At 57.3% G+C, this 57,671-nt stretch carries 47 protein-coding genes, 2 tRNA genes, 3 rRNA genes and 3 pseudogenes (1 of these 55 running past the window's edge); 36 read left to right on the top strand and 19 right to left on the bottom strand.

The window, feature by feature from the left end; all coding sequences use genetic code 11:
* Position 1: 1 nt before the first annotated feature.
* The 3 genes and pseudogenes from PI91_RS19755 to PI91_RS19765 all read left to right on the top strand — a co-directional run bounded on the left by PI91_RS19755 (position 2) and on the right by PI91_RS19765 (position 2,486).
* Positions 2–1,654 (top strand): annotated as a pseudogene (locus PI91_RS19755) (protein-disulfide reductase DsbD).
* Positions 1,655–1,703: 49 nt separating this feature from the next.
* Positions 1,704–2,282 (top strand): annotated as a pseudogene (locus PI91_RS19760) (transcriptional regulator).
* A gap of 127 nt (positions 2,283–2,409) precedes the next feature.
* Positions 2,410–2,486, top strand: a tRNA-Phe gene (locus PI91_RS19765).
* Positions 2,487–2,726: 240 nt separating this feature from the next.
* On the opposite strand, the gene rrf is transcribed toward PI91_RS19765, so the two are convergent.
* From rrf to PI91_RS19785, 4 genes are all read right to left on the bottom strand, one after another.
* Positions 2,727–2,842, bottom strand: a 5S ribosomal RNA gene (gene rrf, locus PI91_RS19770).
* 72 nt (positions 2,843–2,914) lie between these two features.
* Positions 2,915–5,816: ribosomal RNA gene (locus PI91_RS19775) — 23S ribosomal RNA — on the bottom strand.
* A 182-nt stretch (positions 5,817–5,998) separates the two neighbouring features.
* Positions 5,999–6,071, bottom strand: a tRNA-Glu gene (locus tag PI91_RS19780).
* An 85-nt stretch (positions 6,072–6,156) separates the two neighbouring features.
* Positions 6,157–7,698 (bottom strand): 16S ribosomal RNA (locus PI91_RS19785).
* Together the 16S, 23S and 5S rRNA genes with 1 tRNA gene alongside form the textbook arrangement of a ribosomal RNA operon.
* 494 nt (positions 7,699–8,192) lie before the next feature.
* On the opposite strand from PI91_RS19785, the gene PI91_RS19790 reads away from it, so the two are divergent.
* A complete protein-coding gene (locus PI91_RS19790; RefSeq protein ID WP_039266958.1) occupies positions 8,193–9,146 on the top strand; it encodes a nickel/cobalt transporter in 954 nt (317 codons plus the stop codon).
* Positions 9,147–9,178: 32 nt separating this feature from the next.
* On the opposite strand, the gene proP is transcribed toward PI91_RS19790, so the two are convergent.
* Positions 9,179–10,681 carry a glycine betaine/L-proline transporter ProP gene (gene proP, locus PI91_RS19795; RefSeq protein WP_008500072.1) on the bottom strand — a complete coding sequence of 501 codons (1,503 nt, stop codon included), beginning with the start codon at positions 10,679–10,681 and terminating at the stop codon, positions 9,179–9,181.
* 650 nt (positions 10,682–11,331) lie between these two features.
* Between proP and kdgT the strand changes: the two genes are divergently transcribed.
* Positions 11,332–12,324 carry a 2-keto-3-deoxygluconate transporter gene (kdgT, locus tag PI91_RS19800; RefSeq protein WP_008500071.1) on the top strand — a complete coding sequence of 331 codons (993 nt, stop codon included), beginning with the start codon at positions 11,332–11,334 and terminating at the stop codon, positions 12,322–12,324.
* 57 nt (positions 12,325–12,381) lie between these two features.
* On the opposite strand, the gene PI91_RS19805 is transcribed toward kdgT, so the two are convergent.
* Entirely contained in the window at positions 12,382–13,257 is an 876-nt protein-coding gene (locus PI91_RS19805; RefSeq protein WP_008500070.1) for a diguanylate cyclase regulator RdcB family protein, read from the bottom strand.
* Complete coding sequence (gene crfC, locus PI91_RS19810) at positions 13,254–15,599, bottom strand: clamp-binding protein CrfC (RefSeq protein WP_021242912.1); 2,346 nt, start codon at positions 15,597–15,599, stop codon at positions 13,254–13,256. Before crfC ends, PI91_RS19805 begins: the two co-directional genes overlap by 4 nt.
* Before the next feature lie 594 nt (positions 15,600–16,193).
* Here crfC and PI91_RS19815 point away from each other — a divergent pair.
* The 16 genes and pseudogenes from PI91_RS19815 (at position 16,194) to phnP (ending at position 28,226) form a co-directional block, all read left to right on the top strand.
* Positions 16,194–16,529 carry a zinc ribbon domain-containing protein YjdM gene (locus PI91_RS19815; RefSeq protein ID WP_039266959.1) on the top strand — a complete coding sequence of 112 codons (336 nt, stop codon included), beginning with the start codon at positions 16,194–16,196 and terminating at the stop codon, positions 16,527–16,529.
* A 123-nt stretch (positions 16,530–16,652) separates the two neighbouring features.
* Positions 16,653–17,093 carry a VOC family metalloprotein YjdN gene (yjdN, locus tag PI91_RS19820; RefSeq protein ID WP_032655320.1) on the top strand — a complete coding sequence of 147 codons (441 nt, stop codon included), beginning with the start codon at positions 16,653–16,655 and terminating at the stop codon, positions 17,091–17,093.
* A 173-nt stretch (positions 17,094–17,266) separates the two neighbouring features.
* Positions 17,267–18,055, top strand: a complete 789-nt coding sequence (gene phnC / locus PI91_RS19825; RefSeq protein WP_023618659.1) for a phosphonate ABC transporter ATP-binding protein — start codon at positions 17,267–17,269, stop codon at positions 18,053–18,055.
* Positions 18,056–18,079: 24 nt separating this feature from the next.
* Positions 18,080–19,095 (top strand): annotated as a pseudogene (gene phnD, locus PI91_RS19830) (phosphonate ABC transporter substrate-binding protein).
* Positions 19,096–19,197: 102 nt separating this feature from the next.
* Positions 19,198–19,977: a phosphonate ABC transporter, permease protein PhnE gene (phnE, locus tag PI91_RS19835; RefSeq protein ID WP_039266960.1), complete on the top strand. Its 780-nt coding sequence runs from the start codon at positions 19,198–19,200 to the stop codon at positions 19,975–19,977.
* A gap of 20 nt (positions 19,978–19,997) precedes the next feature.
* Positions 19,998–20,723, top strand: a complete 726-nt coding sequence (gene phnF, locus PI91_RS19840; protein WP_039266961.1) for a phosphonate metabolism transcriptional regulator PhnF — start codon at positions 19,998–20,000, stop codon at positions 20,721–20,723.
* Positions 20,724–21,176, top strand: a complete 453-nt coding sequence (phnG, locus tag PI91_RS19845; RefSeq protein WP_039266962.1) for a phosphonate C-P lyase system protein PhnG — start codon at positions 20,724–20,726, stop codon at positions 21,174–21,176.
* Positions 21,173–21,757, top strand: a complete 585-nt coding sequence (gene phnH / locus PI91_RS19850; RefSeq protein ID WP_039266963.1) for a phosphonate C-P lyase system protein PhnH — start codon at positions 21,173–21,175, stop codon at positions 21,755–21,757. Before phnG ends, phnH begins: the two co-directional genes overlap by 4 nt.
* Complete coding sequence (locus PI91_RS19855) at positions 21,757–22,821, top strand: carbon-phosphorus lyase complex subunit PhnI (protein WP_021242918.1); 1,065 nt, start codon at positions 21,757–21,759, stop codon at positions 22,819–22,821. Before phnH ends, PI91_RS19855 begins: the two co-directional genes overlap by 1 nt.
* Complete coding sequence (locus PI91_RS19860; RefSeq protein ID WP_032675794.1) at positions 22,814–23,659, top strand: alpha-D-ribose 1-methylphosphonate 5-phosphate C-P-lyase PhnJ; 846 nt, start codon at positions 22,814–22,816, stop codon at positions 23,657–23,659. Before PI91_RS19855 ends, PI91_RS19860 begins: the two co-directional genes overlap by 8 nt.
* Positions 23,656–24,411 (top strand): phosphonate C-P lyase system protein PhnK, encoded by a 756-nt coding sequence (phnK, locus tag PI91_RS19865; protein ID WP_006177354.1) that lies wholly within the window; start codon positions 23,656–23,658, stop codon positions 24,409–24,411. The genes PI91_RS19860 and phnK overlap by 4 nt, the downstream gene beginning before the upstream one ends.
* A 258-nt stretch (positions 24,412–24,669) precedes the next feature.
* Complete coding sequence (phnL, locus tag PI91_RS19875; RefSeq protein WP_021242921.1) at positions 24,670–25,350, top strand: phosphonate C-P lyase system protein PhnL; 681 nt, start codon at positions 24,670–24,672, stop codon at positions 25,348–25,350.
* Complete coding sequence (phnM, locus tag PI91_RS19880) at positions 25,347–26,483, top strand: alpha-D-ribose 1-methylphosphonate 5-triphosphate diphosphatase (RefSeq protein WP_039266965.1); 1,137 nt, start codon at positions 25,347–25,349, stop codon at positions 26,481–26,483. Before phnL ends, phnM begins: the two co-directional genes overlap by 4 nt.
* Positions 26,480–27,031: a ribose 1,5-bisphosphokinase gene (phnN, locus tag PI91_RS19885; RefSeq protein ID WP_085930286.1), complete on the top strand. Its 552-nt coding sequence runs from the start codon at positions 26,480–26,482 to the stop codon at positions 27,029–27,031. Before phnM ends, phnN begins: the two co-directional genes overlap by 4 nt.
* On the top strand, positions 27,024–27,458 hold the full coding sequence (gene phnO / locus PI91_RS19890) for an aminoalkylphosphonate N-acetyltransferase (protein ID WP_021242924.1): 435 nt from the start codon (positions 27,024–27,026) through the stop codon (positions 27,456–27,458). The genes phnN and phnO overlap by 8 nt, the downstream gene beginning before the upstream one ends.
* A 9-nt stretch (positions 27,459–27,467) precedes the next feature.
* Entirely contained in the window at positions 27,468–28,226 is a 759-nt protein-coding gene (gene phnP / locus PI91_RS19895) for a phosphonate metabolism protein PhnP (protein WP_039266966.1), read from the top strand.
* An 82-nt stretch (positions 28,227–28,308) separates the two neighbouring features.
* Here the strand turns inward: phnP and yjdP are convergent, their stop codons facing one another.
* From yjdP to PI91_RS19910, 3 genes are all read right to left on the bottom strand, one after another.
* On the bottom strand, positions 28,309–28,632 hold the full coding sequence (gene yjdP, locus PI91_RS19900) for a DDRRRQL repeat protein YjdP (RefSeq protein ID WP_039266967.1): 324 nt from the start codon (positions 28,630–28,632) through the stop codon (positions 28,309–28,311).
* A 75-nt stretch (positions 28,633–28,707) separates the two neighbouring features.
* Positions 28,708–29,334 (bottom strand): GNAT family N-acetyltransferase, encoded by a 627-nt coding sequence (locus tag PI91_RS19905; RefSeq protein WP_008500049.1) that lies wholly within the window; start codon positions 29,332–29,334, stop codon positions 28,708–28,710.
* A 121-nt stretch (positions 29,335–29,455) separates the two neighbouring features.
* Complete coding sequence (locus PI91_RS19910; RefSeq protein WP_039266968.1) at positions 29,456–31,735, bottom strand: hybrid sensor histidine kinase/response regulator; 2,280 nt, start codon at positions 31,733–31,735, stop codon at positions 29,456–29,458.
* A 233-nt stretch (positions 31,736–31,968) separates the two neighbouring features.
* On the opposite strand from PI91_RS19910, the gene PI91_RS19915 reads away from it, so the two are divergent.
* From PI91_RS19915 to lpxO, 7 genes are all read left to right on the top strand, one after another.
* The gene (locus PI91_RS19915; protein ID WP_039266969.1) at positions 31,969–33,489 is read left to right on the top strand and encodes a sugar ABC transporter ATP-binding protein; all 1,521 of its coding nucleotides are present in this window, start codon (positions 31,969–31,971) and stop codon (positions 33,487–33,489) included.
* Complete coding sequence (locus tag PI91_RS19920) at positions 33,486–34,481, top strand: ribose ABC transporter permease (protein ID WP_008500046.1); 996 nt, start codon at positions 33,486–33,488, stop codon at positions 34,479–34,481. Before PI91_RS19915 ends, PI91_RS19920 begins: the two co-directional genes overlap by 4 nt.
* Before the next feature lie 30 nt (positions 34,482–34,511).
* Positions 34,512–35,453 carry an ABC transporter substrate-binding protein gene (locus tag PI91_RS19925; RefSeq protein WP_021242935.1) on the top strand — a complete coding sequence of 314 codons (942 nt, stop codon included), beginning with the start codon at positions 34,512–34,514 and terminating at the stop codon, positions 35,451–35,453.
* A gap of 49 nt (positions 35,454–35,502) precedes the next feature.
* A complete protein-coding gene (locus PI91_RS19930) occupies positions 35,503–36,189 on the top strand; it encodes a D-lyxose/D-mannose family sugar isomerase (protein WP_023293504.1) in 687 nt (228 codons plus the stop codon).
* 10 nt (positions 36,190–36,199) lie between these two features.
* Positions 36,200–37,060 carry a ketose 1,6-bisphosphate aldolase gene (locus PI91_RS19935; RefSeq protein ID WP_025912336.1) on the top strand — a complete coding sequence of 287 codons (861 nt, stop codon included), beginning with the start codon at positions 36,200–36,202 and terminating at the stop codon, positions 37,058–37,060.
* A complete protein-coding gene (locus PI91_RS19940) occupies positions 37,057–38,064 on the top strand; it encodes a carbohydrate kinase family protein (RefSeq protein WP_023293506.1) in 1,008 nt (335 codons plus the stop codon). The genes PI91_RS19935 and PI91_RS19940 overlap by 4 nt, the downstream gene beginning before the upstream one ends.
* A 143-nt stretch (positions 38,065–38,207) precedes the next feature.
* The gene (gene lpxO / locus PI91_RS19945) at positions 38,208–39,116 is read left to right on the top strand and encodes a lipid A hydroxylase LpxO (protein ID WP_023293507.1); all 909 of its coding nucleotides are present in this window, start codon (positions 38,208–38,210) and stop codon (positions 39,114–39,116) included.
* Positions 39,117–39,119: 3 nt separating this feature from the next.
* Here the strand turns inward: lpxO and PI91_RS19950 are convergent, their stop codons facing one another.
* A complete protein-coding gene (locus tag PI91_RS19950; RefSeq protein ID WP_023293508.1) occupies positions 39,120–39,851 on the bottom strand; it encodes a response regulator in 732 nt (243 codons plus the stop codon).
* A 256-nt stretch (positions 39,852–40,107) separates the two neighbouring features.
* On the opposite strand from PI91_RS19950, the gene fdhF reads away from it, so the two are divergent.
* The 3 genes from fdhF (at position 40,108) to PI91_RS19970 (ending at position 43,525) form a co-directional block, all read left to right on the top strand.
* Positions 40,108–42,255 (top strand): formate dehydrogenase subunit alpha, encoded by a 2,148-nt coding sequence (gene fdhF / locus PI91_RS19960; RefSeq protein WP_082087749.1) that lies wholly within the window; start codon positions 40,108–40,110, stop codon positions 42,253–42,255.
* A gap of 321 nt (positions 42,256–42,576) precedes the next feature.
* Entirely contained in the window at positions 42,577–42,729 is a 153-nt protein-coding gene (locus PI91_RS19965) for a Hok/Gef family protein (protein WP_008500037.1), read from the top strand.
* Positions 42,730–42,850: 121 nt separating this feature from the next.
* Complete coding sequence (locus PI91_RS19970) at positions 42,851–43,525, top strand: tetratricopeptide repeat protein (protein WP_039266970.1); 675 nt, start codon at positions 42,851–42,853, stop codon at positions 43,523–43,525.
* A gap of 83 nt (positions 43,526–43,608) precedes the next feature.
* On the opposite strand, the gene gltP is transcribed toward PI91_RS19970, so the two are convergent.
* Positions 43,609–44,922: a glutamate/aspartate:proton symporter GltP gene (gltP, locus tag PI91_RS19975; RefSeq protein ID WP_039266971.1), complete on the bottom strand. Its 1,314-nt coding sequence runs from the start codon at positions 44,920–44,922 to the stop codon at positions 43,609–43,611.
* Positions 44,923–45,345: 423 nt separating this feature from the next.
* Here gltP and acs point away from each other — a divergent pair, with 423 nt between their 5' ends.
* The 3 genes from acs to actP all read left to right on the top strand — a co-directional run bounded on the left by acs (position 45,346) and on the right by actP (position 49,347).
* A complete protein-coding gene (gene acs, locus PI91_RS19980) occupies positions 45,346–47,304 on the top strand; it encodes an acetate--CoA ligase (RefSeq protein WP_039266972.1) in 1,959 nt (652 codons plus the stop codon).
* Positions 47,305–47,386: 82 nt separating this feature from the next.
* Positions 47,387–47,701, top strand: a complete 315-nt coding sequence (locus PI91_RS19985) for a DUF485 domain-containing protein (RefSeq protein ID WP_008503396.1) — start codon at positions 47,387–47,389, stop codon at positions 47,699–47,701.
* Positions 47,698–49,347, top strand: a complete 1,650-nt coding sequence (gene actP / locus PI91_RS19990; RefSeq protein WP_039266973.1) for a cation/acetate symporter ActP — start codon at positions 47,698–47,700, stop codon at positions 49,345–49,347. The genes PI91_RS19985 and actP overlap by 4 nt, the downstream gene beginning before the upstream one ends.
* 32 nt (positions 49,348–49,379) lie before the next feature.
* Here actP and PI91_RS19995 read toward each other — a convergent pair whose 3' ends face one another.
* Both PI91_RS19995 and PI91_RS20000 read right to left on the bottom strand, forming a co-directional pair.
* Positions 49,380–50,069: an LrgB family protein gene (locus PI91_RS19995; protein ID WP_023326509.1), complete on the bottom strand. Its 690-nt coding sequence runs from the start codon at positions 50,067–50,069 to the stop codon at positions 49,380–49,382.
* Positions 50,062–50,472 (bottom strand): CidA/LrgA family protein, encoded by a 411-nt coding sequence (locus tag PI91_RS20000; RefSeq protein ID WP_021242769.1) that lies wholly within the window; start codon positions 50,470–50,472, stop codon positions 50,062–50,064. The genes PI91_RS19995 and PI91_RS20000 overlap by 8 nt, the downstream gene beginning before the upstream one ends.
* A 102-nt stretch (positions 50,473–50,574) precedes the next feature.
* Between PI91_RS20000 and PI91_RS20005 the strand changes: the two genes are divergently transcribed.
* On the top strand, positions 50,575–51,462 hold the full coding sequence (locus PI91_RS20005; RefSeq protein ID WP_023345272.1) for a LysR family transcriptional regulator: 888 nt from the start codon (positions 50,575–50,577) through the stop codon (positions 51,460–51,462).
* Positions 51,463–51,543: 81 nt separating this feature from the next.
* On the opposite strand, the gene PI91_RS20010 is transcribed toward PI91_RS20005, so the two are convergent.
* The 4 genes from PI91_RS20010 to soxR all read right to left on the bottom strand — a co-directional run bounded on the left by PI91_RS20010 (position 51,544) and on the right by soxR (position 56,489).
* Positions 51,544–53,190, bottom strand: a complete 1,647-nt coding sequence (locus tag PI91_RS20010; RefSeq protein WP_008503391.1) for a Na+/H+ antiporter — start codon at positions 53,188–53,190, stop codon at positions 51,544–51,546.
* A gap of 150 nt (positions 53,191–53,340) precedes the next feature.
* Positions 53,341–54,690 (bottom strand): guanine/hypoxanthine transporter GhxP, encoded by a 1,350-nt coding sequence (ghxP, locus tag PI91_RS20015; RefSeq protein WP_008503390.1) that lies wholly within the window; start codon positions 54,688–54,690, stop codon positions 53,341–53,343.
* A gap of 294 nt (positions 54,691–54,984) precedes the next feature.
* Positions 54,985–55,656 carry a glutathione S-transferase family protein gene (locus PI91_RS20020; RefSeq protein WP_008503389.1) on the bottom strand — a complete coding sequence of 224 codons (672 nt, stop codon included), beginning with the start codon at positions 55,654–55,656 and terminating at the stop codon, positions 54,985–54,987.
* A 374-nt stretch (positions 55,657–56,030) separates the two neighbouring features.
* Positions 56,031–56,489 (bottom strand): redox-sensitive transcriptional activator SoxR, encoded by a 459-nt coding sequence (gene soxR / locus PI91_RS20025; protein ID WP_008503388.1) that lies wholly within the window; start codon positions 56,487–56,489, stop codon positions 56,031–56,033.
* Between the two features lie 98 nt (positions 56,490–56,587).
* Between soxR and soxS the strand changes: the two genes are divergently transcribed.
* The gene (soxS, locus tag PI91_RS20030) at positions 56,588–56,914 is read left to right on the top strand and encodes a superoxide response transcriptional regulator SoxS (RefSeq protein ID WP_008503387.1); all 327 of its coding nucleotides are present in this window, start codon (positions 56,588–56,590) and stop codon (positions 56,912–56,914) included.
* Positions 56,915–56,920: 6 nt separating this feature from the next.
* On the opposite strand, the gene PI91_RS20035 is transcribed toward soxS, so the two are convergent.
* On the bottom strand, positions 56,921–57,671 hold the 3' end of the coding sequence (locus PI91_RS20035; RefSeq protein ID WP_023293514.1) for an EAL domain-containing protein. Its footprint extends 815 nt past the window's final position; the window shows 751 of its 1,566 coding nt (coding positions 816–1,566); its start codon lies beyond the right edge, outside the window; its stop codon occupies positions 56,921–56,923.

Here is a 57,671-nt window from a genome sequence, read left to right on the forward strand (position 1 = left end):
CCTGCTGCTTTGCAGCACATCGGTTTTTGCCGGGCTGTTTGACGCGCCCGGCCGTTCGAACTTCATTCCTGCCGATCGGGCGTTTGTTTTCGATTTCCAGCAAAACCAGCACGACCTTACGCTCAACTGGCAGGTGAAAGAGGGCTATTACCTCTATCGCAAGCAGGTGAGCATTACGCCTGCTCAGGCCAGCGTGGGCGCATTACAAATGCCCTGGCGAGTGGCATGAAGATGAGTTTTACGGCAAAAGCGAAATCTATCGCCAGCGCCTGAGCGTGCCCGTTACGGTGAACCAGGCGGATAAAGGCGCGACCCTGACGGTGACCTACCAGGGATGCGCGGATGCCGGATTCTGCTATCCGCCGGAAACAAAGGTGGTTCCGCTTAGTGAGGTGAAAGCGTCGCCCACGATTTCCCCTCTTCCTTCAGGCGAGAAGCATGAGGATACCGCTGACCTTCCGTTCTCCGCGCTGTGGGCCTTACTGATTGGCATTGGCATTGCCTTTACCCTGCGTGCTGCCGATGTATCCGCTCATCTCTGGCATCGTACTGGGCGGCAAACAGCGCCTTTCCACCGCACGCGCGCTGCTGCTGGCCTTTATTTACGTGCAGGGTATGGCGCTGACCTACACGGCGCTCGGCCTTGTGGTCGCCGCTGCCGGGTTGCAGTTCCAGGCCGCACTTCAGCACCCGTACGTGCTGATTGGCCTGTCGGCGATATTTATCCTGCTGGCACTGTCGATGTTTGGCCTGTTCACGCTGCAGTTACCGTCAACTCTGCAAACCCGCTTAACGCTGATGAGCAATCGTCAGCAGGGTGGTTCGGCAGGCGGCGTGTTTATGATGGGGGCCATCGCCGGACTGATTTGCTCCCCTTGCACCACTGCCCGCTGAGCGCCATCCTGCTCTATATTGCCCAGAGCGGCAATCTGTGGCTCGGCGGCGGTACGCTGTACCTTTATGCGCTGGGCATGGGCCTGCCGCTCATTCTGGTCACGGTTTTTGGCAACCGCCTGCTGCCGAAGAGCGGCCGTGGATGGAGACGGTGAAAACCGCATTTGGTTTTGTGATTCTGGCGCTGCCGGTGTTTCTGCTGGAACGCATTACGGGTGACGTCTGGGGCACTCGCCTGTGGGGCGATGCTCGGCGTAGCGTTCTTCTCCTGGGCATTTATCGTCAGTCTGGGGGCCAAAAAAGCGTGGATGCGCCTGGTGCAAATTCTCCTGCTCGCGCCGCGCTGGTGAGCGTGCGTCTCTGCAGGATTGGGCGTTCGCTCGCCGTCGGCCAGACGCAGGCGCATTTGAACTTTATGCAGATTAAGAACGTCGATGAGCTCAACAGCGCGCTTGCGCAGGCGAAGGGCAAACCGGTGATGCTCGATCTCTATGCCGACTGGTGCGTCGCCTGCAAAGAGTTTGAAAAATACACCTTTAGCGATCCTCAGGTACAAAACGCCCTGAAAGAGACGGTTCTGCTCCAGGCGAACGTAACCGCCAATAATGCGCAGGATAAGGCTCTGCTGAAGCAGCTTAACGTGCTCGGGCTGCCAACCATCCTGTTCTTCAATCAGCAGGCTCAGGAGCAGCCAGAACAGCGTGTAACCGGGTTATGGATGCAGCAGCATTTAGCGCATTTGCGCAATCGCCAACCGTAAACAACACTTTAAACGGAACATACCGTTGGGAATAGCGGAGGAGATAACCGTGCAACGCGAAGACGTACTGGGACAAGCCCTGCAATTACTTGAGATTTATGGGATCGCCAGCACCACGCTTGAGATGGTAGCCGACCGTATCGATTACCCCCTGGATGATCTTAAGCGCTTCTGGCCGGATAAAGAGGCGCTCGTTTATGATGCTCTGCGCTATCTCAGCCAGCAGGTTGATATCTGGCGCAGGCAGCTGATGCTGAATGAAGAACTGACTGCGGAACAAAAGCTTCTGGCGCGCTATACCCGCCCTGACGGAATGTGTCAGCAACAACCGCTATCCGGGCTGCCTGTTTATTGCGGCCTGTACGTTCTATCCCGATCCCGACCATCCTGTCCATCAGTTGGCGGATCAGCAAAAACGGGCTGCGCATGACTTCACTCACGATGCTGCTTACCCGTCTTGAAGTGGATGACCCGGCAATGGTGGCGAAACAGATGGAGCTGGTGCTGGAGGGCTGCCTGAGCCGCATGCTGGTGAACCGGTAGTCAGGCCGATGTGGATACGGCGCACCGACTGGCGGAAGATATTCTGCGCTTTGCTCAGTGCCGTATGGGCGGGGCGTTAACGTAAGCGAACCTGTTAAATTTGACGTATTCGACGCGTAAACCATCAGATTGCCGCAAAGTTAAGCAATTGAACAGCTTTTCCCGAAATAATGTTGACGATAAGGCGCGATTGCGGTTTAATGCGCTCCGTTGCCCGGATAGCTCAGTCGGTAGAGCAGGGGATTGAAAATCCCCGTGTCCTTGGTTCGAATTCCGAGTCCGGGCACCACTATTATAAGAACCCAGCCTATGGCTGGGTTTTTGCTTTTCTGCGTTTATAAATCCCCTCCTTTAGTATTCTTGCTTCTTTTTACCGTGGGATCGTGCAGTCTGCCATGCCCGGTGGCGCTGCGCTTACCGGGCCTACAGGTTTTGTAGCCGGATAAGGCGAAGCCGTCATCCGGCATGATTTCTGGCGCACAAAGCAAAAAACCCCGCACCTTTCGGTACGGGGTTCTTCTTATTTGATGCCTGGCAGTTCCCTACTCTCACATGGGGAGACCCCACACTACCATCGGCGCTACGGCGTTTCACTTCTGAGTTCGGCATGGGGTCAGGTGGGACCACCGCGCTAAAGCCGCCAGGCAAATTCTGTTTAATCTGTATCAAGGCTGAATTTGATTGTTCGTCTCTTCGCCAAAACATCTTCGGCGTTGTAAGGTTAAGCCTCACGGTTCATTAGTATCGGTTAGCTCAACGCATCGCTGCGCTTACACACCCGACCTATCAACGTCGTCGTCTTCAACGTTCCTTCAGGAGACTTAAAGTCTCAGGGAGAACTCATCTCGGGGCAAGTTTCGTGCTTAGATGCTTTCAGCACTTATCTTTTCCGCATTTAGCTACCGGGCAGTGCCATTGGCATGACAACCCGAACACCAGTGATGCGTCCACTCCGGTCCTCTCGTACTAGGAGCAGCCCCCCTCAATTCTCCAGCGCCCACGGCAGATAGGGACCGAACTGTCTCACGACGTTCTAAACCCAGCTCGCGTACCACTTTAAATGGCGAACAGCCATACCCTTGGGACCTACTTCAGCCCCAGGATGTGATGAGCCGACATCGAGGTGCCAAACACCGCCGTCGATATGAACTCTTGGGCGGTATCAGCCTGTTATCCCCGGAGTACCTTTTATCCGTTGAGCGATGGCCCTTCCATTCAGAACCACCGGATCACTATGACCTGCTTTCGCACCTGCTCGAGCCGTCACTCTCGCAGTCAAGCTAGCTTATGCCATTGCACTAACCTCCTGATGTCCGACCAGGATTAGCTAACCTTCGTGCTCCTCCGTTACTCTTTGGGAGGAGACCGCCCCAGTCAAACTACCCACCAGACACTGTCCGCAACCCGGATCACGGGTCTACGTTAGAACACCAGCCATTAAAGGGTGGTATTTCAAGGACGGCTCCATGCAGACTGGCGTCCACACTTCAAAGCCTCCACCTATCCTACACATCAAGGACCAGTGTTCAGTGTCAAGCTATAGTAAAGGTTCACGGGGTCTTTCCGTCTTGCCGCGGGTACACTGCATCTTCACAGCGAGTTCAATTTCACTGAGTCTCGGGTGGAGACAGCCTGGCCATCATTACGCCATTCGTGCAGGTCGGAACTTACCCGACAAGGAATTTCGCTACCTTAGGACCGTTATAGTTACGGCCGCCGTTTACCGGGGCTTCGATCAAGAGCTTCGCGTTGCCGCTAACCCCATCAATTAACCTTCCGGCACCGGGCAGGCGTCACACCGTATACGTCCACTTTCGTGTTTGCACAGTGCTGTGTTTTTAATAAACAGTTGCAGCCAGCTGGTATCTTCGACTGATTTCAGCTCCACCCGCAGGGGCTTCACCTACATATCAGCGTGCCTTCTCCCGAAGTTACGGCACCATTTTGCCTAGTTCCTTCACCCGAGTTCTCTCAAGCGCCTTGGTATTCTCTACCTGACCACCTGTGTCGGTTTGGGGTACGATTTGATGTTACCTGATGCTTAGAGGCTTTTCCTGGAAGCAGGGCATTTGTTACTTCAGCACCGTAGTGCCTCGTCATCACACCTCAGCGTTAAAAGGTACCGGATTTACCTGGAACCTCCGCCTACATGCTTAAACCGGGACAACCGTCGCCCGGCTAACATAGCCTTCTCCGTCCCCCCTTCGCAGTAACACCAAGTACAGGAATATTAACCTGTTTCCCATCGACTACGCCTTTCGGCCTCGCCTTAGGGGTCGACTCACCCTGCCCCGATTAACGTTGGACAGGAACCCTTGGTCTTCCGGCGAGCGGGCTTTTCACCCGCTTTATCGTTACTTATGTCAGCATTCGCACTTCTGATACCTCCAGCAACCCTCACAGGCCACCTTCAACGGCTTACAGAACGCTCCCCTACCCAACAACACATAGTGTCGCTGCCGCAGCTTCGGTGCATGGTTTAGCCCCGTTACATCTTCCGCGCAGGCCGACTCGACCAGTGAGCTATTACGCTTTCTTTAAATGATGGCTGCTTCTAAGCCAACATCCTGGCTGTCTGTGCCTTCCCACATCGTTTCCCACTTAACCATGACTTTGGGACCTTAGCTGGCGGTCTGGGTTGTTTCCCTCTTCACGACGGACGTTAGCACCCGCCGTGTGTCTCCCGTGATAACATTCTTCGGTATTCGTAGTTTGCATCGGGTTGGTAAGCCGGGATGGCCCCCTAGCCGAAACAGTGCTCTACCCCCGAAGATGAGTTCACGAGGCGCTACCTAAATAGCTTTCGGGGAGAACCAGCTATCTCCCGGTTTGATTGGCCTTTCACCCCCAGCCACAAGTCATCCGCTAATTTTTCAACATTAGTCGGTTCGGTCCTCCAGTTAGTGTTACCCAACCTTCAACCTGCCCATGGCTAGATCACCGGGTTTCGGGTCTATACCCTGCAACTTAACGCCCAGTTAAGACTCGGTTTCCCTTCGGCTCCCCTATACGGTTAACCTTGCTACAGAATATAAGTCGCTGACCCATTATACAAAAGGTACGCAGTCACACCACGAAGGTGCTCCCACTGCTTGTACGTACACGGTTTCAGGTTCTTTTTCACTCCCCTCGCCGGGGTTCTTTTCGCCTTTCCCTCACGGTACTGGTTCACTATCGGTCAGTCAGGAGTATTTAGCCTTGGAGGATGGTCCCCCCATATTCAGACAGGATACCACGTGTCCCGCCCTACTCTTCGAGTTCACAACCTGTGCATTTTCGTGTACGGGACTGTCACCCTGTACCGTGCGACTTTCCAGACGCTTCCACTAACACACAAGCTGATTCAGACTCTGGGCTGCTCCCCGTTCGCTCGCCGCTACTGGGGGAATCTCGGTTGATTTCTTTTCCTCGGGTACTTAGATGTTTCAGTTCCCCCGGTTCGCCTCGTTAACCTATGTATTCAGTTAACGATAGTGCAACGAATTGCACTGGGTTTCCCCATTCGGACATCGCCGGGTCAAAGGTTCATATCACCTCGCCGGCGCTTTTCGCAGATTAGCACGTCCTTCATCGCCTCTGACTGCCAGGGCATCCACCGTGTACGCTTAGTCGCTTAACCTCACAACCCGAAGATGTTTCACTTCTGATTGCGAAAATTTGAGAGACTCGAACACACCATTAAGATGTGTCGTTTCAATTTTCAGCTTGATCCAGATTTTTAAAGAGCAAATATCTCAAACGTGACTCGTAAGTCAGTTTTGAGATATGACGGCAGGTGACTTTCACTCACGAACCAGCAAGTGGCGTCCCTAGGGATTCGAACCCCTGTTACCGCCGTGAAAGGGCGGTGTCCTGGGCCTCTAGACGAAGGGACACTGAAGTCTCAATCGCAAGACGCCTTGCTATTTACTTTTCATCAGACAATCTGTGTGAGCACTACAAAGGCAGGTTCTTTAAGGTAAGGAGGTGATCCAACCGCAGGTTCCCCTACGGTTACCTTGTTACGACTTCACCCCAGTCATGAATCACAAAGTGGTAAGCGCCCTCCCGAAGGTTAAGCTACCTACTTCTTTTGCAACCCACTCCCATGGTGTGACGGGCGGTGTGTACAAGGCCCGGGAACGTATTCACCGTAGCATTCTGATCTACGATTACTAGCGATTCCGACTTCATGGAGTCGAGTTGCAGACTCCAATCCGGACTACGACGCACTTTATGAGGTCCGCTTGCTCTCGCGAGGTCGCTTCTCTTTGTATGCGCCATTGTAGCACGTGTGTAGCCCTACTCGTAAGGGCCATGATGACTTGACGTCATCCCCACCTTCCTCCAGTTTATCACTGGCAGTCTCCTTTGAGTTCCCGGCCGGACCGCTGGCAACAAAGGATAAGGGTTGCGCTCGTTGCGGGACTTAACCCAACATTTCACAACACGAGCTGACGACAGCCATGCAGCACCTGTCTCAGAGTTCCCGAAGGCACCAATCCATCTCTGGAAAGTTCTCTGGATGTCAAGAGTAGGTAAGGTTCTTCGCGTTGCATCGAATTAAACCACATGCTCCACCGCTTGTGCGGGCCCCCGTCAATTCATTTGAGTTTTAACCTTGCGGCCGTACTCCCCAGGCGGTCGACTTAACGCGTTAGCTCCGGAAGCCACGCCTCAAGGGCACAACCTCCAAGTCGACATCGTTTACGGCGTGGACTACCAGGGTATCTAATCCTGTTTGCTCCCCACGCTTTCGCACCTGAGCGTCAGTCTTTGTCCAGGGGGCCGCCTTCGCCACCGGTATTCCTCCAGATCTCTACGCATTTCACCGCTACACCTGGAATTCTACCCCCCTCTACAAGACTCTAGCCTGCCAGTTTCGAATGCAGTTCCCAGGTTGAGCCCGGGGATTTCACATCCGACTTGACAGACCGCCTGCGTGCGCTTTACGCCCAGTAATTCCGATTAACGCTTGCACCCTCCGTATTACCGCGGCTGCTGGCACGGAGTTAGCCGGTGCTTCTTCTGCGGGTAACGTCAATTGCTGAGGTTATTAACCTCAACACCTTCCTCCCCGCTGAAAGTACTTTACAACCCGAAGGCCTTCTTCATACACGCGGCATGGCTGCATCAGGCTTGCGCCCATTGTGCAATATTCCCCACTGCTGCCTCCCGTAGGAGTCTGGACCGTGTCTCAGTTCCAGTGTGGCTGGTCATCCTCTCAGACCAGCTAGGGATCGTCGCCTAGGTGAGCCGTTACCCCACCTACTAGCTAATCCCATCTGGGCACATCTGATGGCAAGAGGCCCGAAGGTCCCCCTCTTTGGTCTTGCGACGTTATGCGGTATTAGCTACCGTTTCCAGTAGTTATCCCCCTCCATCAGGCAGTTTCCCAGACATTACTCACCCGTCCGCCGCTCGCCGGCAAAGTAGCAAGCTACTTTCCGCTGCCGCTCGACTTGCATGTGTTAGGCCTGCCGCCAGCGTTCAATCTGAGCCATGATCAAACTCTTCAATTTAAGTTTGATGCTCGTGAATTAAACTTCGTAATGAATTACGTATGTTCACTCAGAGACTTGGTATTCATTTTTCGTCCGAGGACGTTAAGAATCCATGTCACTTTGAGTGCCCACACAGATTGTCTGATAAATTGTTAAAGAGCAGTGCAACGCGGCTTTCGCTCACCGTTGCGAGGTGGCGTATATTACGCTTTCCTCTCTCAGAGTCAACCCGTTATTTCAGGATTTTTTCTCTTCAACCGACCGGGCTGTTTGTGAAGTGATTCACATCCGCCGTGTCGATGGAGGCGCATTATAGGTAGTTCGCGAACGACCGCAACCGAAAAGTTGCAAAAAAATGACTGACTGCTGCATTCCCCAGCAAAACCCCGCCTTATACCCATTTATGCACAAAGTTATCCACAATCCTGCACGGATCCCAATGCGATCCCACGAATTGAGCGGGAAGATCAACTATACTGGCGGCAAATACTCTTCTCTGTGCAGGCCGCTTCATGACCACACAACGCCTCATCCGTGACTGGCGTCTCCCTACCGCTGGGTTGATGCTGCTGGCAATTCTCTTTGCCGGTTTTACCCTGCATACGCACTGGAACGCCTTTATCCAGTGGTGTCTTGCCACGCAAATTACCCTGCACCGCTATCTGGTGATGTACCTGCTGCAGTTGAATAACCACCAGTACAGCGGCGGATTATGGTTGTTAACGGGGGCTTTCCTTTATGGCGTACTCCACGCCATTGGCCCCGGGCACGGAAAATTCATCGTGACGACCTATCTGACCACCAATAAGGAAAGCGAGCTGGCCGCCCGAGTTGTCCCCTTCCTGGGTAGCCTGATGCAGGGCGTCAGCGCCATTCTGTTTGTCTTTATCCTGGCGGTAGGATTTAACCTCGCCTCAGGGGATATCAGTACCAGCCGCTGGTACGTGGAGAAGATCAGCGCAGTGCTTATTGGCGCATTCGGCGCATTCGTCATTTACCGGGCGCTGAAGAGCCTGCGCCCGCGCAGGATGTCTGTCTCTGCCATTAAGCCCCTTCATCAGCACGACGAACACTGTGGCTGCGGCCATCACGGCGTAGGTGCAGACCTGACGCAGGGCGACTGGAAAACCCGTCTGGGCGTGATACTGGCGATCGGTGCACGCCCGTGCAGCGGGGCAATCATGATCCTGATGTTCTCCAACGCGCTGGGCATTGTTACCTGGGGGATGGCCGCGGTCATGACTATGTCTCTGGGAACCGCGCTCTCTATTATGGGGCTTTCACTGGCTGTACGTCACGCCCGCGAACGCACGGTGACCTGGTTCGGAGAAAGCGCCTCATTAAGATGGCTGGTGCCGGCCGTCAAAATAGCCGGAGGGATAGTCCTGATCCTGTTCGCGACGGTGCTGTTCCTGACGGTGATCCCCATCAGCGCCAATGGCGACTACATCGCCGCAGGATGCTAATAAAAGAAAACCCGCCAGCGGCGGGTTTTTTGTTACTCATTGATGCGTGGATGCTGATCCACCAGTCGGGAACGTTTTTTCTGCAGCTCTTCAATCTCGGCGTCAATATCCTCAATCTTCTGCTCTACATTATCGTAGTGCTCACGGAGGATCTCTTTCGCTTCCTGGATATCCGATGCCGCAGGCGTTGCGCCTTTCAGAGGGCGATTCGCCGTCTCCTTCATAGTAATACCGGTAATCAAACCAATCACCGCGATCACCATCAGGTAATAAGCAGGCATCATCAGGTTCTGCGTGCTCTCCACCAGCGAGGCGGCAAGCGTCGGGGTCAGACCGGCAATCAGCACCGAGATGTTGAAGGCCGCGGCCAGCGCGCTGTAGCGAATATGGGTCGGGAACATCGCGGGCAGCGTTGAGGCCATCACCCCGATAAAGCAGTTAAGGATCACCGCCAGCATCAGCAGACCGGCAAAAATCAGCCCCAGTACATTACTGTTGATCAGAATAAATGCCGGGATGGCGAGGGCAAACAGCGCAACGCTTCCCAGAATAATGAACGGTCGACGACCAAAGCGGTCACTCAACAGGCCCATAATCGGCTGCACAAACAGCATACCCACCATGATGGCGATAATGATCAGCACACCGTGATCTTCCGAGTAGTGCAGATTATGCGACAGATAGCTCGGCATGTAGGTCAGCAGCATGTAATAGGTCACGTTGGTGGAGATCACCAGACCGATACAGACCAGCAGGCTTCGCCAGTGCTTAGTGGCAATCTCTTTGAACGATACCTTCGGACCGTCCTGCAGCCCTTCGCGGTCACCCTGCTCCAGCTTATCAACGTGCTGCTGGAACGCAGGCGTCTCTTCAAGCGCATGACGCAGGTAGAGACCAATGATCCCCAGCGGCAGTGCCAGGAAGAATGGGATACGCCAGCCCCAGTCGAGGAAGTTCTCTTCCCCCACCACGGTTGAAATCAGGACCACCACACCCGCGCCCAGGACAAAACCGGCAATGGAGCCGAAGTCCAGCCAGCTTCCCATAAACCCGCGCTTACGATCAGGAGAATACTCGGCAACGAAGATCGAGGCGCCAGTATATTCACCGCCCACGGAGAAGCCCTGTGCCATCTTACAGATCAGCAGCAGAATCGGCGCCCAAATGCCGATAGTGGCGTAAGACGGTATAAGGCCGATACAGAATGTACTGATCGACATAATGACGATGGTGATAGCCAGGATCTTCTGACGACCATATTTATCACCGAGCATACCGAAGAACAGACCACCCAGCGGGCGAATCAGGAAGGGAACGGAGAACGTACCCAGTGCCGCAATCATCTGCAGGCTGGGATCGGCCCCGGGGAAAAACACTTTACCTAACGCATAGGCCACAAAGCCGTAGACACCAAAATCGAACCATTCCATCGCATTACCGAGCGAGGCTGCGGTAATCGCTTTACGCAGTTTGGCGTCATCAATAATGGTGACGTCGCGAAGCGTGATGGGTTTAATCTTTTTCCTTCTCAGCATAGCTATCCTCGTTGACTCGGCCCTGTCTGTTTCACAGTCCAGCGTGCGTTCTGTGAACCATGGGATCCGCTCCATGCGAATCGCCTTATTCAAGCGTAGCAGGTTTACTTACATTGACGTTTTACGTCGATACAACCGAACCTGTTGACGCCTGCCTGGGCAGTTAATGACCTTTTTACCCTACCAGCGTTTATATTTGTGATCAACTTCACACATATTTCAGCAACAGGTCAACTCAGTCCAGTATTTGTCAATCAGTGCAAATAAGCCCTTTCTCATCCCCGCCTCATGAGCTCTCTCACGCACGTCATGAGTTCTTTCGCAACAAAAAAACAAACCACGTTTACTCACATTCAATTTACATAAATTTTCTTCATCAGGAAGCCGCCGATAGTTTTACATTGAATATGTGACAAAGATAACTAAAACGATGTTTTATTTTGATTGAATCAATATTCCAATGATCGCATGATAAATCCGAATACAGCATTTCATGTGTTTTCTAAGAAAGTTAATCGAGAGAAAACATTTATTTTCCTGGCAGGGTTATCGAGAAACACCTCTCAAAAACAAATGCCAATCAATTGAATTTATTGACTAATTTTTAACACCGAACGCCCGTCCTGCGGGGTCAGATGTGAGGATTGTCCATGAAGATTAAAGCCACGATAGAACGCATACCCGGCGGTATGATGCTGGTTCCGCTGGTGCTGGGCGCCATCCTGAATACCCTTGCCCCTGATACCGGGGCATATTTTGGTGGTTTCACAAAAGGCATGATAACGGGCACGGTTCCAATTCTTGCCGTCTGGTTTTTTTGTATCGGTGCATCCATTAATTTGCGGGCGACCGGTACCGTATTACGGAAATCCGGCACGCTGGTAATAACCAAAATAGCGGTAGCCTGGGCGGTGGCGATGATATGCGCGATGTTCATCCCGGAGAATGGAATTCAGACCGGGTTCTTCGCGGGGTTATCGGTGCTGGCGATTGTCTCCGCGATGGATATGACTAACGGCGGATTGTACGCCAGCCTGATGAACCAGTACGGGACGAAAGAAGAGTCCGGCGCATTTGTCTTGATGTCTCTCGAATCAGGCCCGCTGATGACGATGCTGATCCTGGGGTCAGCTGGCCTGGCCTCTTTTGAACCCCACCACTTTGTCGGCGCAATCCTGCCCTTCCTGATCGGCTTTGCCCTTGGCAACCTCGATCACGATCTGCGTGATTTCTTCAGCAAAGCCACGCCGGTGCTGATCCCGTTCTTCGGCTTTGCGCTAGGGAACACCATCAACCTGAAGGTTATCCTTGATACCGGCCTGCTGGGTATTGTGCTGGGTGTCGCCGTAATCGTCATTACCGGTATTCCGCTGATCGTTGCCGACCGCGTGATCGGGGGAGGAAACGGCACGGCGGGCGTCGCCGCCTCTTCAGCCGCAGGCGCTGCCGTCGCCAACCCGGTGATTATTGCCCAGATTAACCCGGCCTTCGAACCGGTAGCCGCTTCAGCGACGGCGCTGGTTGCCGCCAGCGTGATTGTCACTGCGCTACTGGTGCCGATCATCACGGCGCTATATGCGAAACGCTACGCCAATGCCCCCGAGCAGAATATCGAACGAAAAGCGGTCGAACTCCGCCATTAACACACTGCACCAAACCATCCCCTCTTCCCTGCGGGGAGAGGGTGAGGGGTAAGGGATTTACCCAAAAATCTCTTCTACCATCCCGTCCACCAGCCGTTTTGCCGAACAGAGCCTCGGCATCCCCAGTGCGACGGTCTGCCAGTTTTGCGTCACTGACCAACTCACCGGATGCTTATCCGCCTGACACCAGTCCCCCAGCCAGCCCAGCATGTCTTTATGATCGATCGATCCGGGAGAAGCAGGCGCTGTCAGCCACTGGTGATAAAAATGGCGGGTCGTGGGTGAGGCATTAATGCCCTGCGCCAGATAGTTAGCCGCCATGCTGCGCAGGTTATCCTTAAGCATGGCCGCCACATCTTCTTTCGCGAGGCGGCATGCGTCGCCAAATGCTCCCCAGCGCAGCTCTTCCAGAACGATAAAACAGCGCCCGGCCAGCGACCAGCCATCATAATGTCCGGCCCGCCAGCGGGTAAAAATTTGCTCGCTGTGCTCACCCGCCTGCACCGTTAGCCCGCGCTGGGTCAGCGCCTTTTCTTTCCAGGCTGCGCGTTGGGTAAAATGAGACACGAGATCGGCGTACTGCTGCGTCAGTCCGGGAGACTGCAGGGTGCGTGGGTGAGTCTGCTGACGCAGCGCAATCAGCTTCTCTGCCATCAGCGTCAGCGCGAGATGGCCCGGATCAAGCATCCCGGCCAGCTTTTCCGCCAGCCCCAGGCGCAGCGCCGCATTTTCATTGAGCATCCCCGCCATCGCCCAGGGGCGTAGCCGGGTATGCGTCATGATTTCCTGCGTCAAACGCTCGCGAAACTGCAGCTGCTGTGGTCCCAGGCGAGGATGACGCGCCGCGTCTCCCCCCTGCACCAGATCGACCATAAATTTTGGATTAATACACTCCAGCGTTCGCCCGGGGCCGTCCAGTAGTGGTGTTGTCATGGTTGCTCTGCCGCGAATAGAGTTTGAATATCATCGCGTAACAGTCGGGTATCTTCCTGTATCCACGTCGCAGTAGTGATGCTTTGCTTCAACAACTGGCAGAGCGCTCGGGTTGAGTGCTCATTTTGCTGACGCACTGCGAGGCTATCACGCAAGCTTTCCTGTAACCCGGTCAGGCACAACGAAAATTCTGCAAAGAACGTCGCCATTCCTGCCGTAACAGAGACATCGACCTGCGCGGACAAAGCTTTACGTATTTGTTCACAAAACTGATCAATATGTTGCTTAAATTTGTCATGTAGCTGCGCAATGTCGATAACATAGCGCGTGCGCGTTTCCACATACTCGTCCCAGCCCCAGCCAGGATTATTAAGCCAGCGAGAGACCGTTTCGCGCATGCTGCTCCCGCCGGAAGGCGGGGCGGCCTGGCTGTCGTCCTGCGCAATCGCATCGTTAAACAGCGCTCGCGTATTGAAGTTAAGCTGGCTTGCCTGAAACGCCGGGAAGCTGATCCGCGCCCGAAAACCCGCATGGCTCAGATGCTCTTTAATACGCGTTTCAATGGGACGCATGGCTTCGTTAAGAGAACGCGCCAGCGTGGACTCCAGCTGATCGAAGCGTAACGCCAGCTCCCGGCCGATCTTCGTCTGGGCATCCAGCATCACCCGCTCGCAGGAGGCGCGTAATTTACTCAGCGCAATCTGCGCCTGCCCTTCATCATCCAGCACCAGCTGCTTCACCCTCTCACCGCGAAGTTGCTGCCGTTCGGTGCCTGCCGAATCAAGAATCGGGGGCGTGCTGAACACCTGGTCAATCGCCTGGTGAAGCGCGGTTTTTTGGGATCCCATAAAGTCCGCGGTGGCGTTCAGCGCTTCCTCAACCTCGTGTTTCACCTCATCGCTCACCACGCGCTGACGCGTCTGCAAAAGCGCCATGTCCTCTTCCAGACGTGCGATATTCAGCTCCAGCGCCTCAAAGGCCACCGTCAGCCCCTGATAGCGGAAATCGAGATACTCTCGGGCGTTTTGCGCGTAGTTAAGAAGCTTATGCGAGGCTGAACGCAGCGCGTAGAGCGAGGCATTGGCATAGGCGGCGTAAATCAGTTTCCGTATCGGTTGCTCGAAGAGCGAATCTTCCCAGAGCAAATCGGCAGAATGTCGGATATGGTCGATATCGTCCAGGTCCGCCGTACGCCAGCGTCGCCCGAGCGCCGCTTCGGCAAAATCCTGCACCCAGGGTTGCTCCTGATGATCCGGCAGTCGTCCATGCGAACTTAGCTCATAGCGCGCGCGGTTGGCCAGATACGCCCACATGGACGACACGGGGTAAATCTGGCCGGGCGAAATATTGCCTTTCATTAAGGTGCCGGAGATCATCGCCCGAATCTGTTCTTCATCATCGCTATTGCGATCTTTCTGATCGAATTTATTGACCAGCGCATACAGCGGCACCGATTTTCCCGCTGCGGAAATGGCCTGGCGGACTTCTTCATCAGAGATGGATTTAAGCTGGGTATAATCCATCACGGCCAACACCGCCGATGCGCGGGAGAGTTGCTCGCTGAGCATTTTTTGCAGATGCGGCTGTCCGGCCTCGTTCGGCCCGGGCGTGTCGAGCAGCGTCAACTGCCCGAGGTGGGCATCCAGGCCCGCAAGATGCACGAACTCCACTTCAATGACCGGGATATGTTCAATAGCCGTATATTCAGAGAACGGAAACTCCACACCCAGCGCCTGGGAAAGTCTCACCAGATCGTTGAGGCTTTTCAGACAATGAAATATCGGCTGCGCGCCCAGGTGATGCTTCTCAAACGCTTCCCCTTTTTCAATGCGCTCCAGCAGCGTATTCATGTCTTTATCAATTTCCAGACGCTGGGCCAGCTTCCCGCGGTCGTAATCACAGAGCTGTTTCTGAAGCAGTTGGATCAATTCATCAATCGGGGAGGCATGAGAGAAATGCAGCACCGGTTCCTTCTGACCCGGCGTGTGGCGAATCAACGTCGGAAGCGCCGTCATTGGACGATTGCGGTTCGGCAACACTTCGGTACCCACAATCGCATTAATGGTGGTCGATTTCCCCGCTTTCATGGTGCCAACAATGGCCAGGACCATTTCCAGCCGGGTTATTTTGCGTAATTCATTATTCAGCATCGCCTGCTGGGCGTCGACACCGCGCGCGCTAAAATGCAAAGGTAAAACGTTGTTTGTTTCGCCAGTAATAGCAGCCTCTGTGCTCTCCAGCATCTCAGTGGGCATTGATTTCAACGTATCAAGATTTTGCAGGGCAAGCTGTAACAAACGCTCGGCTTCCTGGCTTAATTCAAAAATGGTCTGTGTGTGCATGATAAAAGCCTTTCCTTAACGCAAATTTATTACTTTTATTAAGCCACTGGTTTTAATTATGTTGTTCAGGCTTATATGATCACGTGTGGAAAACATGTTCGCCGAAATATAACTGATTGAAGATAATCAGGAATAATTCCCTATCCTTGCATGGCGTGTAGAACTCTTCTCCAGGCCTGATAGCCAAAAGAAAAAAGCGTAGCCCATTTTTAAGAAACTTCAGGATATATCACCATTATTTACCCACCTAAAAAGAGAGGTAATGCACCACTGCCATAAGATATGTATGGCAGCAAAGTCCGGAGATAAATAACAATGTGTCGCTTCACCTTATCCGAAATGGCAGAGCGTAGCAATTTGCTGCAATAAAATATTCGATATATTTATCGTCATTTCTTCCCACCGTGTTAATGGACATAAGCTTCGCGTAACTGACTGACAGAACGTGTCACTCCCGATACGCTTTTTGGCTTTTTTAATTCACAATATCACCGACAACGGTGTGGATTTGCGCTATACTTGCCGCCTTTTTCGGCACCCTGCCGTCATTTAGCTGGCACTTTCCAGCGCGTTTACACTTTTGAGGATACCGATATGTCTCTCCCACACTGCCCAAAATGCAATTCTGAATACACCTATGAAGATAATGGCATGTTCATCTGCCCGGAATGCGCTCATGAATGGAATGATGCCGAGCCGGCTCAGGATGCTGATGCGCTCATCGTAAAAGATGCGAACGGCAACCTGCTGGCGGACGGTGACAGCGTTACCGTCGTTAAGGACCTGAAGGTGAAAGGCAGTTCTTCCATGCTGAAGATCGGCACCAAAGTGAAGAATATCCGTCTGGTTGAAGGCGATCATAATATCGACTGCAAAATTGACGGCTTCGGTCCAATGAAACTGAAATCTGAGTTCGTGAAAAATAACTGATTTTTTACCTGTACGCCCGGTAAGCGAAGCGCCACCGGGCGCTTTTGCCGGATGCGCTACGCTTATCCGGCCTACAAAAAAAGAACTAAACTTAACGGGCTTTTCTTACGTGAGGTAAAGATTATGCCGTTAAGTCCCTACATCTCTTTCGCCGGCAACTGCGCTGAGGCCACCGCCTTTTACCAGCAAGCCGTCGGCGCAGAACTTCTCTATAAAATTACCTTCGGCGAAATGCCAAAAAGCGATAACAGCGAAGAAGGCTGTCCGTCCGGTATGCAGTTTCCGGATTCGGCTATCGCCCACTCCAACGTCCGCATTGCGGGCAGCGATATCATGATGAGCGACGGGATGCCGCCCGGCAGCAACGCGCAGTACGCGGGCTTTACGCTGGTTCTCGACACCCAGGACGTCAATGAAGGCAAGCGCTGGTTCGACAACCTCGCCGCGGGCGGGAACATCGACATGGCGTGGCAGGAGACCTTCTGGGCGCACGGTTTCGGTAAAGTCACCGACCAATACGGCGTGCCGTGGATGATTAACGTCGTCAAGCAACAAACGTCGTAGGCAGGACACGCGCAGCGCATCCGCCCACAGCGCCCGGTGGCGCTGCGCTGACCGGGCCTACGGTGATTGTCATCAAACTCCGCTCAACTCTTCAAACTCCCGCAACCTGCACTTAACCCAAATGTCACATTGATGCGCCAGCATGAGGCCACATTTATCGTGAGGCCCAGCACATGCAAACTGTCATCCGCGTCGAGAAACTGAGCAAGACCTTCAATCACAACAAGGCTCTGCATGCCGTTGATCTGACCGTCCGGCAGGGCGACATGGTGGCGCTTCTCGGGCCTTCTGGCTCGGGTAAATCCACCCTTCTGCGCCATTTGAGCGGGCTAATCACCGGCGATAAAACGCCGGAAAGCCACGTCGAGCTGCTGGGCAATACCGTGCAGCGCGCGGGGCGTCTGGCGAGCGATATCCGCAAGAGCCGCGCCCAGACGGGCTACATCTTCCAGCAGTTCAACCTGGTAAACCGCCTGACGGTGCTGGAGAACGTGCTGATTGGCGCGCTCGGCAGCACCCCGTTCTGGCGCACCTGTCTGCGCTGGTTCACCCCTTCCCAGAAGCAGGAAGCTTTACAGGCGCTGACCCGCGTCGGCATGGCGCATTTCGCCCACCAGCGCGTCTCCACCCTGTCCGGTGGACAACAGCAGCGCGTGGCGATTGCGCGCGCGCTGATGCAGAAAGCGCAAATCATCCTTGCTGACGAACCCATCGCCTCGCTGGACCCGGAGTCCGCCCGCATCGTGATGGAGACCCTGCGCGACATTAACCAGAACGACGGCATTACCGTGGTGGTCACGCTCCATCAGGTGGATTACGCCCTGCGCTATTGCGAACGCATCGTCGCCCTGCGTCAGGGGCACGTGTTCTTTGATGGCGCGAGCCATCAGTTTGATAACGAACGTTTTGACCATCTCTACCGCAGCATTAACCGCGTCGAAGAGAACGCGCAGGCTGCTTAAATAAACCCGATCCGAGGAAAGTACATGAGCTACAAAGCCGTTGCCGCGCTGGCCTTTACCAGCATGTTCAGCCTCAGCACCCTGTTAAGCCCGGCGTATGCGGAAGAGCAGGAAAAAGCGCTGAACTTCGGCATTATTTCGACGGAATCACAGCAAAACCTGAAACCTCAGTGGGAACCGTTCCTGAAAGATATGGAAACCAAGCTGGGGATCAAAGTGAACGCCTACTTCGCCCCGGACTACGCGGGCATCATCCAGGGGATGCGCTTTAATAAAGTGGACATCGCCTGGTACGGCAACCTCTCCGCCATGGAAGCGGTGGACCGCGCGAACGGCCAGGTCTTTGCCCAGACCGTCGCGGCAGATGGCTCCCCGGCTACTGGAGCGTGCTGATCGTCAACAAAGACAGCCCGATCAACAACCTCAACGACATGCTCGCCAAACGCAAAGAGCTGACCTTCGGCAACGGCGATCCGAACTCTACCTCGGGTTACCTTGTCCCTGGCTACTACGTCTTCGCCAAAAACAACGCCTCCGCCAGCGACTTCAAGCGCACGGTAAACGCCAGCCATGAAACCAACGCTCTGGCCGTGGCCAACAAGCAGGTGGACGTTGCCACCAACAACACCGAGAACCTCGACAAGCTGAAGACGTCCGCCCCGGACAAGCTGAAAGAGCTGAAGGTTATCTGGAAATCCCCGCTGATCCCCGGCGACCCGATCGTGTGGCGTAAAAACCTGTCCGAAAGCACCAAGGACAAGGTGTACGACTTCTTTATGACCTACGGCAAAACGCCGGAAGAGAAAGCGGTCCTGGAACGTCTGGGCTGGGCACCGTTCCGCCCGTCAAGCGACCTGCAGCTGGTGCCGATTCGCCAGCTGGCGCTGTTTAAAGAGATGCAGGGCGTGAAGGACAACAAAGGCCTGAAGGACGAGGAGAAGACCAGCAAAGTGGCCGCGATTCAGGCCCAGCTTGAAGACCTCGACCGCCTGACCGCCGCGCTCGGCGCGATGACCAGCGTGAATAAAGCGGTGCAGTAACGCTTTTCGCCCGGTGGCGCTGCGCTTACCGGGCCTACATTTTGGATCGTAGGCCGGATAAGCGTAGCGCCATCCGGCACACAAAGACCTGCGGAGTTACACATGCAAACCATCACCCTCCCGCCGCCGAAGCGCAGCTGGTTCTCGCTCATAAGCTGGGCCATCCTGCTGGCGGTGCTGGTTATCTCCTGGAAGGGCGCGGAAATGGATCCGCTGCTGCTCTTCAAAGACGCGGGCAATATGGCGACCTTCGCCGCCGACTTCTTCCCGCCGGACTTCAGCCAGTGGCAGGACTACCTCAGTGAAATGGCGGTCACCCTGCAAATCGCCGTCTGGGGCACCGTGCTGGCCGTTATTCTCTCCATTCCGTTTGGCCTGATGAGCGCTGAAAACATCGTGCCGTGGTGGATATACCAGCCCATGCGCCGCCTGATGGACGCCTGTCGTGCGATCAACGAAATGGTCTTTGCGATGCTGTTCGTGGTCGCCGTCGGCCTCGGTCCGTTCGCGGGCGTCATGGCGCTGTTCATTCACACCACCGGCGTGCTCTCCAAGCTGCTTTCCGAGGCGGTCGAAGCCATCGAGCCCGGCCCGGTGGAAGGCATTCGCGCCACCGGCGCCAATAAAATCGAAGAGATCCTTTACGGCGTCCTGCCGCAGGTGATGCCGCTCCTGATCTCCTACTCCCTGTACCGCTTTGAGTCCAACGTCCGCTCCGCCACCGTCGTCGGCATGGTCGGCGCAGGCGGGATTGGCGTCACCCTGTGGGAAGCGATTCGCGGTTTCCAGTTCCAGCAAACCTGCGCCCTGATGGTGCTCATCATCGTCACCGTCAGCCTGCTGGATTTCCTCTCTCAACGTTTGCGTAAGCACTTCATCTGAGAAGCGAGGCTTTGTTTTCTATGCACTTATCCAGACATCCGACCAGTTTCCCCACCCGCTGGCAAGAGATCGCGGCAAAGCTCGAAGTGGAGCTGCGCACGCACTACCGCTGCGGAGACTACCTTCCTGCCGAGCAGCAGCTTGCCGACCGCTATGAGGTGAACCGACACACACTGCGCCGCGCCATTGACCAGCTGGTCGAGCGCGGCTGGGTGCAGCGCCGTCAGGGCGTAGGCGTGCTGGTGCTGATGCGCCCGTTCGACTACCCGCTTAACGCCCAGGCGCGCTTTAGCCAGAACCTGCTGGATCAGGGCAGCCACCCGACCAGCGAAAAGCTGCTCTCGGTGCTGCGTCCGGCCTCCAGCCACGTGGCGGACGCGCTGGGTATTCAGGAGGGCGACAACGTCCTCCACCTGCGCACGCTGCGCCGGGTCAACGGCGTGGCGGTGTGCCAGATCGATCACTACTTCGCGGATCTCACCCTCTGGCCGGTGCTGCAGAATTTCTCCAGCGGTTCGCTGCATGATTTTCTCCAGAATGCGACAGGCATTGCGCTGAAACGCACCCAGACGCGCATCAGCGCCCGCCGCGCGCAGGCGAAAGAGAGCAAGGTGCTGGAGATCCCCAATATGGCCCCGCTGCTCTGCGTGCGCACCCTCAACCACCGTGACGGCGAGATCGACGCGACGGAATACTCCGTCAGCCTGACCCGCGCCGACATGATCGAATTCACCATGGAGCACTGAATGCACTTCGACACCGCCACCCGACAGCGCTGGATGCGCGTGCTGGCCCACAGCCAGCCTGCTGCGCTCTCTGCCCGCATGAACGCCCTTGCCCTGGCTCCCGGGTACGACCTCCTCCGCGCGCCGGAGATCGGCCTCGTTCAGATCCAGGCGCGCATGGGCGGCACCGGCGAGCGCTTCTTCGCCGGGGATGCCACCCTCACCCGCGCAGCGATCCGCCTGCACAGCGGCACGCTGGGCTACGGCTACGTGCTGGGGCGTGATAAAGCGCACGCCGAGCGCTGCGCGGTCATCGACGCGCTTTTACAGGAACAACCGCATTTCCAGACGCTGATGGAAACCCTTATTTCCCCGCTGGAGGCCGACCGCGCCGCACGTCTTGCCGCGCGTCAGGCCGAAGTGAATACCAGCCGGGTCGACTTCTTTACGCTCGTTCGCGGAGACAACGCATGACGCTTCAACCTGCTTTTACCCTGGCCGCCCAGGATGCCCAACACTGTTTTCGTCGCCTGCTGAAGGCCATGAGCGAGCCGGGCGTGATTGTCTCGCTGCACCAGCTCTCTCAGGGCTGGCTGCCGCTGAACCTGGCGACAACCAGCGTGCTGCTCACCCTGGCCGACAACGATACCCCGGTATGGCTTTCGGGCGCGCTGTCGAACGATATCGCCAACCAGAACCTGCGTTTTCACACCGGCGCCCCGCTTGTTGAACAGCCGCAGCAGGCAATCTTTGCCGTGGCCGACGAACAAATCAGCCATGAACAGCTGAATGCCCTGAGCGAAGGCACCGCCGTCGCCCCGGAAACCAGCGCCACGCTGATTTTGCAGGTCGCCAGCCTGAGCGGCGGCCGCATGCTGCGCCTGACGGGCGCAGGCATCGCCGACGAACGCATGGTCGCGCCGCAGCTGCCAGAGTGCATCATTCACGAGCTGACCGAGCGCCCGCACCCGTTCCCGCTGGGCATTGACCTGATCCTGACCTGCGGCGAGCGCCTGCTGGCCATCCCGCGGACCACCCACGTGGAGGTGTGCTGATGTACGTTGCCGTCAAAGGGGGCGAGAAGGCCATCGCCGCCGCCCATGCGCTGCAGGCGCACAGACGACGGGGTGATGAACAGCTCCCCGAGCTGAGCGTCGCCCAGATTGAGCAGCAGCTAAACCTCGCCGTCGATCGGGTAATGACCGAGGGCGGCATCGCCGACCGCGAGCTGGCGGCGCTGGCCCTCAAGCAGGCCAGCGGCGATAACGTGGAAGCCATCTTCCTGCTGCGCGCCTACCGCACCACGCTGGCGAAGCTGGCGGTCAGCGAACCCATCAACACGGCGGAGATGCGCCTGGAGCGCCGCATTTCTGCCGTTTATAAAGACATTCCCGGCGGCCAGCGGCTCGGCCCTACCTATGACTACACCCATCGCCTGCTGGATTTTACCCTGCTGGCGAACGGCGAGGCGCCACGACTCAGTACCTCTGACGCCGAACAGGAACCGTCTCCGCACGTCTTCAGCCTGCTGGCGAAACAGGGCCTGGCGAAGGCGGAAGAGGACTCCGGCGCGCAGCCGGATGACATCACCCGCACGCCGCCGGTTTACCCGTGCTCGCGCTCGTCCCGCCTGCAGCAGCTGATGCGCGGCGACGAGGGCTATCTGCTGGCGCTGGCCTACTCCACCCAGCGTGGCTACGGGCGCAACCACCCGTTTGCCGCCGAAATTCGCAGCGGCTATATCGACGTCGAAATCGTGCCGGAAGAGCTGGGTTTTGCCGTAAACGTCGGCGAACTGCTGATGACCGAGTGTGAAATGGTGAACGGTTTTGTCGCGCCCGAAAATGAAGACCCGCACTTTACCCGCGGCTACGGGCTGGTGTTTGGCCTCGGCGAACGCAAGGCGATGGCCATGGCGCTGGTCGACCGCGCCCTGCAGGCACCGGACTACGGCGAGCACGTTGCTGGCCCGGCGCAGGACGAAGAGTTTGTGCTGGCCCACGCGGATAACGTCGAGGCCGCGGGCTTCGTCTCGCACCTCAAGCTGCCGCACTACGTCGATTTCCAGGCCGAACTGGAACTGCTGAAACGCCTGCAACGGGAGCGCAAACATGGCTAACTTAAGCGGCTACAACTTTGCCTATCTGGATGAGCAAACCAAACGCATGATCCGGCGCGCCATCTTAAAAGCGGTGGCGATTCCTGGCTATCAGGTGCCGTTCGGCGGCCGAGAAATGCCGATGCCCTACGGCTGGGGGACGGGCGGCATCCAGATTACCGCCAGCGTGATCGGCGAGGCGGACGTGCTGAAGGTCATCGACCAGGGCGCGGACGACACCACCAACGCCGTATCGATCCGCACCTTCTTTCAGCGGGTAACGGGCGTCACGACCACCGAAAAAACCGAAGACGCGACGCTGATCCAGACCCGCCACCGCATTCCGGAAACCCCTCTGGCTGAAGATCAGATTCTGATTTTCCAGGTGCCGATCCCGGAGCCGCTGCGCTTTATCGAGCCGCGCGAAACCGAAACCCGCACCATGCACGCGCTGGAAGAGTACGGCGTGATGCAGGTGAAGCTGTATGAGGATATCGCCCGCTTCGGCCATATCGCCACCACCTACGCCTACCCGGTGAAGGTGAACGGCCGCTACGTGATGGACCCGTCGCCGATCCCGAAATTCGATAACCCGAAGATGGACATGATGCCCGCCCTGCAGCTGTTCGGTGCCGGACGTGAAAAACGCATCTACGCCGTACCGCCGTACACCCGCGTGGAAAGTCTCGATTTTGACGATCACCCGTTTACGGTGCAGGAATGGGACGAGCCGTGCGCCATCTGCGGATCCAAACACAGCTACCTGGACGAAGTGGTGCTGGACGACACGGGCAAACGGATGTTTGTCTGCTCCGACACCGATTTCTGCCGCCAACAGAGCGAGGCGAACGGCCAATGAAACCGCTGCTTTCGGTAAATAACCTGACCCACCTGTATGCGCCGGGCAAAGGCTTCAGCGACGTGTCGTTCGAGCTGTGGCCGGGCGAAGTGCTGGGGATCGTCGGCGAGTCCGGCTCCGGCAAAACCACTCTGCTGAAATCCATCTCCGCGCGCCTGACGCCGCAGAACGGCGACATTTTGTATGAGGGCGCCTCGCTCTACGGCATGAGCGAGGCCGAGCGCCGCCGCCTGCTGCGCACCGAGTGGGGCGTGGTGCACCAGCACCCGATGGACGGCCTGCGCCGTCAGGTCTCTGCCGGAGGCAATATCGGCGAACGCCTGATGGCAACCGGCGCGCGCCACTACGGCAATATCCGCGCCACGGCGCAGCACTGGCTGGAAGAAGTGGAAATCCCCGCCTCGCGCATCGACGACCTGCCGACAACCTTCTCCGGCGGCATGCAGCAGCGCCTGCAAATTGCCCGCAACCTGGTCACGCACCCGAAGCTGGTGTTTATGGATGAACCCACCGGCGGGCTGGACGTCTCGGTGCAGGCCCGCCTGCTCGACCTGCTGCGCGGCCTGGTGGTGGAACTGAACCTGGCGGTGGTGATTGTCACCCACGATTTGGGCGTCGCGCGTCTGCTGGCGGACCGCCTGCTGGTGATGAAGCAGGGCCAGGTGGTGGAAAGTGGGTTAACCGACCGCGTGCTCGACGATCCCCATCATCCGTACACCCAGCTTCTGGTGTCGTCCGTGTTGCAGAACTGAGGGGCTGTTGCCGGGTGGCGCTGCGCTTACCCGGCCTACGAATAGCGCACCTGTAGGCCGGGTAAGGCGAAGCCGCCATCCGGCAACACGAACACCGCACCTTGTAGGCCGGGTAAGGCGAAGCCGCCACCCGGCAACGCGAACACCGCACCTTGTAGGCCGGGTAAGGCGAAGCCGCCACCCGGCAACGCGAACACCGCACCTTGTAGGCCGGGTAAGGCATAGCCGCCACCCGGCAAAACGAATCGCGAGGCCAACATGATCCACGTACAAAACGTAAGTAAGACCTTTGTGCTCCACCAGCAAAACGGCGTGCGCCTGCCGGTGCTGCAAAATGCCTCGCTGGAGGTTAATCGCGGCGAATGCGTGGTGCTGCACGGCCACTCCGGCAGCGGAAAATCGACCCTGCTGCGCTCCCTCTACGCCAACTATCTGCCCGACGAAGGCCATATTCATATTCGCCACGGCGATGAATGGATCGACCTGGTGCAGGCCCCGGCGCGTAAGGTGCTGGAGGTGCGCCGCTCGACAATCGGCTGGGTGAGCCAGTTTCTGCGGGTGATCCCGCGGATCTCCGCCCTGGACGTGGTGATGCAGCCCTTGCTGGATCTTGGCGTGCCGCGCGAAACCTGTGCCGCCAAAGCCGCCAGCCTGCTGACGCGCCTGAACGTGCCCGAGCGCCTGTGGCACCTTGCCCCGTCGACCTTTTCCGGCGGCGAGCAGCAGCGCGTCAACATCGCCCGCGGCTTTATCGTCGACTACCCGATTTTACTTCTGGATGAACCCACCGCCTCGCTCGACGCTAAAAACAGCGCGGCCGTGGTGGAGCTGATCGAACAGGCCAAAGCGCGCGGCGCGGCGATCGTCGGGATCTTCCACGACGAGAACGTTCGCACCCGCGTCGCGGACAGGCTGCACCCAATGGGGACTCCCGCATGATTATCAATAACGTCAAGCTGGTACTGGACAATGAGGTGGTTGACGGCTCGATTGAGATCCAGGACGGAACAATCCGCGCATTTGCTGAAACCCAGAGCCGCTCGCCCGAGGCGATGGACGGCGACGGCGGCTGGCTGCTGCCGGGGCTGATTGAGCTGCATACCGATAATCTGGATAAATTCTTCACCCCGCGCCCGAAGGTGGACTGGCCCGCCCATTCAGCGATGAGCAGCCACGACGCGCTGATGGTCGCCAGCGGCATCACCACCGTACTGGACGCGGTGGCCATCGGTGACGTGCGCGACGGCGGCGACCGTCTGGAGAACCTGGAGAAGATGATCAACGCCGTCGAGGAGACGCAAAAGCGCGGCCTCAACCGCGCCGAGCACCGCCTGCACCTGCGCTGCGAGCTACCGCACCACACTACCCTGCCGCTGTTTGAAAAGCTGGTCGGCCGCGAGCCGGTGTCGCTGGTCTCCCTGATGGACCACTCGCCGGGGCAGCGTCAGTTCGCCAACATTGAAAAGTATCGCGAATACTATCAGGGCAAATATTCTCTCAGCGACGCGGAGATGGCCCGTTACGAAGAAGAGCAGCTGGCGCTTGCGGCACGGTGGTCGCAGCCTAACCGTCTCAGAATTGCGGCGATGTGCCGGGACCGCAATATCGCGCTGGCCAGCCATGACGATGCCACGCACGATCATGTCCTTGAATCCCACCAGCTTGGCAGCGTGATCGCCGAATTCCCCACCACGTTCGAGGCGGCTGAAGCCTCCCGCAAGCACGGCATGAACGTCCTGATGGGCGCACCGAACATCGTGCGCGGCGGCTCGCACTCCGGCAACGTCGCGGCAAGCAAGCTCGCGTCCCTTGGCCTGCTGGATATTCTCTCGTCCGACTACTACCCCGCCAGCCTGCTCGACGCGGCGTTCCGGGTGGCCGACGACGAGGGCAACCGCTTTACGCTGCCGCAGGCGATTCGCCTGGTGACGAAAAACCCGGCCTCGGCGCTTAATCTGCAGGATCGCGGCGAGATAGCCGAAGGCAAGCGGGCGGATTTGGTGCTGGCCCACCGTAGGGGCGAGCACATCCATATTGACCACGTCTGGCGTCAGGGAAAAAGGGTGTTCTGATGGGAAGACTTATCTGGTTAATGGGGCCGTCCGGCTCCGGTAAGGACAGCCTGCTGTCCGCCTTACGGCAGCAGGAGCATCCGCAGCTGCTGGTGGCGCACCGGTACATTACCCGGTCGGCGAATGCGGGGAGTGAAAACCATATCGCCCTGAGCGAGCAGGAGTTTTTTACGCGTGCCGGGCAAAATCTGCTGGCGCTGAGCTGGCACGCCAACGGCTATTACTATGGGATCGGCATCGAGACCGATCTGTGGCTGCATGCGGGGTTCGACGTGCTGGTCAACGGTTCACGGGCGCATCTTTCGCAAGCGCGCGCCCGCTATGGGGCGGCCCTGCTGCCGGTCTGCCTGCAGGTTTCACCGGACGTCCTGCGCAGCCGGTTGCAGAGCCGGGGTCGTGAATCCGCCCGTGAGATCGATCAGCGGCTTGCGCGTGCGGCGCGCTACACCCCGTCCGACTGCCATATCCTTAATAACGACGGAAGTTTGCTACAGTCAGTCGAGACCTTTTTATCGCTTATCCGTCAGAAGGAGAAACAGCATGCCTGACTGCACGCTTCGCCCCGCCACCGCCGACGATGCGCAAATCGTCTATGCGTTAATCTGCGAATTAAAGCAGGCCGAATTTGATCACCAGGCGTTTCACGCGGGCTATCTTGCCAATCTGCAGGATCACAACATGCGCTACCAGCTTGCCGAACTGGACGGGCAGGTCATCGGCATGATCGGCCTACACATGCAGTTTCACCTCCACCACGCACGCTGGATCGGCGAGATCCAGGAGCTGGTGGTGATGCCGCAGGCGCGCGGGTTAAAGGTGGGCAGCCAGCTGCTGGCCTGGGCGGAAGGGGTGGCACGAGAGGCCGGTGCGGAGCTGACCGAGCTCTCCACCAGCGTGAAACGCACCGACGCCCACCGTTTTTACGTCCGTGAAGGATATACGCAGAGCCATTTCCGATTCACCAAACCGCTGTAGAGGTGCGTTATGAGTCTGACAATCACGTTAACAGGAACCGGAAGCGCGCAACTCGTGCCGGTCTTTGGCTGCGACTGCGCGGCGTGTCGCCGGGCGCGCCTGCAGGATAACTATCGCCGTCGTCCCTGTAGCGCGGTGGTCAAATTCAACGATGCGGTGACCCTGCTGGATGCCGGTATTCCACATCTGATGGACGACTGGGCTGCAGGCAGCTTTCAGCAGTTTTTGCTGACCCATTATCATATGGATCACGTCCAGGGACTCTTCCCCCTGCGCTGGGGCGTGGGCGCGACGATCCCCGTCTACGGTCCGCCGGAAGAGGTGGGCTGTGACGACCTGTTTAAACATCCGGGGATTCTGGATTTCAGCCACACGGTGGAGCCGTTTGTAACGTTTGAACTTCAGGGCTTGCGGGTCACGCCGCTGCCGCTCAACCATTCGAAACTGACCTTCGGGTATCTGCTGGAATCGGCCCACAGCCGCGTGGCCTGGCTGTCCGACACCGCCGGGCTGCCGGAAAAAACGGTGAAGTTCCTGCTTAACAATCAGCCGCAGACGATGATTATCGACTGCAGCCACGAACCGCGCGACGAGACGCCGCGAAACCATTGCGACTTAAATACCGTGATGGCGTTAAACGAAGTGATTGGCTGCCCGCAGGTGATCCTGACGCACATTAGCCATCAGTTTGACGTGTGGATGATGGATAACCCGCTGCCGTCCGGCATTGAAGCGGGGTATGACGGGATGGTGCTGGTTCTCGACTGAGTTTTGCCGGGTGGCGGCTGCGCCTTACCCGGCCTACGCGCCAGGGTTTTGCAGGCCTGCGTCAGCGAAGCGTCACCAGGCTTTAGCCTCGATCGTAATCGTCTTCTAACCTGCGCTCATCCTCTTCCAGACGGCGTCTGTCGTCATCCAGCTGGCGCTGACGCTCATCTAAACGGCGGCGTCTGTCTTCAAGATGCCGACGGCGATCGTCATACTGACGGCTATCCATGCGACGGTTATCGTCATAACGATCGTCATCATCGTTGCTGCGGCTGCTGCTGGGGTTATAGGCGTCGTTGATTGCCTGTTGAATGTTGCCAATAGCATCATCAACGATATCGGCATGCGCCAGTTGGCTGGTGAGTGACAGCAGACCAAATAACAGAGCGGTAGAGTAACGTTTCATAAGGCCAGACTCGCAGGTGAACTGGCCTTAAGGTAATGAACAGCAGGGTGTGGGGGTAGCGGAGGAATCTCAAATTCAGTTATGTCCTGGGACTTCCATCAGTTGATTCGCACGCTGTTTATTTTCTGCGACCAGGACGATGCCGTAGCATTTTTGATCCGGCGAATGGCTCCAGATACGATCTTCGGGGATACACCCTCCGTCATAGATAACCTTGCTACCATCATACGGCCAAAATGCGCCCTGCTCGGTATCAAGAACAAATACAGCGATTTGGTCAGACTCGCGGGCAATTTTCTGCCAGAGCATCTTCCCACCCTCATATTGTTCAAAGTCGCTGACAAGTGTCACGCCACACTGTAATACCAGGGCTTCATACAGGCGAGTTGCCAGTCCCTTGTCACGCTCGGCGGGATCAACACAGATACCTTCTACCTGAATGACATTGGCATCTTCCCAACAGCGCTCGACGGCAATGATATCTTCACCCAAATGCGTTTTACGTTGTAAATCCAGGGCAGCAACAACCCGATGCCGGGGCACCCCATCGAAGGTTTCGATATCCGCTTCAATAATCGCAGCTCTTGGCGTCTGGCTATCAAAAATAACATGTAGCACTCGCCCGGAAAGCTCAAACTCATCAACGAGTTTAAACGACCTGGCAATTGTGCTCGGGCTGTATGTTGTAGGCATCACGATCATTTGTGAGTCCCCCTTTGTGAGTACCGGCATAATTCCTTTTATATCCCAATCTGCTAAATTTTGCGCAGATTAACATCACCGGCGTCAACGATGCTCTTGATGAAATCCTAAACAGGGGCATTTAAAAACATATTTTCCGCAGAGCCTGCGCCAGCTGCGCCCGCGTAAACGGCTTACGCAGTAACGGAACGTCCGGCAGCTGAGGATTATGCGAGGGCCGTAAATCCTGGCCGCTGATCAGCAGCACCGGAAGCTGCGGATAATGACTGCGCACATGGCTAATCACCTCGGCCCCGCTCAGGCTTCCGGGCAACATCAGGTCGCTGATAAACATGCCAATATCCGGCGACGCCGCCAGCATGCTGAGCGCCTGCTCGCCGTTGTCCGCTTCGAGCGTCAGATAGCCAAGCTGGTGCAATTGCTCGCACAGGGTCTGACGGACATCCGCTTCATCCTCCAGCACCAGCACCAGGCGCTCGCTCTCGACGGAGGCGGTGGCTGACAGCGCTTCATCATCTACAGCGGCGGGCTGCGTCGAGCGCGGGAGGTGAAGCCGCACGGTCGTTCCCTGTCCCGGCGCGCTTTCAATCTCCACGCGACCACCGGACTGGCGCACAAAGCCGTACACCATCGACAGGCCTAACCCGCTCCCGCTCCCGGTCTGTTTGGTAGTGAAGAACGGTTCAAAGACCCGGGATTTGACCTCCTGCGACATGCCGCTGCCGCGGTCAATGACTTCCAGCGCCACCATATCCTGCCTGCGTCCGTCGCTGCGGGTAACGCGCTGATTCCAGGTGCGAATTTTAATCACCCCGCTTTGCCCTTCCATCGCATCGCGCGCGTTCATCACCAGATTAATGATGGCGTTTTCCAGCTGGCTGACGTCGATCCATGCGGGCCATGCCGGGGATTGCGCTTCGATTTCCAGGGTCAGGGTGGCGGGCAAGGAGTGACGCAGCAGTTCCCGGAGGTTCTCCAGCAGCGGCTGCATCTCTACCGCATGCGGCGTCAGGGATTGCTTACGGGAAAACGCCAGCAGGCGCTGGGTCAGTAAGGCGCCACGCTCGGCCGCCTTCAGCGCCCGGCTGATGCGCGGCGCATCTTTTGATTCGGGGTCGGTGAGCTCAAGACTGCCGATGATCACCGCCAGCAGGTTATTAAAATCATGCGCCAGCCCGCCCGTCAGCTGCCCAACGGCCTTCATTTTCTGGCTGTGCAGCAGCGCCTCTTCCAGCCCTTGACGCTCAATGCGGTCGATCTCCATCTGCGTGGTTTTTTCTTTCAGCAGGCGCGTAGTGTGCTCAAGCGAGGCGGTATTGCGTGCAAAAACGTTAAACGCGCGCGCCAGTTCACCCAGCTCATCGCGCCGCTGCAGCGCGGGGACGGACACATCCTGTTCACCGTGAGCAAGACGCGACATCGCCCGGGAAATGGCCGTCAGGTTGGAGGCGAGATTGCGGTAGATATACCAGCAGGCACACCCGGTGATGATCAGTGCCAGCACGGCGAAAATGGTGATAAATACGCTGATGGATTGCAGTTCGTGATGGCTCTGGGCGGTGCGAAGCCGGGAGGCCTGCGCCACCTGCTCAACGTACTGATTGATGTCGCTGTTGAGGATCGCCACCAGCGCCTTGATGTGGAACATATACCAGCTTATCGCCAGATCGCTCTCCTCCAGCTGCTTCGACAGCGGGGCGAGCTGACCTAGCTCGGCATTAAAATCAGGCAGAACCGTATTTACGACCGGCTGTGCGGCACGCCGGGGCAACGTTGCGGCCACCGCATCCAGTTGCTGGATGGTCGCGCGCGGCGAAGGGGTATCGATGGCGGCGGCGATCAGCCGGTCCATCTCCATCAGTTGCTGCACACCCGGTACGTTACTGTCATAACGGCGGTTGATGTCCTGCAGATGGCGCAGGTAGCTCTGGCTTTGGTATAGCGAGCTCAGCAACGCGTTACGCTCCAGATGGCGTCGCTGTCCGCGCTCCAGCATCTCCGTCACGCTCTGCTGTAGCTCGTTGCTTCGTTGAATAATACGCGCCACCAGGGCTGGCTCCTGCTGCGCCAGAGGCGCCTTCGCAAGCTGCTCCAGCGAATGGCGCAGGGCCATTTGCGTCTGCTTCAGGCGCTCGGCTTCCCCTTTGTACTCGAGCGCCCCCACCACCTGCGAGAGCCGCACCGCCGCCGTCGCCACGTTGGCGGTATCGCGGGCCAGGTTCATGCTGCCGGTCATATCGTCCAGCGTTTGCTGCTGCACCTGCTCCTGAATTTGACTGGCGTGACGGAAGCCGAGTACCGCCACGCCGCTCACCATCAGCGTCACGGCGACCACCAGCAGATTGAACATCAGCAGGCGACCGCGGGCGCTGGCGAAGAACGGGGGGCGGTGTGATGGCATGGATTGAGGCTCCTTTGCGGTTTGTTGTCCCCTCACCCTAACCCTCTCCCCAAAGGGGCGAGGGAATAATTTGCTCCCTCTCCCTTTAAGGGAGAGGGCCGGGGTGAGGGTAATTCAATAACTGTGATCCACATTAGCTATTCATAACTATGACAAATATGAACAGCTTCTGACATTTTGCATTTACGCACCTGTGATGAAGTGCAGAAATCGGCATTCACAGGAGATCCGCCATGAGCAGAACCCCGGTATTAGAGATGCGCAACATTGCCAAAACGTTTGGCAGTTTCCACGCGCTCAAGGGTGTGGATTTGACGGTTTTTCCCGGTGAGATCCACGCGCTGATGGGCGAAAACGGCGCGGGAAAAAGCACGCTGATGAAAATCCTCGCGGGGGCCTATACCGCCACCCACGGCGAGATCCTGATTGACGGTCAGCCGTTTCACATTAAAGGGCCGAAGGATGCGCTGGCCGCGGGCATCACCCTGATTTATCAGGAGATGCAGCTCGCGCCCAATCTTACCGTAGCCGAAAATATCTTCCTCGGCAGCGAGCTGTCGCGCGGCGGGATGGTGCAGCGCAAAGAGATGGCTGCCCAGGCGCAGGCGGTGATTGACCGCCTCGGCGCACAGTTCAGCGCCACCGATCTGGTGATGAAGCTCACCATCGCCGAACAGCAGCAGGTAGAAATTGCCCGCGCGCTGCACCGCAACAGCCGCATTCTGGTGATGGATGAACCCACCGCCGCCCTCTCCTCGCGGGAAACGCATCGCCTGTTTGAACTGATTTTACGCCTGCGCGATGAAGGGATGGCGATCATCTATATCAGCCACCGCATGGCGGAAGTGTATGAACTCTCTGACCGCGTCAGCGTTCTGCGCGACGGGCAGTACGTCGGCAGCCTGACGCGCGACAAGCTCAACGCCTCCGAGCTGGTGCGCATGATGGTGGGACGACCGTTAAGCGACCTGTTCAACAAGGAGCGTGATATCCCCCTCGGCAGCCCGCGCCTCAACGTGCATCACCTCACCGACGGTAAAAAAGTACAACCCTGCAGCCTGCAGGTGCGTTCCGGCGAAATCGTCGGGCTGGCGGGGCTGGTCGGGGCCGGACGTTCCGAGCTGGCACAACTCATCTTCGGCGTGCGCAAAGCCACGGGCGGCATGATTGAGGTCGACGGCGAGCCGGTGGTGATCCACTCCCCGCGTGCGGCCATCGAAAACGGCATCGGTTTTCTCACCGAGAACCGCAAGGAGCAGGGACTGTTTCTGGAGCTGGCGGCGCAGGAGAACATCACCATGGCGACGCTGGAGCGCGACGCCACCTTCGGCATGTTAAACCGCAAAAAAGCGCAGGCCATCTCCGATGACGCCATTGCCTTGCTCAACATCCGCGTGCCGCATGCTCAGGTGCGCGCGGGCGGGCTGTCGGGCGGCAACCAGCAAAAACTGCTCATCTCCCGCTGGGTCGCCATCGGCCCGCGCATTCTGATTCTGGACGAACCCACGCGCGGCGTGGACGTCGGCGCAAAAAGCGAGATCTACCGCATCATGAACCAGATGGCGCGCAAAGGTGTGGCGATCCTGATGATCTCCAGCGAGCTGCCGGAAGTGGTGGGCATGAGCGACCGGGTTTACGTGATGCGGGAAGGCAGCATCGCGGGCGAGCTTCACGGACGTGACATCTCTCAGGAAAACATTATGACGCTGGCAACCGGCGTGAACGACACTCATCATCAGGCGGTGCAATCATGACAACTCCAACCCATCCGCAGCAGGTGGCGAAATCCGCCTCCGCCAAAAAAATGCTGATGAGCGATCTGATGCAAACGGTCGGTATTTTGCCGATTCTGATCCTGATTGTGGCGGTTTTTGGCTTTATTGCGCCCAACTTCTTCACTGAGAGCAACCTGCTCAACATCACCCGTCAGGCGTCGATCAACATCGTGCTGGCGGCGGGAATGACCTTTATTATCCTCACCGGCGGGATTGACCTCTCGGTGGGGTCGATTCTCGGCACCACGGCAGTGGCGGCGATGGTGGTGTCGCTCATTCCCGAATTCGCCGGGCTGTCCATTCCGGCCGCGCTGATGCTCGGCATGGTGCTGGGCCTGTTCAACGGCGCGCTGGTGGCCTTTGCCGGGCTGCCCCCCTTCATCGTCACGCTCGGCACCTATACGGCGCTGCGCGGCGCGGCCTATCTGCTGGCCGACGGCACGACGGTCATTAACTCCAACATCAACTTCGAGTGGATCGGCAATAACTACCTCGGCCCGATCCCTTGGCTGGTGGCGATCGCCCTGGCGGTCATTGTGGTGTGCTGGTTCATCCTGCGCCGCACCACGCTCGGCGTTCACATCTACGCCGTGGGCGGCAACATGCAGGCGGCGCGCTTAACGGGCATTAAGGTCTGGCTGGTGCTGCTGTTTGTCTACGGCATGAGCGGCCTGCTCTCCGGCCTCGGCGGCGTCATGAGCGCCTCACGCCTCTACAGCGCTAACGGTAACCTCGGCACGGGCTACGAGCTGGATGCGATTGCGGCGGTGATCCTCGGCGGCACCAGCTTCGTTGGCGGGATCGGCACGATCACCGGCACGCTGGTCGGTGCCTTGATCATCGCCACCCTCAACAACGGCATGACGCTGATGGGCGTCTCCTACTTCTGGCAGCTGGTGATCAAAGGGGCGGTGATCATCATTGCGGTGCTGATCGACAAATACCGTACCCGACACCATCAAAGTGCATAACAACAATACCCTACGAGTGAGGAAGACAAGATGCGTTTGAAACCCTTAGTGACCGCGCTCTGTGCTGGCGCGCTGCTTGCCGCAACGCCGTTTGCGCAGGCGAAAGATCTGAAGTCCATTGGCGTGACGGTGGGCGACCTGGCTAACCCGTTCTTCGTGCAGATCACCAAAGGTGCCGAGCTGGAAGCGCGCAAGCTGGCGGGCGATAACGTCAAGGTGACGCTGGTCTCCAGCGGGTACGATCTGGGCCAGCAGGTGGCGCAGATCGACAACTTCATTGCCGCGAAAGTGGACATGATCATCCTCAACGCCGCGGATTCCAAAGGGATCGGCCCGGCGGTGAAGCGCGCGAAGGACGCCGGGATCGTGGTCGTGGCGGTTGACGTGGCGGCGGAAGGGGCTGATGCCACCATCACCTCCGATAACACCCAGGCGGGTGAGATGGCCTGTAAGTACATTACCGACCGCCTGAAAGGGAAAGGCAACGTGGTGATCATCAACGGACCGCCGGTCTCTGCGGTACAAAACCGCGTAGAAGGGTGCCAGACGGAGTTCAAAAAACATCCTGATATCAAGGTGCTCTCGGATAACCAGAACGCCAAGGGCAGTCGTGAAGGCGGTCTGGAAGTCATGACCTCCCTGCTGGCGGCCAATCCGAAGATCGACGGCGTGTTTGCGATTAACGATCCGACCGCGATCGGCGCCGATCTGGCCGCGAAACAGGCTCAGCGCAATGAGTTCTTTATCGTTGGCGTGGATGGTTCACCGGACGGTGAGGAAGCGCTGAAGCGTGAAAACTCGCTGTTTGTTGCTACCCCGGCGCAGGATCCGCAGGTCATGGCGGCAAAAGCGGTGGAGATCGGCTATGACATTCTTCAGGGCAAACCTGCGCCGAAAGCGCCCGTGCTGATCCCGGTGACGATGATCGATAAAAAGAACGTCGGTACCTATAAGGGTTGGACGGTTAAATGATCCTTTTCCCTCTCCTGCAGGGAGAGGGAACTGTTTTCAAGGAGTCCCCATGAAACGCTCCGACATCAATGAAATCCTCGGCCACACGCGGCAGTTTTTCTCCATGCACGACGTTCATCTCCCGCCTTTTGCCAGCTTTCCGCCAACGAAATGGCAGCAGCTTGACCAGGCCGCATGGCAGGAAGTGTTCGACCTCAAGCTCGGCTGGGACGTGACGGCGTTCGGCGGCAACAACTTTGCCGCTGAGGGCCTGACGCTGTTTACCCTGCGCAACGGCTCGCCCAACGGCGTGCCTTATGAAAAAAGCTATGCCGAAAAAATCATGCACGTGCGCGACGGCCAGGTGACGCCGATGCATTTTCACTGGCGCAAGCGCGAAGACATCATCAACCGGGGCGGCGGGAATCTGATCATTGAGTTATGGAATGCGGGAGCGCATGAAGAGACGGAAAACACCGACGTGACCGTCACCGTCGACGGCTGCCGCCAGACCCACGCCCCCGGCAGCCAGCTGCGCCTCACGCCAGGGGAAAGCATCTGCCTGACGCCCACTCTTTACCACAGTTTCTGGGGCGAACGCGGCTTCGGCGACGTGCTGGTGGGCGAAGTCTCCTCGGTTAATGACGATGAACACGACAACCACTTTTTGCAGCCCGTTGCCCGCTATAACAACATCGAAGAAGACGAACCGGCGCTGCTGGTGCTGTGCAACGAGTACAACCTGTTTCGGATATAAGGGGTGAATGATGCCATTGATTTCGCTTGCCGACGGTCTTGCGCACGCCAGACAACACCGCTATGCGCTGGGCGCGTTTAACGTGCTCGACTCCCACTTCCTGCGCGCGCTATTCGCCGCCGCAAAGCAGGAACGCTCGCCGTTTATCATCAACATCGCGGAAGTGCATTTTAAGTACGTGTCGCTGGATTCCCTTGTCGAAGCGGTGAAGTTCGAGGCCGCTCGCCACGCTATTCCCGTGGTGCTCAACCTCGACCACGGCCTGCATTATGACGCCGTCGTGCGCGCCCTGCGCTTAGGGTTCAGCTCCGTGATGTTCGATGGCTCTACGCTGAGCTATGAGGAAAATGTTCGCCAGACGCGGGAAGTGGTGAAGATGTGCCATGCGGTGGGCGTCTCCGTGGAGGCAGAGCTGGGCGCGGTCGGGGGGGATGAAGGGGGCGCGCTTTACGGACATGCGGATGAAGCCTTCTTCACCGATCCGCAGCTGGCGCGCGAATTTGTTGATTCAACCGGTATCGACGCGCTGGCTGTCGCCATCGGCAACGCACACGGCAAGTATAAAGGCGAGCCGAAGCTCGATTTCCCGCGTCTGGACGCCATTCGTCAGCAGACGGGGCTGCCGCTGGTTTTACACGGCGGCTCCGGGATTAGCGATGCCGACTTCCGCCGCGCCATCGAGCTGGGCATTCATAAAATCAATTTCTATACCGGCATGTCGCAGGCCGCGCTCGCCGCCGTGGAGCAGCGCATGGCGAACCGCCAGCCGCTGTACGACGAGTTTGCCGAACTGCTGCTCGGCATTGAAGAAGCGATTACCGATACGGTCGCCGAACAGATGCGCATCTTCGGCAGCGCGGGGCAGGCATGATGGAACGCAAAGGCATCATCGCCGCAGGCAATATGCTGGTGGACCACGTCCACCAGATCGTGCAGTGGCCGGAGCGCGGCTGGCTGGCGGAAATCACCCACAGCGAACGCTCAACCGGCGGCGCGCCGCTCAACGTCCTGCTGACGCTGGCAAAAATGCACGTTGGCCTGCCGCTGCAGGCGGTGGGGCTGATTGGCGAAGACGGCGACGGGGACTACATTCTGGCGATGCTCGACCAGTACCACGTCAACCGCCAGCGCGTACAGCGCACCACCTTTGCGCCAACCTCCATGTCGCAGGTGATGACCGACCCCAGCGGACAGCGCACCTTTTTCCACTCGCCGGGGGCCAACCGCCTGCTGGATCTTCCTGCTTTCGATCGCTTAGACGGATCGATGAAGATCTTCCATCTCGGCTATCTCCTGCTACTCGACAGCCTGGATATGCCCGATGACGAGTTCGGCACCCGCAGCGCGCGGCTGCTGGCGCAGATGCGCGACCAGGGGTATGAAACCTCGCTCGATCTGGTTTCCCGCAAGGGCGACCCGCGCTATCAGCCGCTGGTGCTCCCTGCCCTTCGCCATCTCGACTATCTGGTGATTAACGAGCTGGAGGCCGGTGAGTTTAGCGGCCTGACAATGCGTGACGAAAACGACGCCCCGCACATTGCCCATATCGCGGACGCCGCGGCGCAGCTGCTGGCGGCCGGCGTACGCCAGCGGGTGGTGATCCACTGTCCGGAAGGCGCATGGGGAGAAGCTCGCGGTGAAGAGGGTCGCTGGATCCCGTCATGGATGCTGGAGCAGGAAGAGATTATCGGCAGCGTCGGCGCGGGCGATGCCTTTTGCGCGGGCTTTTTATACGGCTGCCATGAATCGCTCCCGCTAACAGAGAGTATTTATCTGGCGCACGCCTGCGCGCGGGCAAGCCTGCTGGCCGCCAATGCGATTGACGGCGCAAAAACGCTGGCCGAGCTGCAGGCGTTTATTCGCGAGAGCATTTAATTTAACAATAATTGCGATTTTTCATTACAGTTCTATGAATTTTATATTCCCGAACTACACTCTCTCCATCTGGCATATTCGGCGTGGGCAGCACTCTGTCCGCACGCTTTTCCGAAATGAGATAGAAAGAGGACAAGGGAAAAATGTTCGCAGTCATCATCATCGGTATTTTCATTATCAGCGTTATTTATGCGCATTCCCGCGGCAAAGAAAAACAGACGCTTTCCCGTCAGCTCTTCGACCATTCGACGTTTATGGCGCCCATCAATATGTTTATGACGGCGTTTTCTTCCCTGCCCGCCAGGCAGCCTTTCTTTGAAACAGAGCGCTTCCCGGAATTAAATAAGCTGACGGAAAACTGGCTGGTTATTCGCGAAGAGGCGCTGCGTTTGCAGCATCATATTAAGGCAGCGGAAAATAATAACGACGCTGGCTTTAACACCTTTTTTAAACGCGGCTGGAAACGTTTTTATCTGAAGTGGTATGCCGATGCCCATCCCTCCGCGCAGTCTTTATGCCCGGTGACGACCCGGCTGGTGAGTGAAATCCCTTCGGTGAAGGCGGCCATGTTTGCCGAGCTGCCGGCGGGTGCAAAGCTTGGCAAGCACCGGGATCCGTATGCGGGCTCGGTTCGTTACCATCTGGGCTTATTCACCCCGAATGACGATCGCTGCTTTATTGAAGTCGACGGGCAGCGCCACAGCTGGCGGGATGGTGAAGCCGTTATTTTTGATGAGACCTACGTCCACTGGGCAGAAAATAAATCGGATCAAACGCGCATTATTCTCTTCTGCGATATCGAGCGTCCGATGAAATGGCGCTGGGCGCAGGCGGTTAACCATTGGGTGGGAACCACGCTGATGTCTGCGGCCAGCTCACCGAATGACGAGAATGACAGCACCGGCGGCATTAACCGCATTTTTAAATACGTTCATGCGGGCCGCGAACGGGGGCAGCGCCTGAAAAAAAGGAACCGTAAGGCCTATTACGCCCTCAAGTATTTGTGCATCATTGCGATTTTTGCCGCCATCATTGTTCCGGCGATAACGTAAGCCTTATGCCGCCTGTTCGGGCCGGCTCACATCGGTGGCAAACACGTAACCCAACCCGCGGATGGTTTTGATGAGCGCAGGCTGATGCGGGTTAGCCTCTATTTTCCGGCGCAGGCGCATGATCAGCACGTCAATCGTGCGGTCGAACACGTCGGCGCTTTCGCTGTGGGTCAGCTCAAGCAGCCGATCGCGGCTCAGCACCCGGCGGGCATTTTGCGTGAGCGCCAGCAGCAGGCCGTACTCGCCCTGGGTTAAGGGCACGGTATTACGCTGCGGATCAATCAGCTCACAGCGGGTGGTATCAAGCGTCCATCCGTTAAACGCAATGCCCGCGACGGGCGCTGCGGAGGCTTCTGCCGCCAGCGCGCCCGTTCGGCGCAACACCGCTTTCACCCGGGCGACCACCACGCGCGGGTTGAACGGTTTGCCAATATAATCGTCGGCCCCCATCTCCAGCCCCACCACCACGTCTGACTCACTGCCCAGGCCGGTTAACATCACAACCGGTAGCGCCGGACGCTGCTTTTGCAGCTGCAGCAGAACCTGCAGACCGTTGATATCCGGTAGCATCATATCCAGCAGCACAAGCGCGATATTCGGCTCCTGCTGCACCTGGCGCAGCGCATCCTGGCCGTTATGGCAGACAAGCACGCTAAAGACGTGCTCGCTCAGCACGTCCTGAAGCAGTTCGCAGACTGCCGTATCGTCATCAACCACCAGAATCGCCGGTTTCATCGTATGCTTCCGTCAGGGGATTATGTTAAGTCTGAACTATTCTGCCGTCGGCTCCAGTCAAAAGGTTTTTTCAGTGACGGAAATTCAACCCATGTCACATCCGCCGCCCTGTCGACACGTCAATTTTGACGATTGACTGCTTTTTGTCAGGGTTTTCACCCCGGATGGGCCGTAAAGTCAGGGGATACCCATACAAAAAACATGGCATAGAAGCTGCATAGTGGGTGCGAACGATTCGATTAACTGGAGCAGACTGATGAAAAAAGTCGTCACGGTTTGCCCTTATTGTGCCTCAGGTTGCAAGATCCACCTGGTGGTCGATAACGGCAAAATCGTCCGGGCGGAGGCCGCGCAGGGGAAAACCAACCAGGGCACGCTGTGCCTGAAAGGGTACTACGGCTGGGATTTTATTAACGATACCCAAATTCTTACCCCGCGCCTGAAAACCCCTATGATCCGCCGCGAGCGCGGCGGCAAGCTGGAAGCCGTCTCCTGGAACGAGGCGCTGGATTATGTCGCCACGCGCCTGAGTGCCATTAAGGCCAAGTATGGCCCGGATGCGATTCAGACCACCGGCTCTTCCCGCGGGACGGGAAATGAAACCAACTATGTGATGCAAAAATTCGCGCGCGCCGTTATTGGTACCAATAACGTCGACTGCTGCGCTCGCGTCTGACACGGCCCATCGGTTGCAGGTCTGCACCAGTCGGTCGGTAACGGCGCAATGAGTAATGCCATCAACGAGATAGATAATACCGATCTCGTCTTCATCTTTGGTTATAACCCGGCGGATTCTCACCCTATCGTCGCGAACCACGTTATTCGCGCTAAACAGAATGGGGCGAAAATCATCGTCTGCGATCCGCGCAAAATTGAAACCGCGCGCATTGCGGATATGCACATTGCATTGAAAAACGGCTCAAACATCGCGCTGTTGAACGCAATGGGGCACGTCATTATTGAGGAGAACCTGTACGACCAGGCGTTTGTCGCGACCCGTACAGAAGGCTTTGAAGAGTATAAGAAAATAGTCGAGGGCTATACGCCTGAATCCGTCGAAGCGATAACCGGCGTCAGCGCGCAGGCGATTCGTCAAGCGGCCAGAATGTATGCCGGGGCAAAAACCGCCGCCATTCTCTGGGGTATGGGCGTGACCCAGTTCTACCAGGGCGTGGAAACCGTGCGCTCGCTCACCAGCCTCGCGATGCTGACCGGTAATCTGGGTAAAGCGCACGTTGGCGTGAACCCGGTGCGTGGTCAGAATAACGTGCAGGGCGCCTGCGATATGGGCGCGCTGCCGGATACTTATCCGGGCTACCAGTACGTGAAGTTCCCGGAAAACCGCGCCAAGTTCGCGAAGGCGTGGGGCGTGGAAAGCCTGCCGGAACACACCGGGTATCGCATCAGCGAGTTGCCGCACCGCGCGGCGCATGGCGAAGTGCGTGCGGCCTATATCATGGGTGAAGATCCGCTTCAGACCGACGCCGAGCTTTCTGCAGTACGTAAAGGGTTTGAGGATCTGGAGCTGGTGATTGTCCAGGATATCTTCATGACCAAAACCGCGGCGGCGGCGGATGTCATTTTACCGTCGACCTCCTGGGGCGAGCATGAAGGCGTCTACACGGCGGCCGACCGCGGCTTCCAGCGCTTCTTCAAGGCGGTCGAGCCGAAGTGGGATCTGAAAACGGACTGGCAGATCATCAGTGAAATCGCCACCCGCATGGGCTACCCGATGCACTACAACAACACCCAGGAGATCTGGGATGAGTTGCGCAGCCTGTGTCCGGACTTCTACGGCGCCACCTATGAAAAAATGGGCGAGCTGGGATACATCCAGTGGCCGTGCCGGGACGAGTCAGAGGCCGATCAGGGGACGTCCTATCTCTTTAAGGAGAAATTCGACACCCCGAACGGGCTGGCGCAGTTCTTCACCTGCGACTGGGTCGCGCCGATCGATAAACTCACCGATGAGTATCCGATGGTGCTCTCCACCGTACGCGAAGTGGGCCATTACTCCTGTCGTTCGATGACCGGAAACTGCGCCGCGCTGGCCGCGCTGGCGGACGAGCCCGGCTACGCGCAGATCAACACCGCCGATGCGGAACGGCTCGGTATTGAGGATGAAGCGCTGGTGTGGGTGAACTCGCGCAAAGGGCGGATTATCACCCGTGCGCAGGTCAGCGATCGTCCAAACAAAGGGGCGGTCTATATGACCTACCAGTGGTGGATTGGTGCCTGCAACGAGCTGGTAACGGAGAACTTAAGCCCGATAACCAAAACGCCGGAGTATAAATACTGCGCCGTAAACGTTGAGCCGATTGCGGATCAGCACGCGGCGGAACAGTACGTGATCGACGAATATAACAAGCTGAAAGCCCGACTGCGCGAAAGCGCAATGGGTTGAAGCCGTTAATTTATCGTTGAATAAAGGGAGTGATATATTCACTCCCTTTTTATTTCCGATTAATTCATAAGAAATAGAAATTATCATTCTGGAAAGCGGCTCGCAGAAATAATGTAATTTTCGCGAAAAGGAATTACATCTTTGCATTTTAATTCAGAGGGATAAGATGTGCGGCGGGTGCTTAAGACTTTCTGTCTTGAGCATTGTTGAGGGACAGAAAGTAGAAAGCCCCGGGAAATTTTCATTTACCCGAGGCTACTCCCTCAACTCCAACAAGTTGAGAGTAGCCTCTTATTCTTTTTTTGACAAGGAGTAAAAGGCATGACGCCATTAAAAACTGCGTTAGGCATCGTCTTTATTGTTTGCCTGACGATAGTGATCTTTACCTTTATTACTCGCGGCAGGCTCTGCGAGTTTTCAATAAAGAGTGAGCATCAGGAGGTGGCGGCTAAATTAGCCTGCAACCCAGGCTAACCTCTACGGGCGGAACAACGGTTCCGCCCGGCTTGTAGGATGCTGAGGTCTTAATGCACCCATTTTTTTCTTTTGCGCCCGCGATTATACTGCGCGGCGTGTACCCAGATGATAAGAATCCATGAAAGCCATTTTTCTGTTGTTAGTGTTTTTAACGTCCTTCGCCCGCGCCGATGAGATAGGCAGCCAGTATTGGAAACAGGCGGAAGCCGGTGATGCGCGTGCCCAGTATTATCTTGCCGATACGTACTTCAGCTCCGGCGACAGCAAGCAGGCCGCGCTGTGGGCCGAGAAAGCCGCGAAAGGCGGCGATGTCGACGCCATGGGGTTGCTCTCGCAAATCCTCTTTACGCAGGGCGATTACACACAGGCCAAAGCCCTGGCACAGCAGGCAAACATTGCTGGCAGCAAACGCGGCGCGATCATGCTGGCGCGCATCCTGGTGAATACTCAGGCGGGAAAAACGGACTATCCCCAGGCCATCAGACTGCTGCACACGGCAACCGAAGATATCGACAGCGACTCTGCGGTCGATGCACAGCTGCTGCTGGGGCTGATTTATGCCAACGGCGTCGAGGTAGCGCAGGATGACGAGCAGGCCGCCTCGTGGTTCAAGCGGAGTTCAGCCCTTTCGCGCACCGGCTACGCCGAGTACTGGGCTGGGATGTTGTTCAGGCAGGGTGAGAAAGGCTTTATCACGCCCAATAAACAGAAAGCGCTGTACTGGTTAAACCTGAGCTGTACGGAAGGGTTTGATACGGGGTGCGAAGAGTTTGATGCGTTGAGCGGGGAGTAAACCCTTGCCCGGTGGCGCTGCGCTTACCGGGCCTACGGCTTGTGTAGGCCGGGTAAGGCGAAGCCGCCACCCGGCTTTTTACATCACTGGTCAGCCGTCTTATCAAAATGACCCAGCACCTCGCGTTCATACGCCAGCGCCTTTTTACGGTCGAATTTGTGTTCCCACTTGGCGATAACCAGCACCGCCAGCGCATTCCCCACCACGTTCAGCGCCGTACGCGCCATGTCGAGGATACGGTCCACACCGGCGATAAAGGCCAGGCCTTCCAGCGGAATGCCTACGCTGCCCAGCGTCGCCAGCAGTACCACGAACGAAACGCCCGGTACGCCTGCGATACCTTTAGACGTCACCATCAGGGTCAGCACCAGGACGATCTCCTGCCACAGCGACAGGTCAATGCCGTACAGCTGGGCAATAAAGATAGCGGCGATACTCTGGTAGAGCGTGGAACCATCCAGGTTAAAGGAGTAACCGGTCGGCACCACGAAGCTGGTGATCGACGCTGGCGCGCCGTAGGCTTCCATCTTCTCAATAATACGCGGCAGCACGCTCTCAGAGCTTGCCGTGGAGTAGGCCAGAATCAGCTCATCTTTCAGGATACGAATCAGGATCCAGATGCTCAGCCCACACAGACGCGCCACAATTCCCAGCACCACCAGCGCAAAGAACAGGATGGCAAAGTGCACCAGGAGTACCAGCTTCGCCAGCGGCCAGAGGGAGGCAAAACCGAAGTTCGCCACGGTGACGGCGATAAGCGCAAACACCCCTACCGGCGCGTAACGCATCACCATGTGGGTCACTTTAAACATGGTTTCGGAGATCGAGCGGAACACGGTCACCAGCGGTTCGCGGTGCGTCGCGGGCAGTGAAGAGAGCCCCAGACCAAACAGGACCGAGAAGAAGATAATAGGCAGCATCTCGCCCTTCGCCATCGACGCCACGATGTTAGTCGGTACCAGAGAAAGGATCGTGCCCATCAGGCCGTGTGCATGGCTTTGCACGTCAGCGGTCGTACTTTGGTATTTCGAAATATCCACCGTCGCCAGCTGCGACATATCAATCCCGGAACCCGGCTGGAAAACGTTCGCCAGGGTGATACCGAGAATGATCGCAACCGTAGTGATCACTTCGAAATAGATAATGGTTTTCGCACCAATACGGCCTAACTGCTTCGCATCGCCGACGCCTGCAATACCCACCACCAGCGTCGAGATCACAATCGGTACTACGATCATCTTGATCAGGTGAATAAAGATATCCCCTGCCGGTGAAAGCAGGTTCGCAATCAGCCAGTCGCGGCTGTCGCTGTGATAGTGGAGGTAACTGCCCAGCAGGATGCCCAGCACAAGGGCGATTAAGATCTGCCAGGCCAGGCTGACTTTAACGTTTTTCATAGAAACTGACTTCCTCAATGAAGCGCCTTATTCACTTAAACTGCATGAATATGGGGACATACTGAAAGGGTATGAATTGTGTTGCGTCGATTTATGGGATTTTTTAACGCGGCGTATGAGTATCATTTGCGCGGCCTGTTGCGCAAGCCTTAAAGAACGACGCATTTCACTCGTAAAAGCGTCTGTGACGGGAGTTTCTCCTGATTCTAATAAATAACCTTTTGTTATAAAAAACCTTTTTTAAACATAAATGTGAATAATCGTCAGCATAAATTATTTTCCTTCAAAGTTTCATTCGCTCATTTTTCAACCTGTTCAAACAATGCGTGATCTGTCGCCCAAATAATAAACAAAGCTTGTAAAGCCCCTACTATTAACGTTTTTGCGACATATTATTAACATCTTACAAGGAGAAAAAAAGCCATGAGCCAAATACACAAACATGACATTCCCGCAAACATTGCGGACCGTTGCCTGATCAACCCGGAGCAGTACCACGAGAAATATCAGCAATCTATTACCGCCCCGGACACCTTCTGGGGTGAGCAGGGCCATATCCTTGACTGGATCAAACCTTATCAGAAGGTAAAGAACACCTCCTTTGCGCCCGGTAACGTCTCCATTAAATGGTATGAAGATGGCACGCTGAACCTGGCGGCAAACTGTCTGGACCGTCACCTTGCCGCGCGCGGGAACGAGACGGCGATTATCTGGGAAGGCGATGATGCCTCGCAGAGCAAACACATTACCTATAAAGAACTGCACCGCGACGTGTGCCGCTTTGCCAACGTCCTGCTGGATAAAGGCATTAAAAAAGGCGACGTGGTCGCTATCTATATGCCGATGGTGCCGGAAGCGGCGGTGGCCATGCTGGCCTGTGCGCGTATCGGCGCGATTCATTCCGTTATTTTCGGTGGGTTCTCGCCAGAGGCGGTTGCGGGTCGTATTGTCGATTCAAGCTCAAAACTGGTGATCACCGCCGATGAAGGCGTGCGAGCAGGACGCAGTATCCCCCTGAAGAAAAACGTCGACGAAGCGCTGAAAAACCCGAACGTCAACACGGTCAGCAACGTCATCGTCCTTAAGCGTACCGGCGGCAAAATCGACTGGCACGAGGGGCGCGACCTGTGGTGGAGCGACCTGATTGAAAAGGCGAGCGACCAGCATCAGCCGGAAGAGATGAACGCGGAAGATCCGCTCTTCATTCTTTACACCTCTGGCTCAACCGGCAAACCGAAAGGCGTGCTGCACACCACCGGCGGTTATCTGGTCTACGCGGCCACTACCTTCAAATACGTCTTCGACTACCACCCGGGCGACATCTACTGGTGTACCGCCGACGTGGGCTGGGTCACCGGGCACAGCTACCTGCTGTACGGTCCGCTGGCCTGTGGCGCCACCACGCTGATGTTTGAAGGCGTGCCGAACTGGCCGACCCCGGCGCGTATGTGCCAGGTGGTCGACAAACACCAGGTCAACATTCTCTACACCGCACCAACGGCCATCCGCGCATTAATGGCGGAAGGCGACAAAGCCATCGAAGGCACCGACCGCTCTTCATTGCGCATCCTCGGTTCCGTGGGTGAGCCCATTAACCCGGAAGCCTGGGAGTGGTACTGGAAGAAAATCGGCAACGAGAAATGCCCGGTCATGGACACCTGGTGGCAGACCGAAACCGGCGGCTTTATGATCACCCCGATGCCGAGCGCCACGCAGCTGAAAGCGGGCTCGGCAACGCGTCCGTTCTTCGGCGTACAGCCTGCGCTGGTGGATAACGAAGGCAACCCGCTGGAAGGGGCCACCGAAGGCAACCTGGTGATCACGGACTCGTGGCCGGGTCAGGCGCGTACCCTGTTCGGCGATCACGATCGCTTCGAGCAGACCTACTTCTCGACCTTTAAAAACATGTACTTCAGCGGCGACGGCGCGCGTCGTGATGAAGATGGCTATTACTGGATCACCGGACGCGTGGACGACGTGCTGAACGTCTCCGGCCACCGTCTGGGCACCGCGGAGATTGAATCGGCGCTGGTGTCGCATCCGAAGATTGCCGAAGCCGCCGTTGTCGGCATTCCGCACAACATCAAGGGCCAGGCAATTTACGCGTACGTCACCCTGAACCACGGGGAAGAGCCGTCGCCAGAGCTCTATGCTGAGGTGCGCAACTGGGTGCGTAAAGAGATTGGCCCGCTGGCGACGCCGGACGTGCTGCACTGGACCGACTCGCTGCCGAAAACCCGCTCCGGCAAAATCATGCGCCGTATCTTGCGCAAAATCGCGGCAGGGGACACCAGCAACCTCGGTGATACCTCAACGCTCGCGGATCCTGGCGTGGTGGAAAAACTGCTCGAAGAGAAGCAGGCCATCGCAATGCCTTCCTAGTGTTTTCTCCCTCTCCCCTCACCCTCTCCCCATAGGGGAGAGGGGATAAAAACAAACCAACCTTACCTTTGGAGACTCTGTGATGAATGACCATATTTGTCAGCAGATAGAGAATAGTGCGCACTACAGGGAGCTCGTCGATAAGCGGCAACGGTTTGCCTTCACCCTTTCCATCATCATGCTGATTATCTATGTCGGCTTTATTCTGCTGATCGCCTTTGCGCCGCACTGGCTGGGCACCCCGCTGCACGAGGGCACCAGCGTGACGCGCGGTATTCCCATTGGCATTGGCGTCATCGTGATTTCATTTGTGCTGACCGGCGTTTACGTCTGGCGCGCGAACGGTGAATTCGATCGCCTTAATAAAGCGGTACTGCAAGAGGTAAAAGCATCATGAAGAGAATTCTGACGGCGCTCGCCGCCACGCTTCCCTTTGCCGCCCACGCGGCAGATGCGATTACCGGCGAGGTACAGCGCCAGCCAACCAACTGGCAGGCGATTGTGATGTTCCTAATTTTCGTGGTGCTGACGCTGTACATCACTTACTGGGCGTCGAAACGCGTGCGCTCCCGTAACGATTACTACACCGCAGGCGGCAACATTACCGGCTTCCAGAACGGGCTGGCGATTGCGGGTGACTTTATGTCCGCCGCCTCGTTCCTCGGGATCTCCGCGCTGGTCTACACCTCCGGCTATGACGGCCTGATTTACTCCCTCGGCTTCCTCGTCGGCTGGCCGATCATTCTGTTCCTGATTGCCGAGCGCCTGCGCAATCTGGGCCGCTACACCTTCGCCGACGTGGCCTCGTATCGCCTGAAGCAGGGACCGATTCGCACCCTCTCCGCCTGCGGTTCGCTGGTGGTGGTGGCGCTGTATCTGATTGCGCAGATGGTGGGCGCGGGTAAATTGATCGAGCTGCTGTTCGGCCTGAACTACCACATCGCGGTGGTGCTGGTGGGCGTACTGATGGTGATGTACGTGCTGTTCGGCGGCATGCTGGCGACGACCTGGGTGCAGATCATCAAAGCCGTGCTGCTGCTATTCGGCGCCAGCTTTATGGCCTTTATGGTGATGAAGCACGTCGGGTTCAGCTTCAATAACCTGTTTACCGAAGCCATGGCGGTCCACCCGAAAGGGGAAGCCATCATGAGCCCGGGCGGGCTGGTGAAAGACCCGATATCGGCCCTGTCGCTCGGTCTGGGCCTGATGTTTGGTACCGCAGGCTTACCGCATATCCTGATGCGCTTCTTCACCGTGAGCGACGCGCGTGAAGCGCGCAAGAGCGTCTTCTACGCGACCGGCTTTATGGGTTACTTCTACATCCTGACCTTCATTATCGGCTTTGGCGCGATCATGCTGGTGGGGGCAAACCCGGCGTTTAAAGACGCCGCGGGCGCGCTGATTGGCGGCAATAACATGGCGGCGGTGCATCTGGCCGACGCGGTGGGCGGCAACCTGTTCCTCGGCTTTATCTCCGCCGTGGCCTTCGCCACCATTCTTGCGGTGGTTGCGGGTTTAACGCTGGCCGGCGCGTCGGCGGTCTCGCATGACCTCTATGCCAACGTCTTCCGCAAAGGCGCGAGCGAGCGCGATGAGCTGAAGGTCTCCAAAATCACCGTGCTGGTGCTGGGCGTTGTGGCGATCCTGCTGGGCATTCTGTTCGAGAAGCAAAATATCGCCTTTATGGTGGGGCTGGCCTTCTCCATCGCGGCAAGCTGTAACTTCCCGATCATCCTGCTCTCCATGTACTGGTCGAAGCTGACCACCCGTGGCGCGATGATTGGCGGCTGGCTGGGGCTGCTGACGGCGGTGATCCTGATGGTTCTGGGCCCAACGATTTGGGTGCAGATCCTCGGTCACGAAAGCGCTATCTTCCCGTATGAATATCCGGCGCTGTTCTCCATTGCCGTGGCGTTTATCGGTATCTGGGTCTTCTCGGCTACCGACAATTCGCCGGAAGGTAACCTGGAGCGCGAGAAATTCCGCGCCCAGTTTATTCGTTCACAAACCGGTCTTGGCGTTGAGCAGGGCCGCGCGCACTAAACCTTTCTCCCCGGCCATTCTGGCCGGGGAGCTTAAAACATCACCCACGCCACCAGCGGCGCAACCAGCACCATCACCACGCCCGACAGCATCATCACCAGGCTCGCGACAACGCCCTCCTGCTGGCCCAGCTCATAGGAACGTGCCGTGCCCGCGCCGTGCGACGCCGCGCCAAACCCCGCGCCTTTGGCCATTCCTTCCCGAATAGAAAGCCGCAGAAAGAGCATATCGCCCACCGCCATCCCAAAGACGCCCGTCACCACCACAAACAGCGCCACCAGGTCCGGCTGCCCGCCGAGCGGTTTAGCGGCCGCGAGCGCAAACGGCGTGGTCACCGAGCGCACGGCCAGGCTGCGCTGAATTTCGTCGGGCAGCGTAAACAGTCTCGCCAGCCAGACGGAGCTACAGACCGCGACCACCGTGGCGGTGATGACGCCTGCGCTGAGCGACATCCAGTGGCGCCTGATAATCGCCAGGTTGTCGTAAACGGGCACGGCAAAGGCGATGGTCGCCGGGCCGAGCAGCCACAGCAGCCAGTGGGATTCACCAATGTAGTTCTGCCAGGAGATATGGCCGAAGACCAGCATCAGCACCAGCAGGATCGGCGTGAAGACCAGCGGCATCAGCGGCAGCGCATGAAACCGGCGATACAGCCGCTTGTTGGCAAAGTAGATCGCCAGCGTCGCGATCAGGCACAAGACGCTGATCTGAAAGTTAGTCATGTTTGTGCCTGCTGATTTCAAAGCGATACACTTTATCCACCACCCAGGCGGTCGCTCCCAGCACCATCAGCGTACTCAGCGCGATCACCGCGAAGATACGCCAGCCATCCACCATCAACAGCTGCGCATAGTTCACCACCGCCACCACGGCAGGAACAAAGAACAGCAGCATCTCCGCCAGCAGCCAGCGCGCCCCGGCGCGCACCCAGTTAAGGGGGATCACGCGACAGAGGATGAGCGTCAACATCAGCAGCATCCCCACCAGGTTGGCAGGCAGCGGCAGGTGGAGCCAGCCGACAAGATATTCGGCGAAAACAAACAGTCCCGCGTAGAGCAGTACCTGAACCGGGACCTGGAGTCGTTGTACAACGGCAGGCGTAACACGGCTTAACGCCACGGCCATGGGGGTTTTCCTCAAAAATGAGACGAGGCGCCAGTATAGTGAGCGCACGGTATGGACTGAAATGAATTAAAATCATCACAGGTATAGTTTCGAGGAATAATCATGGACATAAGAACGCTGCGCTATTTTGTCGAAGTGGTTCGCCAGCAAAGTTTTACCCGCGCAGCGGAGAAGTTGTTTGTTACCCAGCCCACCATCAGCAAGATGCTGAAAAACCTCGAAGATGAACTGAACTGTACCCTGCTGATCCGCGACGGGCGCAAGCTGCTGCTGACCGACACCGGACGCGTGGTGTTCGAACGCGGGCTGGCCATTCTGGCGGAGTTCCGCCAGCTGGAAGCAGAGCTGGACGATATTAATCATCTGACCAAAGGGGTGCTTCGCCTCGGCATTCCACCGATGGTGGGGATGATGATGGCCGGACCGATTAGCCTGTTTCGCCAGCGCTATCCTGGCGTAGAGCTGAAGATTTCGGAGTTTGGTGGCTTAACCGTCCAGCAGGCCGTCACTAACGGCGAGCTCGACGTGGCCATGACCGCCCTCCCCGTTGAGGAAGAGAGCGGCCTGGCGACGCTTCCGCTCTTTAGCCACCCGCTGTGCGTGCTGGTTCCCCGCTCCGGCGACTGGCTGAAAAGGGACGCGGTGAAGCCTGAGCTGCTCGGCGAACACCCTCTGCTGATCTACAACGAAGACTTCGCTCTTAGCCGCCAGCTAATGACGCTGTTTAACCAACATAACGTCAAGCCACGCATTGCGGTGCGCAGCGGTCAGTGGGATTTCCTGGCCGCGATGGTGCAGGCTGGCGTGGGGATTGCCATTCTGCCGCAGCCGATTTGCGAGCGTCTGGACAAAAACACGCTGCGCTGGATCCCGCTGGAGAGCGATTTGCACTGGCAGTTAGGGATGATCTGGCGTGAAGGGGTCTATTTGTCGCAGAGCGCGCAGGCGTGGCTGCAGTGTTGTGAGGGGTTTTGGGTGCGGTCTGAATAGTGCCCGGTGGCGCTGCGCTTACCGGGCCTACGTTCGAACCGTAGGCCCGGTAAGGCGAAGCCGCCACCCGGCAAAACAGCGCTACTGATTCTCTATCAACAGCGCTTCCAGCAGGTCCAGATCGTGCAGTAGCTTTTGCAGCGTCTCGTTGCTGATCTGGCGCGTGGCGCGCAGGTGATACAGTTCGGCACGCTCTGAGCGCAGCGCGGCCAGACGGAACCGGCGTTCCAGGTTCTCCTCCTGCAGCGAGCTTTCTACATCGTTACGCCCGTCCGCGCGGCGACGCAGGTTACCAATTACGCGGGAACTCACCTCCGTCAGCAGCTGATTGTCGATGTTCTCTTCCGCATCCGCGGCCAGGCGCTCTTCCATTTTCTGGATGGCGACAATCGCCACTTCGGCGGTCGCAGCACGCGCAATACGCTCTTCCTTGTGCTGCTGGGTCGAATCGCCAACATCAATATGCTGGAGCAAAATCGGCAGCATAATCACGCCGACGAACAGGGAGAACAGAATCACCCCCGCCGCCAGGAATACCAGCTCGTAACGCGCCGGGAAGACATCGCCCGTCGGCAGCAGCAGCGGAATGGAGAGCACACCGGCGAGGGTTATCGCCCCGCGTACGCCCGCAAAAGAGGCAATCAGCAGCTCACGCGTTGTCCACGAGCCGAACTCCATCGGTTTTTTCTTCAGGAAGCGGACGCTGAAGTTTTTCATCGTCCACAGCCAGCCGAAGCGCACCAGCATCAGCGCCAGGTAGATCAGCACGATGTCGGTAAACAGCATCCAGACCTCAACGTTCGGATCGGCCTCCGCCGCCACCAGCGAGGATTCCATAATGCCCGGCAGCTGCAGGCCCAACAGCAGGAACACCATGCCGTTAAAGACAAACTCCAGCATCGCCCAGGTGCTGTTGGCACGCAGGCGCATCGCCAGCGGCGCGCGGCGCATCACGCCGGAGCGGGTGATGGTCATCCCTGCCGCGACCGCGGCCAGAATGCCCGACACGCCGATATGTTCGGCAATCAGATAAGAGGCGAACGGCAGCAGGAACAGCAGTACGATCTGCGTCGCGGGTTCATCGCCGCCCCAGCGGCTGAGGAAGCGCAATGAGCGGCCGTACAGCCAGCTCACCACGAAGCCCGCGAGAATACCGCCGATGGCTACCTTAAAGAACTCCAGCGTCGCGCCGCCGACGGTAAAGACCATCGTGCCCATCGCAACGGCCACGGCAAACTTCAGGGCAACCAGGCCGGAGGCGTCATTCATCAGCGCCTCACCCTGTAAAATCCCCATGATTTTCTTCGGAATGCGGCCTTCGCCCACAATGCCGGACAGCGCCACGGCATCGGTTGGCGACAGCACGGCGGCCAGCGCAAAGGCAGGAATTAACGGGATACCCGGTACCGTCCAGTAGATCAGGAAACCAATCCCGACGACGGTGACCACCACCAGCGCAAGCGCCAGGCCGAAGATCTCTCGCCCGTGCTCAAGGAACTCGCGCGTGGGCGTTTTCCAGCCATCGGCAAACAGCAGTGGCGGGATGAACAGCACGAGGAACAGTTCGGGGTCAAATTCCACGTGCAGGCCAAACGTCGGCCACGCCAGCAGCGCGCCGATGGCAATTTGCATTAATGGCAGGGGGACCTGAAAGGGCAGTACGCGTGTAACCACCCCGGATAGCGAGACCACAAGGGTCATGATGAGTATTGTGAAGAAGATTTCCATGCGTTCCCTGTTTGCTGTGTTGCTTATGTACTCCGGAAGGCGTCGTGCCTTTTATTCTATCTTCCCCAGAGTAACGCAAAAGGCAACAGGATGAGTCCTGAAAATAAAAACGGGCGGCCTGAGCCACCCGTTTTCGCATCAAAGGACAACTCAGATTGCCCAGCCGCCCGCGTAAAACGCCACCAGCGCAACGGCAATCACAACGGTGCCAACGTTCAGCTTGCGCCATTCACCGGAGACCAGACGACCAATCACCAGCGACGCGAAGCCGATCATAATGCCGGTCACGATGTTACAGGTCAGTACGATGAAGACCGCGGTAATCAGTCCAGACATCGCGTCAACGAAATCCGCAAAGTCGATTTTCGCCACGTTGCTCAGCATCAGCAGGCCAACGTACATCAGCGCTGGCGCGGTCGCGTACGCCGGAACCAGATAGGAGAGCGGGGAGAGGAATAGGATCAGCATGAACAGCACGCCCACGGTGATCGCCGTCAGGCCGGTTTTACCGCCCGCCGCCGTACCCGCTGCGGACTCGATGTACACCGCCGCAGGCGCTGCGCCCACCAGGCCCGAGAAGACGCTGCTCAGGGAGTCCGTAGTCAGCGCTTTGCCGCCGTCAATAATCTGACCGTCTTTATCCAGCAGGTTCGCCTGACCGGCCACCGCACGAATGGTACCGGTCGCGTCAAACACGGCGGTCATCACCAGCGCCAGCACGCTTGGCAGGATCACCGGGTTGAGCGCGCCAACGATATCCAGGCTGCCAATCAGAGAGTTGCCTTTGTCATCGCTCAGCGACGGCATGGCGAAAATGCCGGAGAAGTGGACGTTCGGATCGAAAATCAGGCCCACAATGGACACGCCGATAATAGTCAGCAGAATGCCGCCCGGGACTTTCAGTTTTTCCAGACCGATAATCACCGCCAGGCCGATCAGCGACATGATCACCGGGAAGCTGGCGAAGTGGCCCAGCGCAACCGGCAGGCCGTCCAGCGGGTTCTTGATAACCAGACCGACGCCATTGGCGGCGATCAGCAGCAGGAACAGGCCGATGCCGATGCCGGTACCGTGCGCCACGCCCTGCGGCAGGTTGCGCAAGATCCAGCTACGGATGCCGGTCGCTGAAATAACGGTAAACAGCACACCCATCAGGAACACGGCGCCAAGCGCTACCGGTACGCTGATGTGCTGGCCCAGCACCAGGCTGAACGCGGTAAACGCGGTCAGGGAGATGGCGCAACCAATCGCCAGCGGCAGGTTCGCCCACAGGCCCATCACGATAGAGCCCACGCCGGCCACAAGGCAGGTCGCCACAAAGACAGCCGCTGGCGGGAAGCCCGCTTTGCCCAGCATACCCGGCACAACGATGACGGAATAAACCATCGCCAGAAACGTTGTCAAACCGGCAACGATTTCCTGGCGCACGGTGCTGCCGCGGGCCGAAATTTTAAACATGGCGTCAAGTGAACCGCCAGTACGCGCAGATGGCGTAGACATAGAAAACATCCCCTGAGAGTTTTTTAGGAAGTCCGTAAGCGAGGTGGAGACGCCACTGCCAGCTAAACGTCAAATCCTTGTGTTGCGTTTGCGACGAAAGGGCGTCACAGAAAAAGCAAACGTTTAGCTCCGCGCTTACAAACGGGTGGTCAAATTAAGGCAAACGATTATCTAGCCTAATCCCCGCCCTTTTCAACTGAACTTTATCGTTTTTCGCTAAAATTCCCTTATGACGCTGAAGAAATAAACAGAGGATGCGCAAACGTTATCGTCTATGCGCAATTTGTTTACATTTCAATCCTCACCCGGAATGGATAACGGTCCCCCTTGTGCCAGGGTTCGTTGCCAGCCGGGGCTGTTTTCAACTTTCGTTTTCCATGCCTGACTATGCGGCAGGTTGTCGATACCGCCGCGCGCCAGCAGGGCAAAGATCGGGAAGCTCATTTGAATGTCGGCCATGCTGAGCGAATCCCCGGCAAACCAGCTGTTTTTAGCAAGGTGTGACTCAATAAAGCGCGCATGGGTTTCCAGCTGGCGGTTAAGGTACGCTTTCTGCACCCCTTGCCCAAGCGCTTTGCCCAGGGTTCGGATACCAAACGGCACCGGCGGCTTGCCGAGACTGCTGAAGACCAGCTTCATTAGCAGCAGCGGCATCAGCGATCCTTCCGCGTAGTGCAGCCAGAAGCGATACTGCACCTTATGCGCCGGATCTAAAGGCTTAAGCCGCGACTCGGCATCGTATGTTTCCTGCAGATACTCCAGAATGGCGCCAGACTCCGCGAGGATCAGCCCGTTATCTTCGATGACCGGCGATTTGCCCAACGGATGCACCTTTTTGAGAGCCTCCGGCGCAAGCATGTTCTTTTCGCGCTGATAGTGAACGATCTCATAAGGCAGACCGAGTTCTTCCAGCGCCCAGATCACGCGGTGCGAGCGCGACTGGTTAAGGTGGTGTACCGTGAGCATGGTTTTCTCCTGTTATTCATACTTTTTAACTATAGAAAATCGAACAACACCGCGAAAAAAATTCGGCTAAAAACCGGTCAGCGACGCTGGCGAAAAAACGGGTCTTGCATAGAATTAAAGTGTCAGCACAATCCGGAACCTCCCCAACCAGCTCGACATGAGGGGTGCTGACGTCGGGGGAAACCCTCCCGTGAACCAGCGGGATAGAGAGAAAGACAAAGACCGGGAAAAACTAAAGCGCCCTTCGTGGCGCTTTAGTTCTTTATGTATGTGGGGTTTTGCCGGGTGGCGGCTGCGCCTTACCCGGCCTACATTTGACGGTTTGGTAGGCCGGGTAAGCGAAGCGCCACCCGGCGAATGGGCTACACGCACGCTCAATCCTCTTCCAGCAACCGCGCCCCCGTCCCCTGTTCGCCCAGTTTGTCGCCGGGGTTACGCAACGGGCAGTCGCTGCGCGACAGGCAGCCGCAGCCGATACAACCGTCCAGCTCATCACGCAGCGCGACCAGCGTATGGATGCGCCTGTCCAGCTCTTCTCGCCACTGGGATGAAAGCTCTTTCCACTCTTTCGGGCTCAGCGTATGCCCTTCCGGCAGCACGCCAAATGCCTCGCCAATGGTAGCCAGGGGAATGCCGATTCGTTGCGCAATTTTGATAATCGCCACGTAGCGGAGCACGTCGCGGGTATAGCGACGCTGGTTGCCGCCGTTGCGGATGCTTTTAATTAACCCTTTGCTTTCATAGAAGTGGAGCGCCGATACCGCAACGCCGCTTCGCTTTGCCACTTCGCCGGGGGTTAACAGCGCTTTAATGCGCGGCAATCTCTTTTCCATAAAACCTCTTTACCTCAAGTTAACTTGAGGAATTATACTCCCCCGCAGAGAAAACGACGAATCAACCGAGAAAGTTGTATCTACAGAGGGGCAACCTTATGTCGCATCAGCAGATTATTCAGACGCTTATTGAATGGATTGACGATCATATCGACCAACCGTTGAACATTGATGTGGTCGCGAAAAAGTCGGGCTATTCGAAATGGTATTTACAGAGAATGTTCCGCACGGTCATGCATCAGACGCTGGGTGAGTACATTCGTCAGCGCAGGCTGCTGCTGGCGGCGCAGGCGCTACGCTCAACGCAGCGGCCGATTTTTGATATCGCGATGGATCTTGGCTATGTGTCGCAACAAACCTTTTCCCGCGTGTTTCGCCGCGAGTTTGACCGCACGCCGAGCGACTATCGCCACCAGTTGAATTAATTACTCTCAGTGCAAAGGTTGCTGCTGCCAGGTCATAAATTCCTGGGGCGGCATCGCTTTCGCGAAGTGCCATCCCTGACAAAACTGGACGCCGCGCTTCAACAGCCAGCTCACCTGCTCTGCCGTCTCGACCCCTTCCGCAATGGTTTTCAGCCGCAGGCTTTGCGCCATCTCGATAATATGCTCGGCGATCAGGTGGCTGGTGCTGTTGGTCGTTAAGGTATCGATAAACGATTTATCGATTTTCAGAATATCGACGTTCAGCGAGTAGAGGTTGTGCAGGTTCGAATAGCCGGTACCGAAATCATCGATCGCCACTTCATACCCCGCCTGACGGAAAGCCTGAATCACCGGCGTGGTTTTAGGCACATCGATAAAACCGCGTTCCGTCACTTCAATTTTGATTTGCTGCGCGCGGACGGCGTAGTGGCGAGCCTTCTCAGAAATCATGGCGATCAGCCGCGAGGAGTGGAAATCCGTGGCCGACAGGTTAATCGAAATATAGAGATGCGGATGCTCGGCCAGGAAATGGCCCAAATCGCTGAACACTTCCTCAACGACGTAATCCGTAATCCGCTCGCTCATCCCCTCATTTTCAGCCAGCGGAATAAACTCAGCCGGGCTCATCACCTGCCCGTTAAAACCCGGCCAGCGTAACAACGCCTCCGCGCCGACACACCGGTTGTTCTTAATATCAATAATCGGTTGATAGTGCACGCAAAGCTGGCGTTTGTTCAGCGCCCGGTGCAGTAAACGC

Source organism: Enterobacter sp. FB (genome assembly GCF_000805795.1).
GTDB lineage: Bacteria > Pseudomonadota > Gammaproteobacteria > Enterobacterales > Enterobacteriaceae > Enterobacter > Enterobacter roggenkampii.

Coding starts and splice junctions, on each gene's coding strand:
- proP (WP_008500072.1), bottom strand. CDS start 10,681: ATGCTGAGAAGGAAAAAGATTAAACCCATCACGCTTCGCGACGTCACC.
- PI91_RS19920 (WP_008500046.1), top strand. CDS start 33,486: ATGACAACTCCAACCCATCCGCAGCAGGTGGCGAAATCCGCCTCCGCC.
- soxS (WP_008503387.1), top strand. CDS start 56,588: ATGTCGCATCAGCAGATTATTCAGACGCTTATTGAATGGATTGACGAT.
- PI91_RS19930 (WP_023293504.1), top strand. CDS start 35,503: ATGAAACGCTCCGACATCAATGAAATCCTCGGCCACACGCGGCAGTTT.
- phnE (WP_039266960.1), top strand. CDS start 19,198: ATGCAAACCATCACCCTCCCGCCGCCGAAGCGCAGCTGGTTCTCGCTC.
- PI91_RS19995 (WP_023326509.1), bottom strand. CDS start 50,069: ATGACTAACTTTCAGATCAGCGTCTTGTGCCTGATCGCGACGCTGGCG.
- PI91_RS19935 (WP_025912336.1), top strand. CDS start 36,200: ATGCCATTGATTTCGCTTGCCGACGGTCTTGCGCACGCCAGACAACAC.
- PI91_RS19855 (WP_021242918.1), top strand. CDS start 21,757: ATGTACGTTGCCGTCAAAGGGGGCGAGAAGGCCATCGCCGCCGCCCAT.
- actP (WP_039266973.1), top strand. CDS start 47,698: ATGAAGAGAATTCTGACGGCGCTCGCCGCCACGCTTCCCTTTGCCGCC.
- PI91_RS19805 (WP_008500070.1), bottom strand. CDS start 13,257: ATGACAACACCACTACTGGACGGCCCCGGGCGAACGCTGGAGTGTATT.
- phnF (WP_039266961.1), top strand. CDS start 19,998: ATGCACTTATCCAGACATCCGACCAGTTTCCCCACCCGCTGGCAAGAG.
- phnK (WP_006177354.1), top strand. CDS start 23,656: ATGAAACCGCTGCTTTCGGTAAATAACCTGACCCACCTGTATGCGCCG.
- acs (WP_039266972.1), top strand. CDS start 45,346: ATGAGCCAAATACACAAACATGACATTCCCGCAAACATTGCGGACCGT.
- PI91_RS20010 (WP_008503391.1), bottom strand. CDS start 53,190: ATGGAAATCTTCTTCACAATACTCATCATGACCCTTGTGGTCTCGCTA.
- yjdP (WP_039266967.1), bottom strand. CDS start 28,632: ATGAAACGTTACTCTACCGCTCTGTTATTTGGTCTGCTGTCACTCACC.
- yjdN (WP_032655320.1), top strand. CDS start 16,653: ATGCCGTTAAGTCCCTACATCTCTTTCGCCGGCAACTGCGCTGAGGCC.
- phnP (WP_039266966.1), top strand. CDS start 27,468: ATGAGTCTGACAATCACGTTAACAGGAACCGGAAGCGCGCAACTCGTG.
- ghxP (WP_008503390.1), bottom strand. CDS start 54,690: ATGTCTACGCCATCTGCGCGTACTGGCGGTTCACTTGACGCCATGTTT.
- PI91_RS19940 (WP_023293506.1), top strand. CDS start 37,057: ATGATGGAACGCAAAGGCATCATCGCCGCAGGCAATATGCTGGTGGAC.
- phnC (WP_023618659.1), top strand. CDS start 17,267: ATGCAAACTGTCATCCGCGTCGAGAAACTGAGCAAGACCTTCAATCAC.
- crfC (WP_021242912.1), bottom strand. CDS start 15,599: ATGCACACACAGACCATTTTTGAATTAAGCCAGGAAGCCGAGCGTTTG.
- PI91_RS19790 (WP_039266958.1), top strand. CDS start 8,193: ATGACCACACAACGCCTCATCCGTGACTGGCGTCTCCCTACCGCTGGG.
- PI91_RS20020 (WP_008503389.1), bottom strand. CDS start 55,656: ATGCTCACGGTACACCACCTTAACCAGTCGCGCTCGCACCGCGTGATC.
- PI91_RS19985 (WP_008503396.1), top strand. CDS start 47,387: ATGAATGACCATATTTGTCAGCAGATAGAGAATAGTGCGCACTACAGG.
- phnO (WP_021242924.1), top strand. CDS start 27,024: ATGCCTGACTGCACGCTTCGCCCCGCCACCGCCGACGATGCGCAAATC.
- soxR (WP_008503388.1), bottom strand. CDS start 56,489: ATGGAAAAGAGATTGCCGCGCATTAAAGCGCTGTTAACCCCCGGCGAA.
- PI91_RS19905 (WP_008500049.1), bottom strand. CDS start 29,334: ATGATCGTGATGCCTACAACATACAGCCCGAGCACAATTGCCAGGTCG.
- phnM (WP_039266965.1), top strand. CDS start 25,347: ATGATTATCAATAACGTCAAGCTGGTACTGGACAATGAGGTGGTTGAC.
- PI91_RS19910 (WP_039266968.1), bottom strand. CDS start 31,735: ATGCCATCACACCGCCCCCCGTTCTTCGCCAGCGCCCGCGGTCGCCTG.
- phnL (WP_021242921.1), top strand. CDS start 24,670: ATGATCCACGTACAAAACGTAAGTAAGACCTTTGTGCTCCACCAGCAA.
- PI91_RS19950 (WP_023293508.1), bottom strand. CDS start 39,851: ATGAAACCGGCGATTCTGGTGGTTGATGACGATACGGCAGTCTGCGAA.
- PI91_RS20000 (WP_021242769.1), bottom strand. CDS start 50,472: ATGGCCGTGGCGTTAAGCCGTGTTACGCCTGCCGTTGTACAACGACTC.
- PI91_RS19860 (WP_032675794.1), top strand. CDS start 22,814: ATGGCTAACTTAAGCGGCTACAACTTTGCCTATCTGGATGAGCAAACC.
- gltP (WP_039266971.1), bottom strand. CDS start 44,922: ATGAAAAACGTTAAAGTCAGCCTGGCCTGGCAGATCTTAATCGCCCTT.
- PI91_RS19965 (WP_008500037.1), top strand. CDS start 42,577: ATGACGCCATTAAAAACTGCGTTAGGCATCGTCTTTATTGTTTGCCTG.
- PI91_RS19915 (WP_039266969.1), top strand. CDS start 31,969: ATGAGCAGAACCCCGGTATTAGAGATGCGCAACATTGCCAAAACGTTT.
- PI91_RS19925 (WP_021242935.1), top strand. CDS start 34,512: ATGCGTTTGAAACCCTTAGTGACCGCGCTCTGTGCTGGCGCGCTGCTT.
- PI91_RS19815 (WP_039266959.1), top strand. CDS start 16,194: ATGTCTCTCCCACACTGCCCAAAATGCAATTCTGAATACACCTATGAA.
- PI91_RS20005 (WP_023345272.1), top strand. CDS start 50,575: ATGGACATAAGAACGCTGCGCTATTTTGTCGAAGTGGTTCGCCAGCAA.
- phnG (WP_039266962.1), top strand. CDS start 20,724: ATGCACTTCGACACCGCCACCCGACAGCGCTGGATGCGCGTGCTGGCC.
- PI91_RS19970 (WP_039266970.1), top strand. CDS start 42,851: ATGAAAGCCATTTTTCTGTTGTTAGTGTTTTTAACGTCCTTCGCCCGC.
- kdgT (WP_008500071.1), top strand. CDS start 11,332: ATGAAGATTAAAGCCACGATAGAACGCATACCCGGCGGTATGATGCTG.
- lpxO (WP_023293507.1), top strand. CDS start 38,208: ATGTTCGCAGTCATCATCATCGGTATTTTCATTATCAGCGTTATTTAT.
- phnH (WP_039266963.1), top strand. CDS start 21,173: ATGACGCTTCAACCTGCTTTTACCCTGGCCGCCCAGGATGCCCAACAC.